Origin of the sequence: Planosporangium spinosum (assembly GCF_049999945.1) — a bacterium.
In the GTDB taxonomy this organism is placed as follows: domain Bacteria; phylum Actinomycetota; class Actinomycetes; order Mycobacteriales; family Micromonosporaceae; genus Planosporangium; species Planosporangium spinosum.
In genome coordinates this window covers 57059-110986 of the sequence record NZ_JBLYUB010000022.1, presented here as the reverse complement: position 1 = coordinate 110986, position 53928 = coordinate 57059, and the positions used below count along the sequence as shown (strand labels likewise).

At 72.1% G+C, this 53928-nt stretch carries 47 protein-coding genes (1 of these 47 running past the window's edge); 20 read left to right on the top strand and 27 right to left on the bottom strand.

The window, feature by feature from the left end:
- The first annotated feature begins 613 nt into the window (after positions 1 to 613).
- Positions 614 to 1171, top strand: coding sequence for a DUF6230 family protein (locus ACNTMW_RS25595; protein WP_426636354.1), 558 nt, complete (start codon positions 614 to 616; stop codon positions 1169 to 1171).
- A 158-nt stretch (positions 1172 to 1329) separates the two neighbouring features.
- Positions 1330 to 1881, top strand: a complete 552-nt coding sequence (locus ACNTMW_RS25590; RefSeq protein ID WP_426636353.1) for a DUF6114 domain-containing protein — start codon at positions 1330 to 1332, stop codon at positions 1879 to 1881.
- A gap of 70 nt (positions 1882 to 1951) precedes the next feature.
- Here the strand turns inward: ACNTMW_RS25590 and ACNTMW_RS25585 are convergent, their stop codons facing one another.
- On the bottom strand, positions 1952 to 2641 hold the full coding sequence (locus ACNTMW_RS25585) for a BON domain-containing protein (RefSeq protein WP_426636352.1): 690 nt from the start codon (positions 2639 to 2641) through the stop codon (positions 1952 to 1954).
- 234 nt (positions 2642 to 2875) lie between these two features.
- Positions 2876 to 4306: an NADP-dependent phosphogluconate dehydrogenase gene (gene gndA / locus ACNTMW_RS25580; protein WP_426636351.1), complete on the bottom strand. Its 1431-nt coding sequence runs from the start codon at positions 4304 to 4306 to the stop codon at positions 2876 to 2878.
- A 156-nt stretch (positions 4307 to 4462) separates the two neighbouring features.
- On the opposite strand from gndA, the gene ACNTMW_RS25575 reads away from it, so the two are divergent.
- Together ACNTMW_RS25575 and ACNTMW_RS25570 are read left to right on the top strand one after the other, a co-directional pair.
- Positions 4463 to 5014, top strand: coding sequence for a gluconokinase (locus ACNTMW_RS25575; RefSeq protein ID WP_426636350.1), 552 nt, complete (start codon positions 4463 to 4465; stop codon positions 5012 to 5014).
- A 105-nt stretch (positions 5015 to 5119) separates the two neighbouring features.
- A complete protein-coding gene (locus tag ACNTMW_RS25570) occupies positions 5120 to 6646 on the top strand; it encodes a GntT/GntP/DsdX family permease (RefSeq protein WP_426636349.1) in 1527 nt (508 codons plus the stop codon).
- 68 nt (positions 6647 to 6714) lie between these two features.
- Here the strand turns inward: ACNTMW_RS25570 and ACNTMW_RS25565 are convergent, their stop codons facing one another.
- A complete protein-coding gene (locus ACNTMW_RS25565; RefSeq protein ID WP_426636357.1) occupies positions 6715 to 8400 on the bottom strand; it encodes a VWA domain-containing protein in 1686 nt (561 codons plus the stop codon).
- A 254-nt stretch (positions 8401 to 8654) separates the two neighbouring features.
- On the opposite strand from ACNTMW_RS25565, the gene ACNTMW_RS25560 reads away from it, so the two are divergent.
- The 4 genes from ACNTMW_RS25560 to ACNTMW_RS25545 all read left to right on the top strand — a co-directional run bounded on the left by ACNTMW_RS25560 (position 8655) and on the right by ACNTMW_RS25545 (position 13547).
- Entirely contained in the window at positions 8655 to 9683 is a 1029-nt protein-coding gene (locus tag ACNTMW_RS25560) for an ATP-binding cassette domain-containing protein (RefSeq protein WP_426636348.1), read from the top strand.
- The gene (locus ACNTMW_RS25555; RefSeq protein WP_426636347.1) at positions 9680 to 10483 is read left to right on the top strand and encodes an ABC transporter permease; all 804 of its coding nucleotides are present in this window, start codon (positions 9680 to 9682) and stop codon (positions 10481 to 10483) included. The genes ACNTMW_RS25560 and ACNTMW_RS25555 overlap by 4 nt, the downstream gene beginning before the upstream one ends.
- A 199-nt stretch (positions 10484 to 10682) precedes the next feature.
- Positions 10683 to 11705 (top strand): aspartate-semialdehyde dehydrogenase, encoded by a 1023-nt coding sequence (locus ACNTMW_RS25550; protein WP_426636346.1) that lies wholly within the window; start codon positions 10683 to 10685, stop codon positions 11703 to 11705.
- A 693-nt stretch (positions 11706 to 12398) separates the two neighbouring features.
- Positions 12399 to 13547 carry a glycoside hydrolase family 12 protein gene (locus ACNTMW_RS25545; RefSeq protein ID WP_426636345.1) on the top strand — a complete coding sequence of 383 codons (1149 nt, stop codon included), beginning with the start codon at positions 12399 to 12401 and terminating at the stop codon, positions 13545 to 13547.
- Between the two features lie 293 nt (positions 13548 to 13840).
- Here ACNTMW_RS25545 and ACNTMW_RS25540 read toward each other — a convergent pair whose 3' ends face one another.
- Positions 13841 to 14437: a DUF7711 family protein gene (locus ACNTMW_RS25540; RefSeq protein WP_426636344.1), complete on the bottom strand. Its 597-nt coding sequence runs from the start codon at positions 14435 to 14437 to the stop codon at positions 13841 to 13843.
- Between the two features lie 157 nt (positions 14438 to 14594).
- Here ACNTMW_RS25540 and ACNTMW_RS25535 point away from each other — a divergent pair, with 157 nt between their 5' ends.
- The gene (locus tag ACNTMW_RS25535) at positions 14595 to 15032 is read left to right on the top strand and encodes a VOC family protein (protein WP_426636343.1); all 438 of its coding nucleotides are present in this window, start codon (positions 14595 to 14597) and stop codon (positions 15030 to 15032) included.
- A gap of 151 nt (positions 15033 to 15183) precedes the next feature.
- On the opposite strand, the gene ACNTMW_RS25530 is transcribed toward ACNTMW_RS25535, so the two are convergent.
- The gene (locus ACNTMW_RS25530; protein WP_426636342.1) at positions 15184 to 16107 is read right to left on the bottom strand and encodes an NADP-dependent oxidoreductase; all 924 of its coding nucleotides are present in this window, start codon (positions 16105 to 16107) and stop codon (positions 15184 to 15186) included.
- Between the two features lie 328 nt (positions 16108 to 16435).
- Between ACNTMW_RS25530 and ACNTMW_RS25525 the strand changes: the two genes are divergently transcribed.
- Positions 16436 to 17959, top strand: coding sequence for a bifunctional DedA family/phosphatase PAP2 family protein (locus ACNTMW_RS25525; RefSeq protein ID WP_426636341.1), 1524 nt, complete (start codon positions 16436 to 16438; stop codon positions 17957 to 17959).
- Positions 17956 to 18246, top strand: a complete 291-nt coding sequence (locus tag ACNTMW_RS25520) for a metal-sensitive transcriptional regulator (RefSeq protein ID WP_426636340.1) — start codon at positions 17956 to 17958, stop codon at positions 18244 to 18246. The genes ACNTMW_RS25525 and ACNTMW_RS25520 overlap by 4 nt, the downstream gene beginning before the upstream one ends.
- 35 nt (positions 18247 to 18281) lie before the next feature.
- Here ACNTMW_RS25520 and ACNTMW_RS25515 read toward each other — a convergent pair whose 3' ends face one another.
- The 3 genes from ACNTMW_RS25515 to ACNTMW_RS25505 are packed head-to-tail and all read right to left on the bottom strand — an operon-like array spanning position 18282 to position 21731.
- Positions 18282 to 20540, bottom strand: a complete 2259-nt coding sequence (locus ACNTMW_RS25515; protein ID WP_426636339.1) for a heavy metal translocating P-type ATPase — start codon at positions 20538 to 20540, stop codon at positions 18282 to 18284.
- 10 nt (positions 20541 to 20550) lie between these two features.
- A complete protein-coding gene (locus ACNTMW_RS25510) occupies positions 20551 to 21528 on the bottom strand; it encodes a hypothetical protein (RefSeq protein WP_426636338.1) in 978 nt (325 codons plus the stop codon).
- Positions 21525 to 21731, bottom strand: coding sequence for a heavy-metal-associated domain-containing protein (locus ACNTMW_RS25505; protein ID WP_426636337.1), 207 nt, complete (start codon positions 21729 to 21731; stop codon positions 21525 to 21527). Before ACNTMW_RS25505 ends, ACNTMW_RS25510 begins: the two co-directional genes overlap by 4 nt.
- 220 nt (positions 21732 to 21951) lie before the next feature.
- Here ACNTMW_RS25505 and ACNTMW_RS25500 point away from each other — a divergent pair, with 220 nt between their 5' ends.
- Positions 21952 to 22533 carry a hypothetical protein gene (locus tag ACNTMW_RS25500; RefSeq protein WP_426636336.1) on the top strand — a complete coding sequence of 194 codons (582 nt, stop codon included), beginning with the start codon at positions 21952 to 21954 and terminating at the stop codon, positions 22531 to 22533.
- A 449-nt stretch (positions 22534 to 22982) separates the two neighbouring features.
- Here ACNTMW_RS25500 and ACNTMW_RS25495 read toward each other — a convergent pair whose 3' ends face one another.
- The 4 genes from ACNTMW_RS25495 to ACNTMW_RS25480 all read right to left on the bottom strand — a co-directional run bounded on the left by ACNTMW_RS25495 (position 22983) and on the right by ACNTMW_RS25480 (position 25830).
- Entirely contained in the window at positions 22983 to 23543 is a 561-nt protein-coding gene (locus ACNTMW_RS25495; RefSeq protein WP_426636335.1) for a GNAT family N-acetyltransferase, read from the bottom strand.
- A 24-nt stretch (positions 23544 to 23567) separates the two neighbouring features.
- Complete coding sequence (locus ACNTMW_RS25490) at positions 23568 to 23813, bottom strand: DUF5326 family protein (RefSeq protein ID WP_426636334.1); 246 nt, start codon at positions 23811 to 23813, stop codon at positions 23568 to 23570.
- Between the two features lie 103 nt (positions 23814 to 23916).
- Entirely contained in the window at positions 23917 to 24681 is a 765-nt protein-coding gene (locus ACNTMW_RS25485) for an SDR family NAD(P)-dependent oxidoreductase (RefSeq protein ID WP_426636333.1), read from the bottom strand.
- A gap of 90 nt (positions 24682 to 24771) precedes the next feature.
- A complete protein-coding gene (locus ACNTMW_RS25480) occupies positions 24772 to 25830 on the bottom strand; it encodes an MBL fold metallo-hydrolase (RefSeq protein WP_426636332.1) in 1059 nt (352 codons plus the stop codon).
- A gap of 355 nt (positions 25831 to 26185) precedes the next feature.
- Between ACNTMW_RS25480 and ACNTMW_RS25475 the strand changes: the two genes are divergently transcribed.
- Positions 26186 to 26806, top strand: coding sequence for a hypothetical protein (locus tag ACNTMW_RS25475; protein WP_426636331.1), 621 nt, complete (start codon positions 26186 to 26188; stop codon positions 26804 to 26806).
- A 40-nt stretch (positions 26807 to 26846) separates the two neighbouring features.
- On the opposite strand, the gene ACNTMW_RS25470 is transcribed toward ACNTMW_RS25475, so the two are convergent.
- Positions 26847 to 29336, bottom strand: coding sequence for a DEAD/DEAH box helicase (locus ACNTMW_RS25470; RefSeq protein ID WP_426636330.1), 2490 nt, complete (start codon positions 29334 to 29336; stop codon positions 26847 to 26849).
- 58 nt (positions 29337 to 29394) lie between these two features.
- The gene (trmB, locus tag ACNTMW_RS25465; protein WP_426636328.1) at positions 29395 to 30039 is read right to left on the bottom strand and encodes a tRNA (guanosine(46)-N7)-methyltransferase TrmB; all 645 of its coding nucleotides are present in this window, start codon (positions 30037 to 30039) and stop codon (positions 29395 to 29397) included.
- A 251-nt stretch (positions 30040 to 30290) separates the two neighbouring features.
- On the opposite strand from trmB, the gene ACNTMW_RS25460 reads away from it, so the two are divergent.
- The 4 genes from ACNTMW_RS25460 (at position 30291) to ACNTMW_RS25445 (ending at position 36639) form a co-directional block, all read left to right on the top strand.
- The gene (locus ACNTMW_RS25460; protein WP_426636327.1) at positions 30291 to 31619 is read left to right on the top strand and encodes a cytochrome P450; all 1329 of its coding nucleotides are present in this window, start codon (positions 30291 to 30293) and stop codon (positions 31617 to 31619) included.
- 11 nt (positions 31620 to 31630) lie between these two features.
- A complete protein-coding gene (locus ACNTMW_RS25455; protein WP_426636326.1) occupies positions 31631 to 31843 on the top strand; it encodes a ferredoxin in 213 nt (70 codons plus the stop codon).
- A 247-nt stretch (positions 31844 to 32090) separates the two neighbouring features.
- A complete protein-coding gene (locus tag ACNTMW_RS25450) occupies positions 32091 to 34070 on the top strand; it encodes a S8 family serine peptidase (RefSeq protein WP_426636325.1) in 1980 nt (659 codons plus the stop codon).
- A 16-nt stretch (positions 34071 to 34086) separates the two neighbouring features.
- A complete protein-coding gene (locus tag ACNTMW_RS25445) occupies positions 34087 to 36639 on the top strand; it encodes a putative bifunctional diguanylate cyclase/phosphodiesterase (protein WP_426636324.1) in 2553 nt (850 codons plus the stop codon).
- Positions 36640 to 36681: 42 nt separating this feature from the next.
- Here the strand turns inward: ACNTMW_RS25445 and ACNTMW_RS25440 are convergent, their stop codons facing one another.
- The 3 genes from ACNTMW_RS25440 to ACNTMW_RS25430 all read right to left on the bottom strand — a co-directional run bounded on the left by ACNTMW_RS25440 (position 36682) and on the right by ACNTMW_RS25430 (position 41042).
- A complete protein-coding gene (locus ACNTMW_RS25440; protein ID WP_426636322.1) occupies positions 36682 to 38175 on the bottom strand; it encodes a GGDEF domain-containing protein in 1494 nt (497 codons plus the stop codon).
- Between the two features lie 174 nt (positions 38176 to 38349).
- Complete coding sequence (gene lpdA / locus ACNTMW_RS25435; RefSeq protein WP_426636321.1) at positions 38350 to 39738, bottom strand: dihydrolipoyl dehydrogenase; 1389 nt, start codon at positions 39736 to 39738, stop codon at positions 38350 to 38352.
- A gap of 101 nt (positions 39739 to 39839) precedes the next feature.
- Positions 39840 to 41042 carry a L,D-transpeptidase gene (locus ACNTMW_RS25430; RefSeq protein ID WP_426636320.1) on the bottom strand — a complete coding sequence of 401 codons (1203 nt, stop codon included), beginning with the start codon at positions 41040 to 41042 and terminating at the stop codon, positions 39840 to 39842.
- Between the two features lie 395 nt (positions 41043 to 41437).
- Between ACNTMW_RS25430 and ACNTMW_RS25425 the strand changes: the two genes are divergently transcribed.
- Both ACNTMW_RS25425 and ACNTMW_RS25420 read left to right on the top strand, forming a co-directional pair.
- Positions 41438 to 41581, top strand: a complete 144-nt coding sequence (locus ACNTMW_RS25425; protein ID WP_426636319.1) for a hypothetical protein — start codon at positions 41438 to 41440, stop codon at positions 41579 to 41581.
- 33 nt (positions 41582 to 41614) lie between these two features.
- On the top strand, positions 41615 to 42295 hold the full coding sequence (locus ACNTMW_RS25420; RefSeq protein WP_426636318.1) for a helix-turn-helix domain-containing protein: 681 nt from the start codon (positions 41615 to 41617) through the stop codon (positions 42293 to 42295).
- Between the two features lie 3 nt (positions 42296 to 42298).
- On the opposite strand, the gene ACNTMW_RS25415 is transcribed toward ACNTMW_RS25420, so the two are convergent.
- The 7 genes from ACNTMW_RS25415 to ACNTMW_RS25385 form a co-directional block, all read right to left on the bottom strand.
- Positions 42299 to 42688 (bottom strand): VOC family protein, encoded by a 390-nt coding sequence (locus ACNTMW_RS25415; protein ID WP_426636317.1) that lies wholly within the window; start codon positions 42686 to 42688, stop codon positions 42299 to 42301.
- Positions 42689 to 42917: 229 nt separating this feature from the next.
- Positions 42918 to 43805, bottom strand: a complete 888-nt coding sequence (locus tag ACNTMW_RS25410; RefSeq protein WP_426636316.1) for an RNA polymerase sigma factor SigF — start codon at positions 43803 to 43805, stop codon at positions 42918 to 42920.
- A 401-nt stretch (positions 43806 to 44206) separates the two neighbouring features.
- Complete coding sequence (locus ACNTMW_RS25405) at positions 44207 to 46717, bottom strand: ABC transporter permease (RefSeq protein ID WP_426636315.1); 2511 nt, start codon at positions 46715 to 46717, stop codon at positions 44207 to 44209.
- Between the two features lie 5 nt (positions 46718 to 46722).
- Positions 46723 to 47508, bottom strand: coding sequence for an ABC transporter ATP-binding protein (locus tag ACNTMW_RS25400; RefSeq protein WP_426636314.1), 786 nt, complete (start codon positions 47506 to 47508; stop codon positions 46723 to 46725).
- A gap of 173 nt (positions 47509 to 47681) precedes the next feature.
- The gene (locus ACNTMW_RS25395; protein ID WP_426636312.1) at positions 47682 to 48359 is read right to left on the bottom strand and encodes a response regulator; all 678 of its coding nucleotides are present in this window, start codon (positions 48357 to 48359) and stop codon (positions 47682 to 47684) included.
- Positions 48356 to 49612, bottom strand: a complete 1257-nt coding sequence (locus ACNTMW_RS25390; protein ID WP_426636311.1) for a sensor histidine kinase — start codon at positions 49610 to 49612, stop codon at positions 48356 to 48358. The genes ACNTMW_RS25395 and ACNTMW_RS25390 overlap by 4 nt, the downstream gene beginning before the upstream one ends.
- Before the next feature lie 142 nt (positions 49613 to 49754).
- Positions 49755 to 50480, bottom strand: coding sequence for a zf-HC2 domain-containing protein (locus ACNTMW_RS25385; protein WP_426636310.1), 726 nt, complete (start codon positions 50478 to 50480; stop codon positions 49755 to 49757).
- A gap of 82 nt (positions 50481 to 50562) precedes the next feature.
- Between ACNTMW_RS25385 and ACNTMW_RS25380 the strand changes: the two genes are divergently transcribed.
- A complete protein-coding gene (locus ACNTMW_RS25380; protein WP_426636309.1) occupies positions 50563 to 51123 on the top strand; it encodes a sigma-70 family RNA polymerase sigma factor in 561 nt (186 codons plus the stop codon).
- 99 nt (positions 51124 to 51222) lie between these two features.
- On the opposite strand, the gene ACNTMW_RS25375 is transcribed toward ACNTMW_RS25380, so the two are convergent.
- From ACNTMW_RS25375 to ACNTMW_RS25365, 3 genes are all read right to left on the bottom strand, one after another.
- Entirely contained in the window at positions 51223 to 52110 is an 888-nt protein-coding gene (locus ACNTMW_RS25375) for a hypothetical protein (protein WP_426636307.1), read from the bottom strand.
- A 42-nt stretch (positions 52111 to 52152) separates the two neighbouring features.
- Entirely contained in the window at positions 52153 to 53682 is a 1530-nt protein-coding gene (locus ACNTMW_RS25370; protein ID WP_426636305.1) for a glycoside hydrolase family 3 protein, read from the bottom strand.
- 177 nt (positions 53683 to 53859) lie between these two features.
- Positions 53860 to 53928: the 3' portion of a pectate lyase gene (locus ACNTMW_RS25365; protein ID WP_426636303.1), read on the bottom strand. 753 nt of this gene lie beyond the right edge of the window; only the last 69 of its 822 coding nucleotides appear in the window; its start codon lies off the right edge, out of view; the stop codon is at positions 53860 to 53862.

Sequence of the window (53928 nt, the reverse complement as noted above, 5' to 3'; positions counted from 1 at the left end):
CGACGCCGCATCGACGTCCTACACGCCATGCTCCGCGACAAGACCACCTACCAGCCCCGCCCCGTCGCCGCTTGACCAAACCCATAGGGACACCCCCCCCCACCCGCCCGCCGACCTCTACCGGCCGCCGACCTCCGCCGGCCGCCGATCACCGCCGGCCGCCGCCGGCGCGACCTCGATGTGGGCACCGCCCCTCCCGTCTCGACCACCAATCCCGACGGGACCTACGGCTTCCCGCCCCGACCACCAACCCCGAGGGGCCGACAGCCCCTCGACCTGACCGCCAATCCCCTTTCGCCACCAACTTCCGCGCGGCCCGTGAAGGAAATTGTGACGTCAGACAGCGAAGGCGGAACGGGGGTGTTGACCGCCGGACTACCCGGCGGTAACTTCCAACCTTAATTGCCGCACAGATCATGGCGAAAATCGTCGCGCGGCGGTTGCCGGTTCCGAGTAACCGTGATCGCCGAAAAATGTGATGACCGATCGGTAACACCGACCTCCGCCTATCATGATCCGGGAGTCGCCCATGTCTTCCCATGGCACCACCACCTCGTTTCGCCACGCCGAACCAATAGCCCACGGAAAGGTACGGTGGCGGCGGTTCGCCGCTATGATGGCCGCAGCCGGCGCGGCCGCCGGTACCTTGGTCGTCCTCACCGCGCAGGGTGTACTCGCCGCCCAGTTCTCGGTTTCCGGCATGCCGTTCACCGTCACCGCCACCAAGCTCGAAGGGACCGGGTTCGAGCAGTTCGCCACGCTCGACGAGATGGCACCGAACAGCCCGAACGCGGGCGACACCGGCGGTCAACTGGTCCTCGTGGTGTCGGCCATCGACAGCGCGAAGCTCACCAACCTGTGTCAGAGCATCAACCTCGGCGGCTCCTACCTGAAGCTCACCGCCGGCACCGGCAAGACGCCGGTCACCGCCCGGAAACTGGTGGTCGACTCGGACATGATCTCCGGTGACGCGTCCTTCGACACCATCAACATCGGCCAGGACGCCAGCACCCTCACCGCGGTGCCCGGCGTGACCGGCAACATCGGCGTCTTCGGGCAGCAGGCCGACACGGTAACCATCAACAACCTGCGGCAGAACAACTACGCGACCACCGCGGCCCTGTTCACCCTGCCCAACCTCCACATGAGCTTCTCGTCCGACGGCTGCTGACGATGGCACTCCATCGAGCCGGCAACGGTGATGGCGGACGCTGTCCAGCGCCGCCGTCACCGACCGGGGCACCGCCACCGACCGGGGCACCGCCACCACCGACCGGGGCACCGCCACCACCGGCAGCGGGACCGCTGCCAGGACCCCCGGCCGGGACGATGACCAGGGCGAGGCTGGCCTGGCGGGGATGGCGGCGCAGCCGACCGTTCTGGGGTGGGCTGCTGCTCGTCCTGTCCGGCGCCGAGATCCTCGCCTCCATCTGGGCACCGCTCCCGGTCGTCCTGCACGTCGGCCCGCAGGGTCTGGCCGGTTACCTGGTACCCACGATCATGGTGGTGTGCGGCCTCCTGCTGTGGTTCAACCCCCGGCAGCGCCTGTTCTACGCGATCGTCGCGATCCTGATGGCGCTGGGCTCCTGGCTCACGTCCAACCTGGGCGGTTTCTTCGTCGGCATGCTCGTCGGCCTGATCGGCGGCTCGCTCGCGTTCGCGTGGGCGCCGATGGGACGGCCCGCCACCCAGCCGCGACGTTCACGCCGATCAACGCCGGAGGCGCTCACGGGAACGACGGCGACCAGGGAGACCGCGGCGTACGACGAGACCACGGCGCACCCGCAGACAACGGAGTACGACGAGACGACCGCAACCGGGGAGGATACGGAGACAACAGCCCACGGGGAATCCCGGACTTCCGGGGAAGCACCACGGTGACCGGAAGCGGGGAACGCCGGGGTGAGCACCACGGTGACCGGAAGCGGGGAACGCCGGGGTGAGCACCGCGTCAGGGCGACCGGTTGAGGCCGACGACTATCCGGTTGTCGACGTGACTGACGCCGGGCGCCGACCAGGCCACCCGCTCGGCCTCCTCCCGCTCGGACGAGGACTGCACGGTTCCGGTCAAGGTGACTGTGTCGCCGTGCGCCTCGACCTCGACCAACCTGGCGTCAGTGGCTGCGCTGCGGGCCATGGCCCGCTCGATGCGGTGCGTGAGGTCCTCCACCGGCGACGCGACCCGGGGGCGGACCGTGATGAGGTTGGTGACGCCACGGACCCCCGCCAACCGGCGCACCGTCCGTTCGGCCGCTCGCCGCTCGTACTCCCACGTCACCTCGCCCCGGAGGATGACCCAGCCTCTGGATACGGTCACCTCGAGGTCCCCGGCCGGGACGAAGGTGTCCCAATCGAGCGCATGGGTGGCCACCCGGGCGATCTCGGCGTCGGTACGCTCAGCGGAGGTCGGTAGCCGGACCTCGATGTCGTTGGCGACCGCCCGTACCCCGCGTATCCGGTGGGCGATGCGTTCGGCGACCCACTTCCTGGCGTAGCTGTCGACCCATCCCATCAGCGTCACGATGCCGTCCTTGACGGCCACGCCGATCTCGTTGGGCTGGACACGGGCGTCCCAGTTGAGCTCCTCGATCAGGTCGAGCTGGATCCTCTCGTCGACCCGCGCCTCGGTTGCCGTGGCCATGCGCAATTACCCGCCCGTCGGGGGTGACATCGGATCGCCCGACCCGGATGAAGGCTCATGATCCACACAGCGAGACGCGCGCCAAGATCCGCGCAATGTCGCGAACATTGCTGTATCGGCGGCTCGGATGGCCGCAAAGAGTGCGACATTGCGTGGATCTTGGAGCCACTTCGTGGACCGGGCGCCCCCGGGAACGGGCCGTGGATTACGGCCCGACCCCGGGACCCCACCGACTCAGGAACCGACTTCCCGGCGGTCACCCGCCCACAGCGTGTGGAAGGAGCCGTCCCGGTCGACCCGCCGGTAGGTGTGCGCCCCGAAGAAGTCGCGCTGCCCCTGGACCAGTGCGGCGGGCAGGCGCTGCGCGCGCAGCCCGTCGTAGTAGGCCAGCGCGGTGGCGAACCCCGGCGCCGGGATGCCCTGGGCGGCCGCCGTGGACACGACCCGCCGCCAGGCGTCCTGCGCGTCGCGTACCGCCGCGGTGAAGTGGTCGTCGACGAGCAGCGTGGGCAGGTTCGGGTCGGCGTCGTAGGCGGCGCGGATCCGGTCGAGGAACTTCGCCCGGATGATGCAACCGCCACGCCAGATCGTCGCCATCGCGCCCAGGTTGATGTTCCACCCGTACTCGGCGCTGCCGGCCTGGATCTGGTTGAAGCCCTGCGCGTACGCGACGATCTTCGACGCGTACAGCGCCTGCTCGACGTCCTCGACCAGGGTGTCGACAGCACCCACCCGGGCGGCACGCGGACCCGGCAGGTTTCGGGCGGCGGCGCGCAGGTCGGCGTGGCCGGACAGCGACCGCGCGAAGACCGCCTCGGCGATGCCGCTCACTGGCACCCCCAGGTCGAGCGCGATCTGCACGGTCCAGCGGCCGGTACCCTTCTGCTCGGCCTGGTCGACCACCACGTCCACGAACGGCTTGCCGGTCGCCGGGTCGGTGTGGGCGAGCACGTCGGCGGTGATCTCGATCAGGTACGACCCGAGCCGGCCGGTGTTCCAGCCGCGGAAGACCTCCGCGATCCGCGCCGGCTCCATGCCCCCGGCGTGCCGCAGCAGGTCGTACGCCTCGGCGATGAGCTGCATGTCGGAGTACTCGATGCCGTTGTGCACCATTTTGACGAAGTGACCGGCACCGTCGGGGCCGACGTGGGTACAGCAGGGGGTACCGTCGACCTTCGCCGAAATGTCCTCCAGCAGCGGGCCCAGCGCCTCGTACGACTCGGGCGAGCCACCCGGCATGATGCTCGGCCCGAGCAGCGCCCCTTCCTCACCGCCGGAGACCCCGGTACCGACGAAGTGCAGGCCGCGCTCGCGCAGGGCGGCTTCCCGCCGGCGGGTGTCGGCGAAGTGCGCGTTCCCCCCGTCGACGATCATGTCGCCCGGCTCCAGCAACGGCGCGAACTCCTCGATCACCGCGTCGGTCGGCGCACCGGCCTTAACCATGATCACTACCCGTCGGGGCCGCTCAAGCGAGGCCACGAACTGCTCAGGGGTGTCGGCCGGCAGGAAGGTGCCCTCGTGGCCGAACTCCTCGACCAGCGCCTTCGTGCGCTCACCGGACCGGTTGTGGACGGCGACGGCGTGCCCGTGCCTGGCCAGGTTCCGTGCCAGGTTGCGCCCCATCACCGCCAGGCCGGTGACACCGATCTGTGCCCTGTCCGCCATGATGCTCTTCCCTTTCGTCAGCGGCCCGATCATGCGACGCTACCCTGCCGCGGCCCGGCCGTCGGGCACCGATTCCGATACCTCCCATTGAGCGGACCATGTACCTCGGTGCACAGCCGGTACGCGATGCGCGAATCACGCGCTACATTCGCTGACATGTCAACCGAGGCCGGCGAACCGGAAAACCCTCCGATCGTCCTGATCACCGGCGTCTCCGGCAGCGGGAAGACCACCGTCGGCGCGATGCTCGCCGGCCGGCTCGGCTGGCCGTACGCGGAAGCCGACGACTTCCACCCCCGCGCGAACGTGGAGAAGATGGCCGCCGGTCACCCGCTCACCGACGCCGACCGCCGGCCATGGCTGGAAGCGATCGGACGGTGGATCGACGAACGCCGCGCCGCGCACGAACCGGGCGTGGTCACCTCGTCCGGATTGAAACGGGCCTACCGCGACATGCTGTGCGACGGCCGTCCAGAGGTACACCCGGTGTTCCTCGACGGCAGCCCTGATCTGATCAAGAGCAGGATGGTGGCCCGGCACGGGCACTTCTTCGCCGCGAGCATGTTGGACAGCCAGTTCGCCGACCTGGAACCGCCCGAGCCCGACGAGGGTGTCCTCACCGTGCCGATCACCGGCACCCCGGCCGAGGTGGTCGACCAGATCCTCACCGGCCTGCGACTGCCGGCCGCGCCGCTCGATCCGGCCTGACCGCCCGGTCACCCGACCGGGCATGACCCGGCCGGACCGCCGCGTGATCACGGACGACGCGCGGAGCACCACCGCGCCGACGCGCGCACAACGCAGGGAGCACGAATGACCTGGACCGTACACGACACCTCACTGGTGGTCTGGGCTCTGATCGGCATCGCGGTCGTCGTTGTCCTGATCACCCAGTTCAAGGTGCACCCGTTCCTCTCGCTGATCCTCGGCTCCGGCGTGGCCGGACTCGGCGCCGGCCTCAGCGCCGCCGACGTGATTAAGAACTTCGAGGGCGGCTTCGGCAGTACCCTCGGCGGCGTCGGGATCCTGATCGCACTCGGCACGATGCTGGGCAAACTGCTCGCCGACTCGGGCGGCGCCGACCGCATCGTCGACACGATCGTCAGCCGCACCAGCGATCGCCGGCTGCCCTGGGCCATGACGCTCATCGCGATGATCATCGGGATTCCGCTGTTCTTCGAGATCGGCGTCGTCCTGCTGATCCCGGTCATCTTCCTGGTCGCCCGCCGGGCCCGGACCTCGGTCGTCCGGATCGGCATTCCGGCACTCGCCGGTCTGTCGGTCATGCACGGCCTGGTCCCGCCACACCCTGGCCCGCTGATCGCGATCAACGCCCTGCACGCCGACCTCGGCCAGACCATGGCGTACGGGCTACTCATCGCCATCCCGACGGTGATCGTGGCGGGGCCGATCTACGGCGGCTGGATCGGCCGGATGGTCCGCCCGACGCCCCCGGAGCACCTCGTCGCCCAGTTCGCCACCGCGTCATCGAACGCACCCGGCACGGCTGGCCCCGACGCGACCGGAGCCACGACGACCGCGCCCGGCACGACCGGCACCGCGACCGAAGCCACGACGACCGCGCCCGGCACGACCGGCACCGCGACCGAAGCCGGTGCCCTGACCACCGTCAAGGGCGAGCCGCACAACCCCGCCGGCGTGGCACCGGACCGCCGGCCCAGCTTCGGCATCACCCTGGCGACCCTTCTCCTGCCGGTCGTCCTGATGCTCGGCAAGGCCCTCGCAGACGTTCTGCTGGCCAAGTCCAGCGGGGTCCGTACCGTCCTGGACTTCCTCGGCGACCCGCTGGTCGCGCTGCTGCTGGCGGTACTCGTCGCGATGTTCACCTTCGGCTACCTGCGCGGGTTCAGCCGCCAGAAGGTCAGTGACCTGCTGGGCCTGAGCCTGGCGCCGATCGCCGCCATCGTCATGATCATCGGCGCCGGCGGTGGCTTCAAGCAGATCCTCGTCTCCATCGGCATCGGTACGACGCTGGGCAAGGCGGCCGCCGCGAGCCACCTGTCGGCGCTGGCGCTCGGCTGGCTCATCGCGGTGGGCATCCGGCTCGCCACCGGCTCGGCCACGGTCGCCACGGTCACCGCCGGCGGCCTGATGGCCCCGCTGGTGCAGCACCTGGACGGGGTCAACAAGCCACTGCTGGCGCTCGCCATCGGCTCCGGGTCGCTGTTCCTGTCCCACGTCAACGACGCCGGCTTCTGGCTGGTCAAGGAGTACTTCGGGATGACCGTCGGGGAGACCTTCAAGACCTGGTCGGCGATGGAGACGATCATCTCCGTGGTGTCGTTCGTACTGATCCTCTGCGTCAGCGTGGTCGTCTGACGCGGCGCGGATACGAACGGAAGGGGCACCGTACCCACGGGTACGGTGCCCCTTCCGTTCGGCGACGGTTACCGCCGTACGCCGGTTCGCAGCGCGATGGCCTTCAGGAAGACCTCACCGAGCTTCACCGGATCGGACGCGATGAACGTCCCGCCGCCGGTCGTGTCGGTGATCCGCTTCAGGTCGGTCTCGGGCGCTCCGGTGCCGATACCGATCGCGATGACCTGGACCGGTCGGGCGGGGTCAGCCGCCTTCCTCAGCTCCTCGACCAACTGGTCGAGCGAGAGTCCGTCGGTGTCGTCGTTGCCGCTGTCGGTCAGGATGACGACCGAGTTGACCCGGCTCGGATCCCAGCCGGCCTGTACCGCCTTGTAGGCGGCCAGGGTCGTGTCGTACAGCCCGGACCTGCCGTCCTTCTTCGGCTTGATCCCGTCCAGCGCGGCGACCAGTTGCTGGCGCTGCTCGCCCAGCGGCCCGACCGGGACCAGTTCCCGGTAGTCGTTGGCGCCGTCGAGCTGGGTGGAGAAGGTCCACAGGCCGACCGACCAGTTGTCGTCGAACAGCGCCAGCCCCTGGTGCGCCGCCTGCACCGTGACCTGCTGGCGGGACGCGCCACCGGCGCTGGGCACCGACTGGCCCATCGAGGCGGACACGTCGACGACCGCGAGCATCCGCCCCGGTGAGGTGACCGTGGTCCAGGTGGAGAGCAGGGTGTCGATCCGGGCGGGGTCGGCGGCGACGGCGACCGGCGCGGTCAGGGCAGGGGCGCCCTTGGGCGCGGCGAACCCGGCACCCACGCTCCCGTCGTCGCCGCGCAGCCCGGCGGTGGCGAGCCGGTCGCGGTACGCGTCGCCGGCGAACAGCCCGAGTACGGCACCGGCGGCGGTCGCCTTGTCCACCGAGGTGCCGGGCATGACCGCGAACGGGTAGTCCAGCGGTACCGGCGCCGGTTCCACGTACAGGGCGGCCAGCGGCACCGGCGGCTGCTTGGCGTTGTACGCGATGACCGCCTGCTCGGTCAGCGGGGCGGCGGTGAGGCTGGTGGCCTGGGAGGTGACGTCGGTCGAGCGCGGGAACCGGGCGAGCAGGTCGGCGCGCAGCGTCGATCGCCCGATCGCGAATGCCCGTAGCGCGCCGACGACCGTCTGCCGGCCGGCCGCACCTCCGGTCGCCTCTCCGGCGGCGGCCAGCGCCAGCAGCCCCGACAGCCCGGCCGCGTCCCGGTGCGGTTCGACCACGCCGCTTCGTACCCTGATGTCCGAGATCAGGCGCGGGAACAGGTCGGTCCAGGTCAGTTTCTTCGCCGGCCAGCCCAGCGAGGTCGCCGCGGACTCGGGCATCGCGAGCACGACGGGGCTGCGCGCGATCGACTGGGCGTCGTCGGGTACCCAGTCGGACCCGCCGGACCGCAGCCGCTGCAACCACATCGACGAGTCGGGGATCCAGACGTCGGGAACCTTCGTCTTCCCGCTGGCCTGGCCCAACCCGCCGAGCGAGGACTCGTGGCGGTTGGCGATCGCCGCCGCGACGTCCGCCGGGTCGGCGGCGATGACGTCCACCGACACGCAGCGGTCGTTGACCCGCAGGTCACCATTGGCGGCCTTCGCCGTGGTCTCCCGGACGGCGGACGCGATCTCTGGCGCGGCTGCGATCGACAGGCTGATCCGCTGACCGCACAGCGAGTTGGTCAGCGCGCGGTAGGCGCCCCAGCTTCCGGTCAGGACGACGAGCACGGCCACCGCGGCGGCGGCGATGCTGAGCCCTCCGGGTGCGGACCGCCCGCCACTGGCGGAGAGGCCGTGGGGGCGGGCATGGCGGCCTCCCACGGCTACCTCACTCTCCCAGCAGACACAACGTCCACAGTGCACCCTCGATTGAAGTCGTCGATGAAAGGCGTGTCCGGGGCCACACTCTAATATGAATTTCCGCCATCTGATCCGTTTGGCGTCCAGTTACTTCGGACCGAAACTGCGCTGCTACTTTACGGCACCGCCGGTACGTTGACGGCATGGCAGACGCGATCGTGGCCGAGGGACTGGTCAAGACCTACGGGTCGGTACGGGCACTCGACCACCTCGATCTCCGGGTGGCCGAGGGCACCGTTCTCGGACTGCTCGGCCCCAACGGCGCGGGCAAAACGACGTGCGTACGGATCCTGGCGACGCTGCTACAGCCCGACGAGGGCCGGGTGAGCGTCGCGGGCATCGACGTTCGCACCCATCCACAACAGGTCCGGCGGGTGATCGGCCTGTCCGGGCAGTACGCGGCGGTCGACGACAACCTGACCGGCTATGAGAACCTGGAGATGATCGGTCGGCTCTACCAGCTCGGCAGGGCACGTGCCCGACAGCGCGCGGGCGAGTTGCTGGAGCGCTTCGACCTGGCCGACGCCGCGAAGCGCACGGTCAAGACGTACTCGGGCGGCATGCGGCGGCGGCTCGACCTGGCCGGCGCGCTGATCACGTCGCCGCCCGTCATCTTTCTCGACGAGCCCACCACCGGCCTGGACCCGCGCAGCCGGCTGGGCATGTGGGACGTGATCAACGAACGGGTCCGCTCCGGCTCGACGCTGCTGCTGACGACACAGTACCTGGAGGAGGCCGACCGGCTCGCCGACGAGATCGTGGTGATAGACCACGGGCGGGCGATCGCCCGGGGTACCGCGACCGAGCTCAAGCGCCAGGTGGCGGCGGAACGGCTGGAGGTCACCGTCGGCACGGACGCGGAACTGGAGGCGGCCCGGCTGGCCGTGGAGAAGGTCTGCGGCGAGGTACCCGAGGTCGACACCCTGGCCCGGACGGTGAGCGGGCCGATCAGCGGAGGAACGCGTCCACTGCTCGACGTCGCCCGACTGCTGGACACCGCCCGGATCGAGCCGGTGGACATCGGTATCCGGCGGGCCACCCTCGACGACGTGTTCCTCGCCCTCACCCGCGAGGCGGCCGGCGCGGACGGGAAGGTGGACGGCAGGATGGCGGCGCCCACCGGCAGCCGGGGGCGGCGGGGCCGCCGCGACAGGACCGGAGGAGCGCGATGAGCGAGGTCGCCGGCGCGGTGCACGACGGCTGGATCGTGACGAAGCGCAACCTGATCAAAATCAAGAGGATTCCGGACCTACTGATCTTCACGACCATCCAGCCGATCATGTTCGTACTGCTGTTCGCGTACGTCTTCGGCGGCGCCATCAAGGTCCCGGGGGTGAACTACAAGGAGTACCTGATGGCCGGCATCTTCACCCAGACGGTCGCGTTCGGCTCGTCGCTGACCGCCATCGGGCTCGCCGACGACCTGACCAGAGGCATCGTCGACCGGTTCCGGTCGCTGCCGATGTCCCGGGCCGCGGTACTGATCGGACGGACCACCTCCGACCTGCTCAACAACCTGCTGGTCGTGATCGTCATGGCCCTCTGCGGGCTGCTGGTCGGCTGGCGCATCCACGCCGGCCCGGGGGGTGCGCTCGCCGGTTTCGGGGTGCTCTTCCTCTTCGGGTACGCGATGAGCTGGATCGCCGCGGTCATCGGGCTGGCCGTACGCAGCGTCGAAGTGGCCCAGTCGGCCGGGTTCATCTGGCTGTTCCCGATGACGTTCCTGTCCAACGCCTTCATCCCCACCGACACGCTGCCCGACTGGTTGCAGCCGGTCGCCGACTGGAACCCGATCAGCGCGATCGTGCTGGGACTACGGGACCTGTGGGGCAACGCGCCCGAGGGCCTCGCCCGGGGCAGTGGCTTCCCGGCGCAGCACCCGGTCCTGCTCGCGCTGTTGTGGTCGGTGGTGATCCTGGCCACGTTCGCGCCGATGGCGATCATCCGCTACCGGCGGGTGTCCACGCGCTGACCGGCCCTGTTCGCGGAGAACCGGCCGTGTTCGCGGAGAATTTGCGGCGGTTCGACCTCCGGACCGCCGCAACTTTCTCCCTGAGCCGGGGAAAGCCGATCCGGGTGGCGGCCGCCGGCACGGTGGCGGTGGCGACCGTCGCACCGTGCCGGCCGCCTACCCGGCTGCGAAGGCCGCATGACCTGGGTAACCTCGCGGCATGAGAATCGGCATCGTCGGAGCCACCGGCCAGGTCGGGGGCGTCATGCGCCAGATCCTGGCGGAGCGTCAGTTCCCGGTCACCCAGTTGCGCCTGTTCGCTTCGGCCCGCTCGGCCGGCCGGGCCCTGCCATGGCAGGACGGACAGGTGACCGTCGAGGACGCCGCCACGGCGGACTACTCGGACCTGGACATCGCGCTGTTCTCCGCCGGTGGCGCGACGTCGAAGGAGCTGGCGCCCCGCGTCGCGGCCGCCGGTGCCGTGGTGATCGACAACTCCTCCGCCTGGCGGATGGACCCGGACGTACCGCTGGTCGTGTCGGAGGTCAACCCGCACGCGGCCGCCGTACGCCCCAAGGGGATCATCGCCAACCCGAACTGCACCACCATGGCCGCCATGCCGGTCCTGCGCCCACTGCACGCCGAAGCCGGGCTGGTCAGCCTGGTGGTCTCCACCTACCAGGCGGTGTCCGGCGCCGGCCTGGCCGGCGTGTCCGAGCTTGACGAGCAGGTCCGCAAGGTCGCCGACCGGGCCACCGAGCTGGCCTTCGACGGCTCGGGAGTGCAGTTCCCGGCGCCGCGCAAGTTCGCCGCGCCGATCGCGTTCAACGTCCTGCCCCTCGCCGGCTCGATCATCGACGACGGCGCTGGTGAGACGGACGAAGAGAAGAAGCTCCGCAACGAGAGCCGCAAGATCCTCGAAATCCCGAACCTGAAGGTGTCCGGCACCTGCGTACGGGTACCCGTTTTCACCGGCCACTCGCTGCAGATCAACGCCCGGTTCGCCCGGCCGATCAGCCCCGAGCGCGCCCGTGAGCTGCTCGACGGCGCCCCCGGCGTGGCGCTGTCGGACGTACCGACCCCGCTGCAGGCCGCCGGCCAGGACCCGACGTACGTGGGCCGGATCCGGGCCGACGAGACCGTCGAGCACGGACTCGCGCTCTTCTGCTCCAACGACAACCTGCGCAAGGGCGCCGCGCTCAACGCCGTACAGCTCGCGGAGCTCGTCGCGGCCACCCTCTGATCGCGTCCCACGAGGGCGGTCGGTCCGGACGTCTCGGGCCGGCCGCCCATCACCATGCGGGGGCTGCGTCGCATCCGGGGCGGTCACCGCACTGGATGCCGGACGCCCGCGTGTCCCCGGACGCCCGCGTGTCCCCGGCCGCCCGCGTGTCCCCGGCCGCCCGCGTGTCCCCGGCCGCCCGCGTGTCCCCGGACGCCCGCGTGTCCCCGCACGCCCGCGTGTCCCCGCACGCCCGCGTGTCCCCCGCCGCCCATCACCGCACTGGAGCCGGCCGCCCGCGTGTCCCCACCGCAAGATCCACACAATTCTGGCGACATTGCGGCTATCCGGCGGCCGGAAGCAGCAAAGTTCGCGACATTGCGCGGATCGTGAGGCGCGGCAGAACCCTGTCGCACGGATCATGAGGCGCGGCAGAACCCTGTCGCACGGATCGTGAGGCGCGGCACGGACCCGTCATGTCGATCACGAGGCACGGCAGGGGTCCGCAACGCGGGGCTTGAGGCACGGCAGGGGTCCGAGCCCGGAGCCGAGCGTCCCGAGCGCGGTGGCACCCGACCCCGGTCACCGACCATCAATTCACGGACCGACCTCCATAACCGACCGACCATCTTTTCATACATGTAAATGTGTCATAGCCTTTGGTGGGAGCGCTCCCGAAATCCCCACACTCCTGGACGCCCACCAAGGAGCACCATGAAACGTCTCCTCCGCGCCCTCGGCGCGGCCGGCCTTCTCCTCGCCGGCTCGGCCGTCGCGGTCTCCATGGCCGGTCAGGCGAACGCCGACACCCAGATCTGCGAGCAGTACGGTTCGACCGTCATCCAGAACCGCTACGTCGTGATGAACAACCTCTGGGGCGCCAGCACCGCCCAGTGCATCAACGTCACCAACAGTGGCTTCACCATTACGACGGCCAACCACAACAAGCCGACCAACGGCGCGCCGGCGTCGTATCCCGCTATCTACTACGGATGCCACTACACCAACTGCTCGCCAGGTACCAACCTGCCGATACAACTCAGCCAGGTCAGCAGCGCCACGAGCAGCATCACCTACTCGTACCCCGGCAGTGGCACCTACGACGCCGCGTACGACATCTGGCTGGATCCGACGCCCAAGAAGGACGGCGTGAACCAGCAGGAGATCATGATCTGGTTCAACCGACAGGGGTCGATCCAGCCGGTCGGCTCGCGGACCGGCAGCGCGACCATCGGCGGTCGTACCTGGGAGGTCTGGACCGGCAGCAACGGCTCGAACAACGTCGTGTCGTACGTCGCGCCATCGCCCATCACGAGCTGGAACTTCAGCGTGCTGGACTTCATCAACGACACGAAGACCCGCACCAACGTCACCAACTCGTGGTACCTCACGAGCATCCAGGCCGGCTTCGAGCCGTGGATCGGTGGCGCCGGACTGGCCGTGACCTCGTTCTCCGCCTCTGTCAACGGGGGTGGCGGCCCCACGACGCCACCGACGACCGCGCCGCCGACCACGCGCCCACCGACGACTCCCCCGCCCGGCACCGGCGCCTGCCGGGTGGCCTACACCACCAACTCCTGGGGTACCGGCTTCACCGCGGACGTATCCGTCACGAACACCTCCAGCAGCGCCGTGAACGGCTGGCGGCTGACCTTCTCGTTCCCCGGCAACCAGCAGGTCACCAACGCATGGAACGCGACCGTGACGCAGAGCGGCTCCTCGGTGACCGCGACCAACGCCAGCCACAACGGGGCCATCGCGCCGGGCAGCAGCGCGTCGTTCGGGTTCCAGGGCACCTACAGCGGCAGCAACGCGGCACCGACGAACTTCGCCCTCAACGGGACCGCCTGCACCAGGGCGTGACCATCTGACGTACCCCCTTGGGGCGGCCGGCGACCCGCCGGCCGCCCCTTCTTGTCCGACCGTCCGCGTGGGCCACTCCGGACGACCCCGCGACGACCACCGATGGAACACATGTACGATAACCGTGCGCGGCGACTGGGGGTGGCCGCGCCGGTCGTGGGGAAGCGACCGAAGTGGACCCGGCCGGGTGCGGCCACGGCCCGGCCGGGTTCCTACACCATCCCCCCAAATCCGCGTAGTCGCCTGCTCCGCGCTCTCGCCTGCTCCGCGTAGTCGCCGGTGGCGTGGGCTACCTATCCCTGCTCGACGGCGTCGAGCACGTCCAGGTATCCGCTGCTGACCTGCCACAAGGCGTCCGCGACCGGTTCGAGCTTCCCGGGACTCCAGCGCCGCTGCTCGTAGGTCTGCGTCCGTGCGCGCAGAGCGCGCCGGCTCACCGCCAGCTCGTCGCGGAGCCGCTCGCGCAGCAGGTCCGGGTCCACGGCGGCTGGTCGGAGGGCTTCGCCGCGCCCCTCGGCCAGCGCCACCAGGGCCTCCTCCCGGACGCCGTCCGTGCCGTCCCAGACCAGGACGGGCCGGTCGATGCGGTGGTTCCACACCGGCGCGTGGGCGGACCGCCACCACGCCACGATCGGATTCTTCGTCAGGCGGGTGGCGCTCGCCCAATGCTGGGCGCCGTGCGGTTCGGTCCACCACGGCACCTCGTCAACCGGCAGGTCGACGCTCAGGGCGACGGTCACGGCCTCCAGGTCCCGCGGCGGGCCGAGGACGTCACCGACCGCCCACAACTGGGTCACCCGGATCGGGAAGATCGAGGATGGCCGGGTGGCCATGTCGGCGCATGCCCGCGCCAGCGACTCGACATGGTGAACGGCCCGCGTCCATTTCATGCCGCCATCCTCGCCCACCCGGCCTCGCATCCGCGAAGGGGCCGGGCCACATCGGCTCCGTAGCCGGGCCGGGCCACACCGCCACACCGGCGCAGAAGCCGAGCGGACCGTCCGAAGTGCGGCGTCCTGTCGGTGGGTGCCCCTACCATCTGCGGGCATGGCATACGACTTCCAGGTCACCATCGACGCCACCGACCCGCACACCCTCGCCGACTGGTGGGCCGAGACGCTCGGCTGGCTCGTCGAGCCGTCCGACGAGGCGTTCATCCGCCGCATGATCGCGGAAGGCCACGCCACCGAGGACGATACGACAACCCACAACGGGACGCTGGTGTGGAAGGAAGGCGCCGCCATCCGGCACCCCGGCGGAGCGGAGCACGGCCCGCGCAAGCGGATCCTGTTCCAACTGGTTCCGGAGGCCAAGACCGTCAAGAACCGGGTCCACCTGGACGTGTGGGTCGGCGCTGAGAACCTCGACGCCGAACTGGAGCGGCTGACCGCCCGGGGTGCGACGTTCCTGCACCGGGGGCAGCAGGGGCCGCATACCTGGGTCACGGTCGCCGACCCGGAAGGCAACGAGTTCTGCCTGTCCTAGGGTGGAGAGCGGCTGTCCTCCCACGACCGCGGGCCTCACGCCTGGCGGAGACTCTGCACGGCCTCGCTGAGCCGGGCGTTGCCTGAGCATCAACCGGTTCACCATCGCGACGGCGAGGTCCACCGTCGCGCACGGCGAGGTGCTGGGGCGATCAAACGTCGGTGACGCTCAGGACTACCTTGCCCCGGGTGTGCCCCTGCTCGACCTGCGCATGCGCAGCGGGCGCATCCTCCAGGTCGAAGCGCGTGGAGACGATGACCGCGACGGCCCCCTCGTCGAGGGCCGGAGCTAGCCGGGCCAGCCGCCGGCCGTCCATCGGGCCCTGGTAGCGCAGTAGTTGCACCCGGCGGCCGGTCGGTACCTCTCCACCCGGGGTCGGCGTGGCGACGACACCGCCGTCGCGGGTGGTGGCGACGGCCCCCGCGGTGGTGGCCGCCACGCTCGACAACGCGGCGTCGACACCGCCCGGGACCAGGTCGCGTACCCGCTGCGGCCAGTCGGTGTCGTAGTGGTCGACCACCTCGGCGACCCCGAGCTTGTGTACGAAGTCGTGGTGGTCGCGCCCGGCCGTACCGATGACCATCGCCCCGGCGTGCACCGCGAGCTGGGCGGCAAGATGGCCCAGCCCTCCGGCGGCGGCGGTGACGAGTACGGTCTGCCCGCGGCACACTCCCAACGCGTCGGTGATCCCGGCGTCGGCGGTCAGCAGGTCGACCGGCGCGGCGCCCGCCTCCCACAACGCCAGTGCCATCGGTATCGGGGCCAACCGGTCCGGCCGGCAGGCGGCGTACTCGGCGCAGGCGCCGCCGAACCCGATGTACCCGTACACCGGCTCGCCGTCGTGGAACCCGGCGTTGTCCCCCGTCGTGCCCACGATGGTGCCGGCGCACTCGAATCCGGGGATGTAGGGCAGTTCGGTGCCGAGCCGGCCGCGCCGCTGGGCCACGTCCCACGGCCCGACCCCGGTGGACAGGATCCGGACCAGCACCTCGTCCGATCTCGGTTGGGGCAGCGGCACGTCCTTGACCCGCAGCACGTCCGGCCCGCCGAACTGCTCGACGAGAATCGCGCGCATGGCGCCTCCCAATCCACCGGGACGGTCGGCCCGCCGGCTGCGGACCCGTCCCACCCACCGGTCCACGTCCGGCGACCGTGCGGATGATGTCGCCAGACAGGTGTGAGCTGCGGTTAGGTGTCTGTGCTTCGTAGCTTGCCACCCCCGGCCCGCGCCGGCCACGCGGGCACCGTCAGCGCCGGCGAGGACCGGCCACTCCGGCGACGACCGGGCCGCGATCAGGTGGTGGGGCGGCGACCGGGTGGCAGAGACTGATCGGGTAGTCAGCGGTGGCCGGGTACCAGACACCATGACCCGACCGCGCAGGTTCCGGCCCGGAGGCAGTCACATGACGGTCACCATCGCCCGGTACATCCTCGGCCTGCACGGGTGGGCCGCGCTCGCCGTCGTGTTCACGCTGCCGCTGCTGGAGTCGTCGACGTTCCTCGGGTTCGTGTTCCCTGGCGAGATCGCGGTCCTGCTCGGCGGGGTCCTCGCGGTCCACCACCGGGCCGATCTCCCGGCCGTCCTCGTCGCGGCGGTCGCCGGCGCGGTACTCGGCGACAGCGTCGGGTACGCGGTGGGCCGCCGCTACGGCCGGCGGCTGCTGGACGGGCCCGCGGAACGGTTCGTGCGGCGCCGACATCTCGACCGGGCCGAGCGCTACCTGGCCGAGCGGGGTGGGAAGGCGGTGTTCCTCGGGCGTTTCACGGCGGCGCTGCGGGTGCTGATCCCCGGTCTGGCGGGGATGGCCCGGATGCCGTACGGCACCTTCGCGCTCTACAACGTTACCGGTGGCGCCGCGTGGGCGACGGTGATGGTGGCGATCGGGTACGCCGCCGGCGCGAACTGGCAGCGGGCGGCGCACCTGGCCGGCCGGGTCGGCCTGGTGATGCTCGCCCTGTTCGCGCTCGGGTTCGCCGTGACCCTCCTCGGCCGGGCGGTACGCCGCCGCTCCGGCCGGGTACAGGCGACCGGCGACCGTCTCGCGGCCACCCCACCGGCGGCGTGGGTCCGCCGCCGCTTCCCGGCTCAGGTGGCGTGGCTGCGCCACCGCCTCGACCCGGCCACCCCGGACGGGTTGACGCTGACCGTGACGGTCACCATCGGCTGGCTGTGCGCGTGCCTGTTCGTCGGGCTCACCGACGCCGCCGTCGACCGGACGGGCCTGGCCAGCCTCGATCCGCGGGTACAGGCTTTCGTCGTGGCGCGCCGCACCGGCTGGCTCACGCTGGTCCTGGGTACCGCCACCTGGCTGGGCTCCAGCGCCGTACTGGTCCCGCTGTTGTTGGTGACGACCGTGCTGCTGGTCCGGCACCGGGGTACCGGCGGCTGGTGGGCGGCACGACACCTGTGGGCGGCGTACCTCGGCGCGGTCGTGCTGTACCAGACCGCCAAGTACCTGGTGGCGCGGCCCCGGCCGGCGCCCGCTGACATGATCGGGCACGCCGGCGGCGCGGCGTACCCGTCGGGGCACACCACCCAGGCGGTCGCCACCTGGGGCATGCTGGCGATCGTCCTGCTCGCCGGGCGCTCCCGGCAGGGTCGCGCCTGCCTGCTGTCGGCGGTGGCCGCCGTGGTGCTGCTCGTCGGCGCGTCCCGGATCTACCTCGGCGCGCACTGGCTCACCGACGTCCTCGGCGGGTACGCCCTGGGCGGTGCGTGGCTGGCGCTGATCCTGGCCCTGTACCTGCGTGGTGGCAGCCGGCAATCGCCGCGCCGTCGGGAGACGCCGCCCCTCGGCCCACAGCCACCCCACGAAGCGCAGCCACCGACCCGCGAACCGCGGCCGCCGAGCCGTCGTACCGGGGCCGCCGGTCCGCACGCCGGACGACTGATACCCCCCGGGGGTCCCGGTACGATGGGTTCGTGACATCACCGATCCGCGGGTACACCGCCACCAAGGACCAGTTGCTGGGCCGGCTGCGCCGTATCGAAGGTCAGGTCCGTGGCATCGAGCGGATGGTCGAAGAGGACCGCTACTGCATCGACGTGCTTACTCAGATCAGCGCCATCCAGGCGGCCCTGGACAAGGTTGCGCTGGGCCTGCTCGACGACCACGCCCGGCACTGTATGAAGGCCGGCGCGGAGTCCGGCCGCAGCCAGGAGATGGCCGACGAGATGATGGCGGCGGTCGGCCGGCTGATGAAACGCGGCTGAGCCGCCGGTCTCGGCGCCTCACCGGTACGCGAGTGCTACGTCACGGTCCGGAACCCGCGCAGCCGCAGGCTGTTGGAGACCACGAACACCGACGAGAACGCCATCGCCGCACCCGCGATCATCGGGTTGAGCAGGCCGGTCGCCGCGAGCGGCAGAGCCGCGACGTTGTAGGCGAACGCCCAGAACAGGTTGCCCTTGATCGTACGGAGCGTGCGCCGGGACAGCCTGATCGCGTCGACGGCGGCCATCAGGTCACCCCGCACCAGGGTCAGGTCGGACGCCTCGATCGCGACGTCGGTACCGGTACCCATGGCCAACCCGAGGTCGGCCTGGGCGAGCGCCGCGGCGTCGTTGACCCCGTCGCCCACCATGGCCACCACGTGCCCCTCGGCCTGAAGTTGCTTGACCACGTCGACCTTGTCGGCGGGAAGGACCTCCGCGACGGTCCGCTCGATGCCGACCTCCGCCGCGACGGCGGCCGCCACGGTGGCGTTGTCGCCGGTCAGCAGTACCGGCGTGAGGCCGAGGGCGCGCAGCCGCGTGATCGCCTCCCGGCTGGTCGGCTTCACCGTGTCGGCGACCGCGAACACGCCGCGGGCACGGCCGTCCCAGCCGGCGACGACGGCGGTACGCCCGCCGGCCTCGATCTCGGCCACCGCCCGCTCCAGCTCGGCCGGTACGGTGAGGCCCCGTGCGGCCAGCAGGCGCGGGCGCCCGACCACCGCCTCGTGGCCGTCGACCGTACCGGTCACGCCGAGCCCTTCGACTCCGGCGAACCCACCGGCGGCCGGCAGCGTGCCGAGCCGTTCGGCTGCCGCCTCGGCGACCGCCTTCGCGATCGGGTGCTCGGAGGCGGCCTCCAGCGCCCCCGCGATCCGCAGCAGCTCGTCGGTGTCCTGGCCGTCGACCGCGACGACGTCGCGCAGGCTCATCCGGCCGGTGGTCACGGTGCCGGTCTTGTCCAGCACGACGGTGTCCACCCGGCGGGTGGACTCCAGCACCTCCGGACCCTTGATCAGGATGCCGAGCTGGGCGCCCCGGCCGGTACCGACCAGCAGCGCGGTCGGGGTGGCCAGGCCGAGCGCGCACGGGCAGGCGATGATCAGTACAGCCACCGCGGCGGTGAACGCCGCCGTGGCCCCGGCGCCCGACCCGAGCCAGAAGCCGAGGGTGGCGACCGCGAGCGCGATCACGACCGGTACGAACACGCCGGAGATCCGGTCGGCCAGCCGCTGGACGGCCGCCTTGCCGTTCTGGGCGTCCTCCACCAGCTTGGCCATCTGGGCGAGCTGGGTGTCGGCGCCGACCCGGGTGGCGCGCACCACCAGGCGGCCGCCGGCGTTGACGGTCGCGCCGACGACGGCGTCGCCGGGCCCGACCTCCACCGGTACCGACTCGCCGGTGAGCAGGGCCATGTCGACGGCGGAGGTACCCTCGTCGACCACCCCGTCGGTGGCGATCTTCTCCCCGGGCCGGACGACGAACCGGTCCCCCACCGCGAGTTGCTCGACCGGGATGCGCTCCTCCGCGCCGGCCCGCAGCACCGCCACGTCCTTGGCGCCGAGTGTGAGCAGCGCGCGCAGGGCGGCCCCGGCGCGGCGCTTGGACCGGGCCTCGAAGTACCGGCCGGCGAGCAGGAACAGCGTCACCCCGGCGGCAGCCTCCAGGTAGAGGTTCCCGGCGCCGTCGGTTCGGTCGATGCTGAACGTGAACGGGTGTCGCATGCCGGGCATGCCGGCGGTACCGAAGAACAGCGCCCACAGCGACCAGCCGAACGCGGCGAGGGTACCCAGCGAGATCAGGGTGTCCATGGTCGCCGCGCCGTGCCGCAGGTTCACGGCCGCCGCCCGGTGGAACGGCGCCGCGCCGTAGACCACCACCGGGGCCGCGAGGGTCAGGGCCAGCCACTGCCAGTTGGTGAACTGCCAGGCCGGCACCATGGACAGCGCGATCACCGGCACGGTCAGGACCAGGGACACCCAGAGTCGGGTACGCAGGCCGGCCAGCTCGTCGGCGGCCACGGCCGGGGCGCCGGGCGCGGCCGTGCCGGCCGGCTTCGGCGGCTGGGGTACCCGCGCGGTGTACCCGGTCTTCTCGACCGTCGCGATCAGGTCCTGCGGCGTCACGCCGTCCGCGTACGTGATCTTCGCCTTCTCGGTGGCGTAGTTGACCGTGGCCTGCACGCCCTCCATCCGGTTGAGCTTCTTCTCGACGCGGGCGGCACAGGTGGCGCAGGTCATCCCGCCGATCGCGAGTTCGATCTGGTTGCCGGCCGTCGGCAACAGCGTGGTCACGGGTTCTCCCTCACTTGTCGGCCGCGACGGCGGTGAACTCGGCGGTGTGCACCCGGCCGGCGTGCTGGAAGTCCAGGTACAGCCGGTAGGGGCCGGCGCTGGGCACGTCGGCGACGAAGGTCACGGCCGGGCCGGCGGCGGTGCGTCCGTCACCGGGCCCGCCGTCCGGGTGGACGTGCAGGTAGGCCAGGTCGCCGTCGCGCAGGGCGACCAGGTGCCCGTACGCGCCGAGGTACGGCTGGAGGTCGGTGACCGGCGTGCCGTCGCGGCTGATCCGCAGCGTCAACGTGCTCTCGGTACCGGCGGTCAGGTCGCCCGACAGGTCGACGGTGTACCCGTCGACCGCCATGGTATGGGACGGGGCCGGCAGTGCGGCCGGCGCGTAACCGCCCGGCGCCGGCAGGTCCACGCCGAGGGTCAGCGGCGCGGTCCGGCCCGCGGGCTGGAAGTCGGTGAAGATCCGGTACTGGCCGGCCGTGGCCACCGTGAGCGGGATCCGCCAGGTGCCGTCCGCGCCGAGCGCCGGGTGGACGTGCTGGAAGCCGGTGAGGTCGCGGCGCACCACGATCAGGTGCAGGTCGCGCTCGTGGGTCGGGGTGTAGCGGGTGACCGGCGCGCCGTCCGGACCGGTGATCCGGAAGGCCAGGTCGGTGGTGGAGCCGGCGGTGAGCGTCGTGGTCACCGGCGTGAGCCGGTACCCGTCCTGGCTGACCTGCAGGCCCCCGGGCAGATGCCCGTCGGCCGCTTCACCGTGCCCACCGGCCGCCTGCCCGCCGGCCGCCTTACCGTGCCCGCCGGCCGTTTCCTCGTGCCCACCGGCCGTTTCACCGTGCCCGTTGCCCTGCCCGGCGGTGGCCGCGGCGGGGCCGGTCTTCGACGCGGTGACCGGGACCGACCCGACCGCCCTGCCGAAGCCGGCCGCGCCGGCGAACACTACCAGCAGGCCGACCAGGTACGCCCCCAGCCGGACGAGGGTTGGTCTGGTCACTTCACGACCTCGTACCCCGCCTCGTCGACGGCGGCGGCCACGGCGGCCTCGTCGAGCGGCGCGTCGCTGGTGACCGTGACCGCACCGGTGGGCAGGTCGACCTGCACGTCGGTCACGCCGTCCAGCCGGCTGATCTCGGAGGTCACCGCGCTGACGCAGTGGCCGCAGGTCATGCCGGAAACGGTGTACGTGGTGGTCGCCATGGCGGTCTCCTCGAAGTAGGTTCGCTGATCATCTAAGCATACCCCCCTAGGGTATCTCCACAACGTGGGCGAGGCCACCTCCCCCATCGCCTTCCCCTCCACCTCGCCCCCGCCTCGCCCCGCCCCCGCCCCACTCCGGCCCCCGCTCGCCCAACTCCATGACGCGACGCTTTTCCGCGATCATGGAGACTATGCGGGGTCATAAACCCACAAATCCTTCGTGATCGCGGAAAGAGACGGACTGATGGACTGGCGGGTACTACTCATCGGCGGCGCGTCGGGCAGCGGCAAAACGGCGCTGAGCTACCCGCTGGCCCGCCGGTACGGCACGCCGATCGTCGAGGTCGACGACCTCGTCGAGGCGCTCCTGGTCATGACCACGCCGAACCAGCAGCCCGCGCTGCACTACTGGTCAACCCATCCGGAGGCGGCAGACCTTCCCGCGGACCTGATCGTCGAGCGGCAGATCGCCGTCGCGCAGGCGCTCCGCCCGGCGATCGAGGCGGTGGTCGCCAACCACGTGCAGACCGACACCCCGGTGATCATCGAGGGCGACTATCTGCTCCCCGGACCGCTACCCGAGCACGTCCGGGCCGTCTTCGTCCACGAGCCCGACGTCGACCAACTTGTCCACAACTACGGGCTACGCGAGCCGGCCGCCGGCGAGCAGCGCCACCGGGCCGAGGCGAGTGCGCGCTACGGCGAATGGCTGGCGCACCAGGCGGCCCTGGCCGGCATCCCGGTCATCGCGCCTCGCCCCTGGGACACGGCCCTGGACCGACTGGAGGCGTTGCTCGACTGAGCGAACCGCTCACCAACCGGCAAGTCTGCGCTCCTCGGCCCGACGGACATCGATGGCGACCCGGCGCGCGGACCGAGGTGCGCCACGGCCGGACAACCGGAACTTCTCCGCGGTACCAGATGCGACCAGCGCCTGCCTACCCTGTTCCGCTCCGAACCGGCCCCACCGACCGAGACCGGCCGGCACGTCAGCGCCGCCGGCCGGCACTCCCGCCGCGCCGCCGCGAGGAAGCACTCGGCGGTCAGGTCCTCCGCCACCGTCGCGTCACCGCACCGGGCCAGCAGGTACCCGTACACCTGGGGCAGCGCCTCGTCGTACAGCTCCAGCAGCGTGGCACCGGGGCCGGGCCCGCGCGCGGATGGGACAGTCACATCCTCATCGTCGTGGCGGGAGCAGGTTCTCCGACGCCCCGCGCCGAACTTTTCGCCGGCACGGGCCTTCGCGCCGGCTCAGGCCAGCCGTTGCTGAAGCACCTGGCCGGGCCAGTGGCCACTGGGCTGGTCGACGGTGAACGGATCGGTCGCGGTGAAGCCCTGACGCTCGTAGTACCGGACCAGGTCGCCACCGTGGCCGGCGTAGCAGTCGATCCGCAGCAGGCCGAGGCCACGGGCGCGGGCGACCTCCCGGGCGTGCGTGAGCAACCGGCCACCCGCGCCACGGGCGGCCGGCGAATGGTCGGTGACCAGCAGGTTCACGTACAGCTCGGGCTCGGTCGCGGCCGGCACGTACCCGGGCGCGGCCCCGACGACCAGCGCGCCGACCGGGGTGGCGGCGTCCCGGACCCTGTCCCCCTCGCCGTCCTGCGCTCCGCCTGCCTCGGCGAGGTACAGGCCGCCGTCGGCGGCCCACCGCTGGGCTGCCTCGACCCGGGACGGAATGGACGAGAACGGCTCGGTGCCCCACTGGCCGGTGCGTCCGTGCGACACCAGCCAGCGCACGGCGGCGTCGAGGATGGCCAGCACCGCTGCCACGTCGTCGGGGCCACCGTGCCGGATTCTCAGCGTGCTCACGCCATGATCGTATCTGGGGTACGGTCAGCGGTTGCGCATCCGGTACGTCTCGGCCGCCGCTTCGATGCGCCGCCGGTTACGGGTGCCCGGCTCCACCGACCGGCGCACCCGGCGGTACAGGTACATCGCACCCCCCACCACGGCCAGGCCCACCAGCAGGTAGAACGCCAGGCCGAACAGCGCCTTGAACAGCCAGATGGCGGCCATTCCGAGCACCACGAGCCCCACCACCGGCAGGACGAGCCAGGCCACCAGGCGCGCCGTGTTCATGCTTCCTCCTGTTGTCCGGGGCGGCGTGGTACCGCCACGGTCCAGCGTGCCGCGCCGGCGCAAGGACCGCCATCAGGGATCGTCCCCATATTCGGCCCGTGGCTCAGCCCTGCTGTTCGGTCGGTCGGACCAGGATCTCGTTGATGGCGACGTGCCGGGGCCGGGTGACGATGTAGGTGATCGCGTCGGCGATGTCGGCGGCCTGCAACCTCTCGATTCCGCCGAACCGCTGCCGTATCGTCTCCAGGACCTCCGGGCGGTTGTGGCCGGACAGTTCGGTCTCGACCGCACCCGGCTCGACCAGCGAGATCCGGACGTGCCGGCCGGTGACCTCCTGGCGCAGCGCTTCACTGAACGCGCCGACCCCGTGCTTGGTCGCGTTGTACACGGCGCTGCCGGCCGTCGCCCGACGGCCGGCGACCGAGCTGATGTTGACCATGTCGGCCACCCGGCGCGGCCCGTCCTCGGCGGCCCGCAGCAGGTGCGGCAGGGCGGCGTGCGCGCAGTACAGCAGGCCGAGCACGTTGACGGCGACCATACGCTGCCACTCCTCCAGCGGCGCCTCGGCCGCCGGCCCGAGCAGCATCACCCCGGCGTTGTTGACCAGCGTGTCGAGCCGGCCCAGCTCCGCCACCGTACGCTCCACAGCGTCGCGGGCCTGCTGTTCGTCGGTGACGTCGACCGCGAGCGGGAGGACCCGGCCACCGCCGTCGCGGATCTTCGAGGCGAGCGCCTCCAGCCGATCGGCCCGCCGGGCCACCATCGCGACCGCGGCACCCTGCTCGGCGAGCGCGAGCGCGGTGGCCTCGCCGATGCCGCTCGATGCGCCGGTGACCAGCGCGACCGTACCGTCCAGCCGATCAGGCATGGCTGCTCCTCCCCCAGGCATGACGGCGAACCGTCCGGCCAACCCTATCGCCGGGCCGTACCGGGTGGGGGCCGCCGGAGCGTACGGCGGTCAGAACGCCAGGTCGGTGAGGTGCGCGGGCTCGACGACCTCGGTACGCAGCCGCAGCGACCGCACCGCCTGCTTCAACTCGTCCACCGCGCTCTTGCGGACGGTCCCCGGCAGGCCGGGCTCGTCGAAACCGGTGACCATGTCGTCGTGGTGGCTCGGGACGACGTACTTCGGGCCACCGAGCACGGTGAGCAGCCGTTCGAGGTACCGGTACACCCCGTTGTGGGAGGTCATGCTGACCGCCACCACGTCGGGGCGCAGGCCGGCCAGTTCCCGCTCGACGAGGTTGGTCCCGCCGAACATGAGCACCGACAGCCGGTCGGCGACGGTCACCTGGTACGCGAGCGTTCCCCCTTCGAGGAGGTCGGCGGTGGTACGCGGAGTCGCCGGCTTCGCCGTGAGCGTGCCGGGGGCGAAGAAACCGTAGTTCTGGCCCTGGCTGTGCAGGCTCCGGACGACCTGGATCGTGTACGCGCCGTCGGCGAAGCTGAAGTACTCCCCGCCGCTGGCCTCCAGGACACTCCCCTTCCGGTGCTCGGCGAGTCCGATCGCGTTGAGGAGGTGGCGGTGGGTCTCGGTACCGATCGCGTAGATCGGTTTCTGCGCCCACTCCGGCCGGTTGAGCAGGTACGGCACGTCGTTCATGTGGTCCCAGTGGCCGTGGCTGACCATGACGACCTCGGGTGGCCCGCTGAGCCGGCCGGTCGCGAGCAGGTTCTCGATGACGTCGCCGCGCACCTTCAGAGCGCCGCCGTCGGCGGTGTAGTCGAAGCGGCTCAGGTACGGGTCGAAGTAGAGCACGTGGTTGTCGAACGCCAACTGCCAGCCGGCCACACCCAGCCACCGCATCCGTACGCCGGCCGCACCGCGGGCCCGGCGCGGCGCGGCGGTCGACGCCTGCGCGGCGGCGGACGCCTCGGCGGCGTGCGCGGCGGACGGTGAGCCGGCGGCGACCCCGGCGACCGCGCCCGCGCCGCCGAGCGCGGCGGCGCGGAGCAGGCCGCGGCGGCCCACCCCCACGGACGCGGCGGGCGGCGTTGACTGAGGATCCTGGCCCATGATGATTCCCCGTTATCCGTCGATATTGGCGGGAGTCAGTCTGTCAGCACGCCGCAACTCCCCCGACCACCTTCACAACGACCGCCGGGAAGTCCACCAGGGACAGGGAGAACCCAGCGAGGGTTCGCGGTGGACGGGACCCACCACGCCCACCCCGGTTGTCGCCTCAGACGATCCCTGGCACAGCTACCGTTCGACGACCGCCACCGCTACCGCCAGCGACACTGACGGCGTCACCGTCAGGCGGCACCCGGCATGCCATGCGACACATGGGCGGGCAGCGGCGCGAGACATCCTGCCGGTACGTGGTGCACCCTGGTCCTACTCCCGAGGAGGCACGACCTGAGGAGGCGCCATGCTCCAGGTGTTGCCCCGGATGGCGGACGAGGCCCCGCCCGAGTACGTCGCCTTCGTCGCCCGGCATCTCGACCCGCTGCGCCGCGACGCGGTCGGGGTGGTGGGCGACGAACACGCCGCCGACCTGCTGTACCCGGAGGTCCTGACCGACGTCGCCGCCCGGTGGGCCTGGCTGGAACTGCTACGTACCCGGCTGCACCGGCCGGCCGCCGCCGACGAGTACCTGCGCCTGGCGTTCGCCCGCCGGTCCAGTGACTGGCGCGGCGACGAGGGCCGGGGCCGGCTCGGCGACGAGGGCCGGCCGGTCGAGGTGCGGTTCCTGTCCCCGGACGACCCGCCCTGGCCGGAGGAGCCGGCGGAGCCCGACACGGTGAGCTGGCCGGACGAGGCCGAGGAGACCGACGGCCCGCAGCAGCGGTCGAGCGCCGCGACCCGGCTGGCCCCGTACCTACGTCCGGCGCCGCGCCGCGAGGTCGGGCCGCTCGCGGAGGCCGCGGTGGCGTGGTGGCACGCGTACGAGGCGCACCGCCGACGGGTACTGACCGCCCGGCTGGTCGCCCTCTCCCTGTTCATTCTGGTCGTCCTGCGTGTCCAGCAGGCGGCCGCCGCCTGGACCTGACCGGCCGCCGCGGCCGGAGCCGTCCGGGCGGCTGGAGCCGTCAGAACGGCCCGACCGCCGTCACCCGTACCACCGCCGCGCCGGCCGCGTCCGACGCCGCCAGATCCACCTCGGCGCTGATCCCCCAGTCGTGGTCGCCGGCCGGGTCGTCGAAGATCTGGCGGACCAGCCAGCGGCCGGGCTGCTGGTCGATCACCAGCAGCGCCGGCCCGCGCGCCTCCGGCCCGGTGCCGATGTCGCTGTACTCGTCGAAGTAGGGCTCCAGGGCTTCGGCCCAGGCGTCGGCGTCGAGTGCGTCCTCGGCGTCGAGCTCGCCCAGCTCGTCGTACCGGCGCAGCGCGGCCAGCTCGACCCGGCGGAACAGCGCGTTGCGGACCAGTACCCGGAACGCCCGCACGTTGCGGGTGACGGCCGGCGGCTCGGCGGCGGCGGCCACCTCGGCCGGGTCGCCGCCTCCGCTGCGCAGCCGTTCCCACTCGTCGATGAGACTGGAGTCGACCTGCCGGACCAGCTCGCCGAGCCACGCCTCCAGGTCGACCAGCTCCTCGGTCTTGGCCTCGTCGGGCACGGTCTGCCGAAGCGCCTTGTAGGCGTCGGCGAGGTAGCGCAGGACCAGGCCCTCGGAGCGGGACAGGCCGTAGAAGCTGACGTACTCGGTGAAGGTCATCGCGCGCTCGTACATGTCACGCACGACCGACTTGGGCGCCAGCTCGTGGTCGGCGACCCACGGGTGGCCCCGCCGGTACATGTCGTACGCCGCCTCGAGCAGGTCGGCCAGCGGCTTCGGGTGGGTGACGTTCTCGAGCAGTTCCATCCGCTGCTCGTACTCGATACCCTCGGCCTTCATCGCGGCGACCGCCTCGCCGCGCGCCTTGTGCTGCTGGGCCGACAGCACCTGGCGCGGATCGTCCAGCGTGGACTCGATGACCGACAGGACGTCCAGGGCGTACGTCAGCGACTCCCGGTCGAGCAGTTCGAAGGCGGCCAGCGCGAACGGCGACAGCGGCTGGTTGAGCGCGAAGTCGAACTGGAGGTCATCGGTCAGCCGGGCCGAGCCGGTCGTCGGATCCTTTTCGACCACGCCCGCGGCCCGCAGCGCCCGGTAGATGGCGATGGCGCGCCGGATGTGGCGGCGCTGCGCCGGCCGGTCCTCATGGTTGTCCTCGAGCAGGTGGCGCATCGCGGCGAACACGTCGCCGCCGCGGCCGATGACGTTGAGCAGCAGCGCGTGGCTGACCGCGAAGCTCGACTTGAGCGGCTCCGGCTCGGCGTCGACGAGCCGCTCGAAGGTCGGCTTCCCCCAGCCGATCGAGCCCTCGGGCGGCTTCTTCTTCACGACCTTGCGCCGCTTCTTCGGGTCGTCGCCGGCCTTGGCGAGGGCCTTCTCGTTCTCGATCACGTGCTCGGGCGCCTGCACGACGACCGTGCCGATCGTGTCGTACCCGGCCCGGCCGGCCCGCCCGGCGATCTGGTGGAACTCGCGGGCCTGCAGCAGTCGCGTCTTCGTACCGTCATACTTGGACAGGCCGGTGAACAGGACGGTGCGGATCGGCACGTTGATACCCACGCCGAGGGTGTCGGTACCGCAGATGACCTTCAGCAGGCCGGCCTGCGCGAGGGTCTCGACCAACCGCCGGTATTTGGGCAGCATGCCGGCGTGGTGGACGCCGATTCCGTGCCGGACCAGCCGGGACAGCACCTTGCCGAAGCCGGAGGTGAACCGGAAGTTGCCGATCGCCGCGGCGATGGCGTCCTTCTCCGCGCGGGTGCAGACGTTGACGCTCATCAGCGCCTGTGCCCGCTCCAGGGCCGCCGCCTGGGTGAAGTGCACCACGTAGACCGGCGCCTGGTGGGTGGTGAGAAGTTCTTCGAGCGTCTCGTGCAGCGGCGTCATGGCGTACGAGAACATCAGCGGCACCGGGCGCTCGGCGCCGCCCACGAGCGCGGTGGGCCGGCCGGTGCGCCGGGTCAGATCCTTCTCGAAGAAGCTGACGTCGCCGAGCGTGGCCGACATCAGGATGAACTGTGCCTGCGGCAGCTCGATCAGCGGCACCTGCCAGGCCCAGCCGCGGTCCGGGTCGGCGTAGAAGTGGAACTCGTCCATCACGACCTGGCCGACGTCGGCCGCCGCGCCCTCACGCAGCGCGATGTTGGCCAGGATCTCGGCGGTGCAGCAGATGATCGGGGCATCCTCGTTGACGCTCGCGTCGCCGGTGAGCATGCCGACGTTCTTCGCGCCGAACATCTCGCACAGGGCGAAGAACTTCTCCGAGACCAGGGCCTTGATCGGCGCGGTGTAGAAGGTGGTGCGGTCGTCGGCCAGGGCGGCGAAGTGCGCGCCGGCGGCCACCAGGCTCTTGCCGGATCCGGTCGGGGTGCTCAGGATGACGTTGGCCCCCGAGACGATCTCGATGAGGGCCTCCTCCTGGTGGGGATAGAGGGAGAGGCCCCGCTCCTTCGCCCAGCCCGCGAAGGCTTCGAAGACGGAGTCCGGGTTGGCGTCGCGCGGTAGCTGGTCGGTGAGCGTCATGGCTGGTCCATGGTGCCACGAAACCGCCCGCATCCGCGATCTTGGACACATGAGGGGCCTATGACCCCGTCAGGCATCCAAGATCCCGGGTGAAGATGAGGTCGAAGACGTCGCGGCCGGCCCGTACCCCCCGCTCCTCGAACTTGGTCAACGGGCGGTAGGGCGGCCGCGGGGCGTAGCCCGGGTGCGCGTTGGTCAGCTCCGGGTCGGCGGTCAACGTCTCCACCATCGCCTCGGCGTAGTCGGCCGAGTCGGTGGCGCAGTGCAGCGTGCCACCGGGTACCAGCCGCGAGCGCAGCAGCGCCACGTGCCGGGGCTGGATCAGGCGCCGCTTGTGGTGGCGGGCCTTCGGCCACGGGTCGGGGAAGAACACGTGGATCGCCGCGAGGCTGTCCGGCGCGAGCTGCCCGCCGACCAGCTCCAGCGCGTCACCGAGGGCGACCCGTACGTTGGTCAGCCCCCGCTCCTCGATGAGCGCGAGCAGGTTGGCGATCCCCGGGGTGTGCACGTCCACCGCGAGGTAGTCGCGGCCCGGGTCGGCCGCGGCCATCCCAACGGTGGCGTCGCCCATCCCGGAGCCGATCTCCAGGACGACCGGGGCGCGGCGGCCGAACAACGCAGCGAGGTCGACGGGTTCACCGGTCACCGGCAGCCCGTACACCGGCAGGAGCCGGTCCAGCGCGTCACGGTGCCGCTCGCCCATCCGACCTCGTCGAGGGTGAAACGTGCGAATATGCGTCGAGTGTCGGGTGGGCGTCACAATGAGATGAGGGTACGCGGTGTCGGAACAACGGGTACGCGGTACCGGACGCCGGCGTGCACGGTACCCCACTGCCGCTTTGCGCAGCCCACCGACGGTCGACTTGGATCATTGTCGGTCGATACCTTGAGAGACGCCGCTGATTGTCGGGACACACCGCTGCTTGTCGGGCTACCGGTACGGAGGTGCTCCGCATGGCCCTACCAGACGAGATGGCGCCACCGGTCGACACGACTCCTGGTAACGGGAAGGCCGGGCCGGAGACAACGACCGGGCCGGAGACGATGACCGGGCCGGAGACAACGACCGGGCCGGAGACAACGACCGGGTCAGCCGAGCCGCTCCCGTACCCGTTCGGTTCACCGCCGTCGCTGTACGACCCGGCACCGGAGTACCTGCGCCTGCTCGAACAGCAGCCGGTGGCGCCGGTGCGGCTGCCCGACGGCAGGTCCGCCTGGCTGGTGACCCGGCACGCCGACGTCCGCCGGGTCCTCGTCGACCCGCGCTTCAGCCGTGCCGCCGCATCCGGCCCGGACGCGCCGCAGGTCGGCCTCGTGATCGCCGGCGACTCGATCATCGGCATGGATCCCCCCGAACACACCCGGCTGCGCAAACTGGTCGCCCGCGCGTTCACCGCCCGGCGCGTCGAAGAACTGCGCCCCCGCACCGCCGCGATCGTCGACGCGCTGCTCGACGGCCTGGAGACCCGGCCCCGGCCGGTCGACCTGGTCGACCGCTTCTCCCTGCCACTGCCGGTGCAGGTCATCTGCGAGCTGCTCGGTGTGCCGGCCGACGACCGGCACATGTTCCACTCCTGGTCGGACACGTTGATGAGCGACTGGCGGCGGGACCCGAAGGAGGTCCAGGCCGCGTCCGACGCCCTGTCGCACTACCTGGAAGGCCTGATCGCGGCCAAACGCGCCGAGCCGGCCGACGACCTGATGACCGCCCTCATCGATGCCCGGGACTCCCAGGACAGGCTCTCCGAGCACGAACTGGTCACCCTCTGTCTGGGCCTGCTCATCGCCGGCCACGAGACGACCGCGAACCAGATCAACATGTTCCTGCTGACCCTGCTGCGGCACCCCGACGACATCGCCCGGCTACGCGCCGACCCCGACGCGATCCCGCAGGCGGTCGAAGAGCTGATGCGCTTCGCTCAGCTCGGAGACGGCGGCGCCAGCCTGCCTCGGGTCACCACCGAAGAGGTGGAGCTGGGCGGCGTGCGGTTGCCGGCCGGCTCGGTTGTCCTGCCTGCTCTCGCCGCCGCCAACCGCGACCCGGCCGTGTTCCACCAGCCGCACCGGCTCGACCTGGCCCGGGCCGACAACCCGCACATGGGCTTCGGCGCCGGCGTGCACCACTGCCTCGGCGCGCAACTGGCCCGGATGGAACTTCAGGAGGCGCTGCGCGGACTGCTGCGCCGGATGCCCGGCCTGCGGCTGGCGGTGCCCGAGTCCGCGCTCCGGTTCAAGCACGGCATGGTGGTACGCAGCCTCGAAGCGTTGCCCATCACCTGGTAGGAGCGGCGGGCATGTGGCGGATACGCGTCGACAGCGGCTGCATCGGTTCGGGTAGCTGCGCGGGCGTCGCACCGGACCACTTCGCGCTCGGTGCGGACAACCGGTCGCATCCGATCACCTCGGAGGTCGAACCGGACGAGGCGGTACGCGACGCGGCCGCCTCGTGCCCGGTGGAGGCGATCACGGTGACCGACGCCGATACCGGTACGGTCGTCGAGCCGTGAACCACCCCGCACCGTGAACCACCCCGCGTCATGAACCACCCCGCGTCATGAACCACCGCCCGGACCGGTGACCCGGCGCCGGACGCGCGGGTGCGACCCGGGTGCCGCACGGGTGCGATCTGGATGCCAAGGCCGCCGCACGCGCTCCGCCCACACCACCCCGGTCAACAGTGACCGCTCTCCTGACAACAACCCGTCACGGATCGCCTCACCATGAACACAACCGGTAGTTTCTACGGGAGGTTCCATGGTGGAGAGCAGCTCACGCCTTGCCGCGGTTCGGCGCGGGCGCGGCCGGTTACCGCGACCGCGGGCCACCGTGTTCGCCGCCTCGGTCGGACTGGTCGCCGCGCCGCTCGCCGCCATCGGCCCCGCCACGGCCTCCCCCGCGGATACCGGCCCGTCGACCGCCGTCGTCGTGCGGTACGACGGTGCGACTCCGGATGCGGCGGCCCGCGCGGTCACGCGGACCGGCGGCCGGGTGGACCGGCTCCTGACGTCGGTCGGGGTGCTCACCGCGCGGGTACCCGGCGCGGCGCTGACCGCCCTACGACGGGCACCCGGCGTGCGGGCGGTGACCGCCGACGGCACGGTCCGGCTCACCGCCGACCAGTGGGGCTCCGACCAGGCCACCAAGGGCCGTGCCGGCTGGGGTGCCGGCAACGCGAACGGCAACCAGGGCAACGGCAACCAGGGCAACGGCAACCAGGGCAACGCCAACCAGGGCAACGCCAACCAGGGCAACGGCAACCAGGGCAACGCCAACCAGGGCGGTGCGTCCGGCATCGCCGCCGCGGTCGACGCGCCCGCCGTCTGGGCGAAGTCCGACGCGACCGGCCGGAAGGTCACCGGGCAGGGAATCGGCGTCGCGCTGATCGACTCCGGCATCGCACCGGTCACGGGGCTGTCCGATCCAACCAAGGTGATCAACGGACCGGACCTGTCGTTCGAGGCACCGTTGCCCGGTCTGCGCCACCTGGACACGTTCGGCCACGGCACCCACATGGCCGGCATCATCGCCGGCCGGGACCCGGGCCTGCGCGACGACCAGTTGGGCGACGGCCGGTCGTTCGTCGGGGTCGCGCCCGGCGCCAACCTGGTCAACCTCAAGGTCGCCGCGGCCGACGGCGCGGTCGACGTCTCGCAGGTCATCGCCGCCATCGACTGGGTCGTCACACACCGCTCCGACCCCGGGCTCAACATCCGGGTGCTCAACCTCTCGTTCGGCACCGACTCGGCGCAGGACCCCCGGCTCGACCCGCTGTCGTACGCGGTGGAGGCCGCCTGGCGCAACGGGATCGTCGTCGTGGTCTCCGCGGGCAACGACGGGGCCACGGCCACGCGGCTGTCGATGCCGGCGGTCAACCCGTACGTCATCGCCGTGGGCGCCGCGGACGACAACGGCACCGCCAAGCTCTCTGACGACGTCGTGGCGGAGTTCAGCAGCCGCGGCAACAGCACCCGCCACCCCGACCTGGTCGCACCGGGCAGCTCGGTCGTGTCGCTGCGCGACCCCGGCTCGTACATCGACGTCACCTACCCCACCGGCCTGGTACCGGGCGACACCACCGGGCGGTACTTCCGGGGAAGCGGCACCTCGCAGGCCGCCGCGGTCGTGTCCGGAGCCGTGGCGCTGCTCCTGCAGCAGCGTCCCACCCTCACACCCGACCAGGTCAAGCGGCTGCTGACGAGCACGGCCAGCGCGATGCCGGCGGCCGACCCGGTGGCCCGCGGCGCCGGGCAGCTCAACCTCGCCGGGGCCAGCACCGTGATCGGCAACGCGGGCAACGGCAACTCCGGGTACGGGCCGGCGGCGACCCAGTCCTTCGCACCGGCGACCGGCCTGGGCTCGCTGGAACTGTCCCGCGGCACGTCGCACGTCGCCGACCCCGACACCGGCGTCGTGCTCACCGGCGAGCAGGACATCATGGGCCAGCCGTGGACCCCGGCGACGTGGACGGTGGCCGCGCGCGCCGGCCTGGCCTGGACCGCCGGTACCTGGAACGGCTCGGTCTGGAGCGGCGACGGCTTCAGCGGTACGCCCGGGGCCGCGATGACGTGGCGCGACGTCGACTGGGCCGGGCGTACCTGGGCCGGCCGGACCTGGGCGGACGCGGTGTGGAGCGACGCGGTCTGGGACGGCCGGACATGGGCGGGCCGGACCTGGGCCGGGCGGACATGGGCCGGGCGGACGTGGGCCAGTGGGTCCTGGTCGGCGAGTCCATGACGGCGACGGCACGGGCATGACCGGGCCACCGGTACCGGCGGCCGCCACCGCCACCACCCCGGCGCGTCGGGCGTGGCGGCCGTGGCGGTCGTTCGCGTCCCGCCCGTCGACCAGGATCGCGGTACTGACCGCCGCGACCGCGGCCGCCACGCTGCTGGGTCAGCTCGCGCTCGCGGCCGGGTACCGGTGGCCGGACGCGGACCGCACGGTCGTGCTGGCCGCGATCGCGATGATGTCGTTCGTGACCGAAGGCTTCCCCGTGTACCTGCGGGTGCGGCGGGGCAGCCATGCGCTGAGCCTCGCCGAGATCCCGCTGGTGCTCGGCGTGCTCGGCGTCGGCGCGCTGCCGTTGCTGATAGCCCGTACCGCCGGTGGGGCGGTCGGGATGGCCCTGGTCCGCCGGCAGCGGGGCGGCAAGCTCGCCTTGAACATCGTGCTGCTGGCCGCTCAGGCAACCGTCGCGGCGGCCGGGTACCGGCTGGTGGCCGGGCCGCACGAGGTGCTCGGCCCGCGCCAGTGGCTCGCCGCGTACGCCGGCATGATCGCCGCCGACGCACTCGCCGGCGTCGTGGTGACCGCGGCTATCGCGCTGCACGACGACCCCGGCGAGTGGCGCCGGCTACCCAGTGCGGTGATCCGGGGAATCCCGCCGGTCGTCGTCACGACGTCGGTCGCCCTGCTCGGCGCGTTGGTGGTGGAGCGCGACCGGCGTGCGGTCGCGCTGCTGGCCGTGGTGGGCTTCGTGACCTTCCTGGCCTACCGCGAGTACGCCCGGCAGAGCCAGGGTCACGCCCAGGTCGAGGGGCTGTACGCCTTCACCCGCGCGCTGGACGGCTCGCTCGACGGCGCGGCGGTCACCCGTGCCCTGCTCACCGAGGTCCGCGACCAGCTCCACGCCGAAGCGGCCGAGCTGCTGGTACCCGGCCCCGACGCCGGTACCTGGACGCGTACCCGGCTGTCACGGGTGGGCGCGGTCGACACGGCCCTCGTCGTGGCCGACGCCACCGACTGGTGGGCGCCCGCGGCACAGGGCCGGCCGGTCCTGCTGGCCACCGGCAGGGATGCGGGGCACGCCGCGGACGACCCGGTGGACGGCATCGCGGTGTCGGTACCGGCCGGGCCCGCCGGTACCGGGGTACTGATCGTCACCGGCAGCCTCCCGGCTACCCCGACGTTCGGGTCGGACCAGGTGCGCCTGTTCGAGGCGCTGGCCAACCACGCGGGCCTGTCGCTGGCCAAGGCCGGCCTGGTGGACCGGCTACGGGCGGAGGCGGCCGAGAAGGAGTACCTGGCCCTGCACGACCCGCTGACCGGGCTGCCCAACCGGCGCCAGTTCCACATCCTGCTGGAGGAGCGGCTGGCCGCACCCGCCGCGGGCGTCACCGCCGTGCTCATGATGGACCTGGACCGGTTCAAGGAGGTCAACGACGCACTCGGGCACGACATCGGCGACGGGCTGCTGCGGGAGGTGGCCGACCGGCTGCGCCAGCACCTCGGCGACCGGGGGATCATCGCCCGGCTCGGCGGCGACGAGTTCGCGGTCCTGTTGACCGGCCTGGGCTCGGCGGACGAGGCGCTGGCGATGGGCGACCACCTCACCCGGGCCATGGACCACCCCGTCGCCATCGGCCACCTCACCCTCAGCACCCGGGTGAGCATCGGCATCGCCTGCTCCCCCATGCACGGCGAGGCCGTGCAGACCCTGGTGCGGCACGCCGACGTCGCCATGTACGCGGCGAAGCAGGCCCGGGCCGGTGCCCGCCTGTACGAGCCGCAGGAGGACACGAACTCCGCCCAGCGGCTGTCGCTGACGGCCGACCTGGCCCGGGCGGTCCAGCGACGGGAGCTGACCGTGGAGTTCCAGCCGAAGCTGGACCCGGCCACCGGTCTGGTGACCGGCGCGGAGGCGCTCGCCCGCTGGCACCATCCCGACCAGGGATTCGTACCGCCCGATCTGTTCATCCCGCTGGCCGAGCACTCCGGGCTCATCCGGCCGCTCACGATGCACGTCCTCGAGGTCGCGCTGCGCCGTTGTGCGAGCTGGCGCCGGGCCGGCCACGACCTGCACGTCGCCGTGAACCTGTCGCCGAACGGCCTGCTCGACGACGTGCTGCCGGACGTGGTGAGCCGGTTGCTCGGCCAGGTCGGGGTACCGCCCGCCGCGCTCACCCTGGAGATCACCGAGAGCGCACTGGTGTCCGATCAGGCCGGTACGGTCGCCACCCTGGACCGGCTGCACGCCATCGGCGTGAAGCTCGCCATCGACGACTTCGGCACCGGGTACTCGTCTCTCGGGCGGCTACGCCACCTGCCGATCCACGAGGTGAAGATCGACAAGTCGTTCGTGCAGCGGCTCGCCGTCGACCACCGTGACCGGGCCGTGGTGCGCTCGGCGATCCAGTTGGGTCACGCCCTCGGCCTGGAGGTGGTCGCCGAGGGTGTGGAGGACGCACCGACCCTGGAGCACCTGCGACTTGAGGGCTGTGACCTGGCGCAGGGCTACTTCATCTCCCGACCGCTACCCGCCGACGAGTTCGAAGCCTGGCTGGTGAGAACGACACCCCCGTGATCGTGGAGACTTTTGCATCCCGGCACGGAAAAGTCTCCACGATCATGACGAGTAGATGTGGACCGGGCCCTGGGTGGTGTAGACGCGGTTGCGCCCGGCCCGCTTCGCCGCGTACAGCGCCTGGTCGGCGGCCTGGAGCAGGGCCTGCGGGGTGCCGCCGTCGCGCGGCATCACGGCCAGCCCGACCGACACCGTCGCGCGCACCGACGCGTCGTCGCCGAGCACGACCCGGTCCTCGCTGACGACGGCGCGCAGCCGCTCGGCGACCAGGGCCGCGTCGCGGAAGTCGGCGGCCGGCATCAGGACGACGAAGCGGTCGGCGCCGTCGCGGCCCACCACGTCGCCGTCGCGACCGCCGCGGTGCAGCCGGGCGGCGACCTCGGCGAGCAGGATGTCCCCGGACAGCGTGCCGTACACCTCGTTGACCAGGGCGAAATTGTCCACGTCGACGAGCGCGACCGCGAGGTCCCGGCGGCTGGTGCGGGCCTGGGCGCACGCGCCGCGGAACGTCTCGTCCAGGAAGCGCCGGCTGTAGCTGCCGGTCAGCCCGTCGTGGATGACCAGCTTCTCGTGCACATCGGTCAGCCCGCGCAGCCGGAGCACCATGAGGACGAACAGCGCGGCGGCCACCATCGCGATCTCGGGCACACCGGCCCCGCCACCGGCGGCGTAGCGCACCAGCAACAGGGCGGCCGGCAGTAGCCCGGCCGCGATGAGTACCGCGAGGCGGCCGCGGCTGATGCCCCGCACCACCACCGCCGCCCGCCGGTCCAGCGATCGCATCGACGGGTGCAGCGCACCGGCCCCCACCAGCAGGTACGCCAGGAACCAGGCCCACTTCATCCAGGTGTCGCTGCCGCCGTACAGGTTCCTGGAGGTGAGCAGCGCGTACACCATGTCGGCCAGCAACGTGGTCAGGATGCTGGCCAGCAGCAGGGCGAACGACCGGGTACGGGCGCCGACGCCGACCGTCAGGCGCATCGCGATGGCGAGCAGCAGGACGTCCATCACCGGGAACGCCACCGACACGGCCTTCTCCAGCGCCGACCCGCTCGCGCTGGTCAACGGGCTGATCACGGACAGCCACCAGAGCAGGCCCAGCGCGAGCGACAGCATCGAGGCGTCGAGGAGCCCCGGGGTGTTCGAGTCGGGGGTACGCCGGCGGACGAACAGCACCAGCGCGGTGGCCAGTAGCGGGTACGCGAGCAGGTACAGCGCCTCGGCCGGTCCCGGGTACGCGTCGATCCCGAACACGTTGCGCTGCACCGCACCGACCACGTCGCCGAGGAGGTTCGCCCCCTCTGCCGCGGCCAGCAGCAGCCAGGGCAGCCGGCGGGCCGGCCGGTGCAGGGCGACCCCGGCGAGGATCGCACCGAGGCCGATGACCGGGAACAGCAGCGACACCAGCTCGCCCACCACGGCGGACGGTGACGCGAGCTGGATCAGGTAGTACCCGACGATCGCGGCGGCTCCGGCGGCGAGGAGCCGCCACCACCACCTCGGACGCGCAACGGACGGGGAGCCTGCATCTGCCACGCCGATATCCTGGCGGCAAACGCTTTCCCGCCTGACCCTCGTTCGGTCATGACTTCCACCCGGTCAGCGGACAAAATCCGGCGGAGGCCGGCGCCCCGTCACGGACGGACCCACAGCCGTTGACGGAGCGTCGATGTCGGCTTCGAGCCGCATCGCCGGCGACGGCCGGCCGGACTACATGTTGATCATGTGGCCGGCCAGACCGTGGATCGCCTCCTGGATCGCCTCGCCCAGGGTCGGATGGGCGTGCACGTTGCGGGCGACCTCGGTCACGGTCAGGTCCCAGCGCTGCGCCAGGGTCAACTCCGGCAGCAGCTCGGTGACCTCCGGACCGATCATGTGCGCCCCGAGCAGCTCGCCGTACGTCGCGTCGCTGAGGATCTTGACGAAGCCGCCCGCGTCGCCGAGACCCTGCGCCTTGCCGTTCGCCGTGAACGGGAACGTCGCCACCCGTACGTCGAAGCCCCGCTCCCGTGCCTGCGCCTCGGTCCAGCCGAAGCTCGCCACCTGCGGCTGGCAGAACGTCGCCCGAGGGATCATGACGTAGTCCAGCTCCATCGTCTCCGCGCCGGCGATCGTCTCCGCCGCGACGACCCCCATCGCCTCGGCGGCGTGGGCGAGCATGAGCTTCGCGGTGACGTCGCCGATCGCGAAGATGTGCGGCACGCTGGTGCGGCAGCGCCCGTCGACGTCGATGGCGCCCCGGTCGGTCAGCCGGACCCCGGTGCGCTCCAACCCGTACCCTTCGACGTTGGGCTGGAAGCCCATCGCCTGCAGGACCTTGTCCGCCTCCAGCGTCTGCCGCTGGCCGTCCTGGGCGGACACGGTGACCCGGACCCCGTCGGCGCCTTCCTCGATCGACTCCACCCGCGTCGACGTGAGCAGCTTGATGCCCAGCCGCCGGTACCGCCGGGCCAGCTCCGCCGACACGTCGGCGTCCTCGAGCGGGACGATCCGGTCGAGGAACTCGACGATCGTGACGTCGACGCCGTAGGCGCGCAGCACGTAGGCGAACTCGACACCGATCGCGCCCGCGCCGGCGATGACGATGCGGCGCGGCAGGGACTCGCTGAGAATCTGCTCTTCGTAGGTGACCACCCGGTCACTGCGCGAGGTGCCGGGCAGCAGCTTCGGGGACGCCCCGGCCGCGATGACGCAGTGGTCGAACGTCAGGGTCTCGTCGCCGACGCGCAGCGTATGGTCGTCAGTGAAGGTGCCACGGCCGTCGTACTGGGCGATGCCGTTCTTCTTCATCAGGTAGTGCACGCCCTTGACCCGCCCGTCGGCGACCTTCCGGCTGCGCTCGTACGCCGCCCGGTAGTCGAAGGTCACCTCACCGTCGAACCGGATGCCGAACGTCTTGGCCTCGCCGGTGACGACCTGCGCGAGCTCGGCGTTGCGCAGCAGCGCCTTGGACGGGATGCAGCCGACGTTGAGGCAGACCCCGCCCCAGTACCGCTCCTCGACGACAGCGGTCCGCAGGCCGAGCTGGGCGGCCCGGATCGCGGCGACGTACCCGCCCGGACCCGCACCGAGAACGACGACATCGAAGTGTGTGGCCATGCGGTCGATGCTATGCCGCCACGCGGCCGGACAGCCGCGCGCACCCGGCGCGCGACTGTCCAACGTATTCGCCGCTTCCCCGTCGGCTGGGCGCACCCGGCCTACCGGGCGCCGGTGGCCGCGCCCTTGACCCAGTCGGTCCAGCTGAAGGTCCAGTCGAGCAGCCCGTCGGTGGGCTGCAGCGGCAGGCCGGTGTTGCGGACGTCGACCACGTCGCCGGGCCCGAAGTTCTGCATGAACCAGATGGCGTTCTCGGTATTGATGTTGATACAGCCGTGCGACGCGTTGCTGTTGCCCTGCTGGGCCTCGCTCCACGGCGCCGCGTGCACGTACTCACCTTCGTAGGAGATGTGGGTGGTGTACTGGACCATCGAGTCGTAAGCCCCCTCGCCGGTCAGGCCGAAGCTCGCCGAGGTCATGCGGGTCACCTCCTCGGTGCCGAGCACCACGTGCGGGCCGCTGCGGGTACGCAGATCGATGCTGCCGATCTGCTCGTTCAGGCCCATCGCCACGGGGATGTCGCGGACCATGTTGCCGTCGATGAACACCTGCATGTGGTGCGTCGTGTCGTCGGCGATGGCGATCTTCGACTGCCCGACGGTGAACGAGGCGCTGCTGTCCTTGTCGCCGTACACGCCGTCGCCGAGGTTGCGGCCGTGCACGTTGGTGCTGACCGTCACCTTCGTACCGGGCTTCCAGTACTCCGGCGGCCGCCAGTGCACCTCGGTGTCGCTGAACCAGCGCCACGCGCCGTTGACCTTGGGTTCGGTCGTCACCGTGAGGGCCTTCTCGGCCGCGGCCCGGTTGGTGACCGGCTCACTGAAGGTGACGATGACCGGCTGACCCACGCCGTACGTGGGGTGCTCGGCCAGGTCCATGAACTTGTTGGCCTGCAGCGTCGGGCTGGCCAGCTTCGCCGGGTTGACCGTGGTGAACGGGCTCGTCTGGGTCAGGCGCTGGCCGCGCGGACCGGTCCCGCTCGCCGTGAGGGTGTACCGGCCGTTGAACGCGAGCGGCGCCGTGCTGTGCCAGCCACGCTTGCCGGGCTCGAACTCACCCGCCACCGGATTGTTGTCAGCATCGGTCAGGGTGACCGTGTCGAGGACCGCGGACACGGTGGTGACCTTGACGCCGTCGGCGACCTGGACGTCCACCGCGTTCGCGGCCGGGCTGAGTTTGAGCGCCGGCTGTTTCGCGACGTTGCCGGCGAGCGAGCCCTTACGGGTGGAGGTGTCGTCCGTACTGGTACATGCGGTGGTGAACGCCAAACTGAGCGTGAGTACCGCGAGACCGATGGTGCGCACAGCCGACAGGCGGACGGCCGTGCCTCCGGAATGACGCGGCTCACGACCCGGTGATCCTGTCATCCTCTCCTCCCCCATCTGTCGTCCCCCATCCGGGGCGGACCGTGTGCATCCCCGGTATTTCGCCCCTCATGCGACACGCGGCGTGAAATGCGACGCCGTACCCGGTGCGCTCGGCGACCGTGGTGGTACGGGGCCGTACGGTCGGCAGGAACGGGCGGCCGTCGCCGGTTCCAACCGACCCGATCCGGTTAGCAGGGTGCATGGTGACCCTGCGGGGCCAGGGGTACGTCGGTGGGGCACGGTCGGCTCGGTGGGGCACGGTCGGCTCGGTGGGGCCCCGTCGCGACGTGGGGCGGTCGGCGGATCCGATTCAGACGGAGGAGATGGTGGACGTGGCAATCGGCCTGGTAGCCGTCGCCGAACTGCTCGGCCTGCTGGCGGGGTGGCTGGTCTTCAAGATCACCTCGTGGTGCTACCCGCCGATCCGCACGATCCTCCACCGGATCGGCCGGGCAGCCGCCATCCTGGCCGGATGACCGGCGGACCGGGTCGGAAGCGATACTCCGACCATGTACCGGGAGAGGCCGGCGCTGCTGCCCGGCGCGGTGGTGTGGACCAGTACCGTCCCCGCGGCGGGGGCGACCCATCGCGTTCTCCCCGACGGGTGCCTCGACGTGATCTGGGTGGACGGCGAGTTGCTGGTGGCCGGCCCCGACACCGGGGCGTACGTCACCACCAGCGCACCGGGCACCCGCTACATCGGACTGCGTTTCGCGCCCGGTACCGGGCCGACGATCCTCGGGACCCCCGCCCACCTGCTGCGTGACAGCCGGGTGCCGTTGGCGCAGTTGTGGCCGGCGGACCGGGTACGCCAGCTCGCCGACGAGGTGGCCGCCCAGCCGCGGACGCTCGAGGTCGCCGCGGTACGGCGGTGGCGCGACGCCGGTCCGTCCGACCGCGCCGTGGCCGTGATCGTGGCCCGACTGCGCGCCGGCACCCCGGTCGCCGTGACCGCGCAAGCGGTGGGCCTGAGCGAACGGCAGTTGCACCGCCGCTGCCTGGACGCCTTCGGCTACGGCCCGAAGACGCTCGCCCGGGTGCTGCGACTGAGGCGCGCCCTGGCGCTGGCCCGCGCCGGTACCCCGTTCGCGGCGGTCGCGGCGACGGCCGGCTACGCCGACCAGGCCCACCTTTCCCGCGAGGTGAAGGCGCTGGCCGGCGTCAGCCTGACCGAACTGCTCACGACGTGACGCTCACGCGGAGGCGAAGAGGTCCACACTGTTGCCGTCGGGGTCGTGCACGACGGCGTACCGCTGGCCCCAGAAGGCGTCCCACGGCTTCTTGTACCCGTGGTAGCCGGCCCCGGTGAGCTCGTCGTACACCCGGTCGACCTCCTGTGGACCGTCACAGCGGAACGCGAGGCTCGTCCGGGCACTGCCCTGCGGTGGTACCCGGTCGGGATCGAAGGAGCGGATGGTCTCGACGGTGTCCCATGCCAGACGCAGGCCGCCGGGGAGGGCCACCTCGACGTGCGGCTGGGTGTCCGCGTCCGGCGGCAGGTCCAGCCCGAGGCGCCGGTAGAACGCCAGTGACCTGCCCATGTCCGCGACAACGAGACCGATGAGGTCGAATTTCACTGCCATGGCGCCACCATAGGCGGGACCGGCGGCCGGCGTCTTGAACGAATCGGACGGGACCGGCCGGTGCCGTGGAAACGTCGACGGGACCGGCCGGCGGCCGGGAAAACAGCGGGCGCCCGCCCGCTGGCCAGGTCAGCGGGCGGGCGCCCCTCGAAAGACAGCACCGCGCGAAAGACAGCACCGTCGGGTAACGACGTCCTCTCGAAAGGCAGCGCCTCAGAAAGGCAGCGCCTCAGAAACGGCGTCCCTCGGTCACGAGGCCCTCGCGCAGGACACCCATGGCGTGCGCGAGCAGGCGCGACACGTGCATCTGCGAGATGCCGAGCTGCGCGGCGATCTGCGACTGGGTCATGTTGCCGAAGAACCGCATCACGATGATCCGCTGCTCGCGCTGCGGGAGCTTCGCGATCAACGGCCGCAGGGCCTCGCGGTTCTCCACGTTCTCCAGGTCCGGGTCGACGTCGCCGAGCATGTCGGCCAGCTCGGTGCCCGACTCGTCGCCGGCGACCGGCGCGTGCAGCGACAGCGCCCGGTACGCGTGGCCGGACTCCATCGCCTCGATGATGTCGTCCTCACCGACGCCGAGGTGCTCGGCCAGCTCGGCGACGGTCGGCGAGTGGCCCAGCCGCTGGGCCAGGTCCCCGCTGGCCTTGCCGATGTCCAGCCGCAGCTCCTGCAGGCGGCGCGGCACCCGTACGTTCCAGCCCTTGTCCCGGAAGTGCCGCTTGAGCTCGCCGAGGATCATCGGGATCGCGTAGCTGGTGAACGCGGCGCCACGGGAGTGGTCGTAGCCGTCCACCGACTTGACCAGCGCCAGGCAGGCCACCTGCACCAGGTCGTCGAGCGGCTCGCCGCGGTTGCGGAACCGGCGGGCCAGGTGCTCGGCCAGCGGCAGGTACGCCTCGATGAGCCGCTGCCGGACGCGGGGACGGTCGGGGCTGTCAGCCGGAAGGTCGGCCAGCGCGGCGATCAGTGCCTTGGCGGCGGCGTCGGCTTCCTTCGCGGCGCGGGAGGGAGTGCTGACCGGCGCCGCTTCGGCGGTGCTGGTCGCGGAGGTTTCGACCTCGATCGTCGTGAGGTCTTCGTCGATGCGGGCGCCACGGTCCAGGGAGGTAGTCATCAGCGTCTTCCTTCTTGTGCCAGGTCACGGCGGGAGCTGGGCACGCAGACGCGCGCAGGCAGCACCCAACCAGGGAGCTAACGTCGCTCGACACCCGTTGCTTGAGTGCCGGCGCAAGATGGTTTCGCTGGTGACAACCGCCGCTTCTTGACGATGTGCACACCGAACATCTCGGCCGGATCCACCGTTCGGTGGATGCGGATGTCGCAAGATTAGCCGACTGTGCGCCGAAGTCAAGTCCGCTGCCCACACTCCCGCCTCGACCGCTCCCGCCCGGCCCCGCCCGGCCCGCCATGATCGTCGCAACTTCCGGGAAGTTGTGGCCTCGGGCTACCCCTATGACCACAACTTCCCGGAAGTTGTGCCGATCTTGGCGGGGCGGTCGGCGGGCCGATCTGCGGCTACTCGGTGCCGAGGGCCTCGACCACCGGCCGGCTCACGGCGCGGCGGGCCGGCAGGACCGAGGCGGCGAGCGCGGCCACGGCGGCGACCCCGAGGATCAGGGCCAGCCGGCCCCAGGGCAGCGCCACCGCGAACTCGCCGCCCAGGCTGTTGAGGAAGCCCACCGCCCCGGCGCTCGCCGCGGTACCCAGGCCCATCCCCAGCAGCGCCCCGACGCCCGCCATGAGCACCGCCTCGACGGCGAGCATGGTCCGCATCCGGCCCCGGGTCAGGCCCACGGCGCGCAGGACCCCGTTCTCCCGGGTCCGCTCGACCACCGACAGCGTCAGCGTGTTGGCCACCCCGACCAGGGCGATGACCACGGCCAGTCCGAGCAGCGCGGTGACGAACGCCAGCACCGTGTCCACCGTCCCGGTGAGCATCTTCTTGTACGCGGCGCGGTCCATGAACGACACCGTCGGGTAGTTCGTGACGACCGACTCGATCGCGTCCCGGGCCCGCTGGCTGGACACCCCGGCGGCCGGGTCGATGGCCGCCACGTGGCCCGTGATGTCGGGGAACACCACCGAGAAGTCGGCATCGGACAGGGCGACCGTGTGCCCGGCCGGTACCCCCAGGGCCGGGTCGACCGGATCGGTGGTGCCGTCCACCACCGCGACGATCCGGAACTGCCGGCCGGCCACGGTCACCGTCGAACCGACGTGCAGGTCGCGGTCGCGGGCGAGCGACCGGTACGCCAGCGCGGTGCCGGTACCGAGCTTCGCCACGTCACCGGAGTCCACGTGCCGGAGGTTGTCGCCGACCAGCCCCGGATCCGCCGAGACCACCTGTACCTGGTCGGACACCGTCTCGCGGGGCCGGAACACCAGGCCCAGTTCGCGGCGGGCCCGCAACTCGTCCACGAGCGACTGCGGCAGGCTCCCGCCGATCCCGGTCACCAGGTAGTCGACGCCCACCTGCTTGTCGACGCTGCGCTCGATGCCGTCCTTGACGCTCTGCGCGCCGACCACGAAGGACGACACCAGACCGATGCCGATCACCAGGGCCGTCGCGGTCGCCGCGATGCGGCGGGGGTTGCGCACGGCGTTGGAGACGGCCAGGTTCGCCGTGGCACCGAGCAGCCGGCGGACCGGCCAGCCGAGGACCCGTACCAGCGCGGGGACGAGGACCGGGCCGAACATCGCGATGCCGGTGAAGGTGAACACGGCGCCGGCGCCGACGACGGCGATGCTGGAGGACCGTCCGGCCGCCACGAGCGCCACCACCCCGGCCGCGAGGCTGACGGCACCTGCGCCCAGGCGCAGCCACCCCGCGGGGCGCGCGGTCTCCACCGCCGCGTCGGACAGCGCGGCGACCGGCGGGACGCGGGTGCCGCGCCAGGCCGGTACGAGCGCCGCGGCGACCGTGATGGCCGTACCGAGCCCGACCGACAGGACCACCGTGGACGCGGCGAGCACCGGCCCGCCCTCGATCGGCAGCCCCATCGAGCGCAGCAGCGCCTGCATACCCACGGCGATGCCCGCGCCGACGGCCACCCCGGTGAGCGACGCGACGGCGCCGACCACGGCCGACTCCAGCAGCACCGACCGGAACGCCTGGCCGCGGGTGGCGCCCACCAGCCGCAGCAGCGCGGTCTCGCGGGTCCGCTGGGCCAGCACGATCGTGAACGTGTTGGCGATGACGAACGCGGCGACCAGGACCGAGATCGCGGCGAACAGCAGCAGCATCATGTTGAACTGCCGGATGTCGCGGACGGCGTCGTCCAGCGCGTCGTCGAGTACCTGCTGGTGGGTCTTGACGGTCACGCCGGCGCCGACGGCGGCCCTGACCTTCGCGGCCAGGCCGGTGTCGGAGGTACCGGGCCGCGCGGCGACGACGATGCGGCCGTACTCCTTTTCGCCGGTGACGGTACGGGCGTCGGAGCCGACCAGGCCGATGAAGGCGCCCCCGAAGTCCTTCGAGGTGCCGGCGACGTCCACCACGCCGACCAGGGTGTACGGCGCGGCCTGGCCGCCCTGGCCGCCCACCCGGACGCTGGCGCCGACCGTGAACTTCTGCTTGTCCACGGTACGGGTGTCCAGCACCACCTCGCCGGCGCGCTGCGGCAGCCGGCCCCGGGCGATCTTGTACGACTGCAGGGCGGGGTCGGTCGGCAGGCTGAAGACCAGCGAGTACCCGAGGACCGGCCGGCCGTTGCTGCCCAGGACGCCGCCGGCGCCGCTCAGCTCCCCCTCGGCGGCGCGCACCCCGTCGACCGCCCGTACCTTCGCGACGGTCGCGTCGTCGAGGTGGGGCCGGTCGTCCGGGTCGGACGGCCCGTTGTCGGCCGGGTAGACGGCGACGTCGGTGTGGCGGTCGAAGGTGCCGGCCTTGGCGTACGAGGCGGCCCGCAGGCCGTCGGTGAACATCAGCGTGCCGGCGATGAACGCGACGCCCAGCACGATGGCCAGCGACGACAGCGCCAGCCGCAGCGCGTGCGCCCGCAACGAGCGCAGAGTCAGTCTCACCATCCCGGTCACCGGCTCTGCTTCGCGCTGGCGGCAGCGGCGGTGTCGAGGCCGGCCATCACGTCGAGGACCTTCTCGGCGGTCGGCTCGGGCAGTTCGCGCACGATCCGGCCGTCGGCCAGGAAGACCACGTGGTCGGCGTGCCCGGCGGCGACCGGGTCGTGCGTCACCATGATCACGGTCTGGCCGAGGCTGTCCACCGCCTCGCGCAGCAACCGCAGCACCTCGGCGCCCGACCGGGAGTCGAGGTTGCCGGTCGGCTCGTCGGCGAACACCACCCAGGGCCGGGTCACCAGGGCCCGGGCGATCGCCACCCGCTGCTGCTGACCGCCGGAGAGCTGGCTGGGCCGGTGGGACAGCCGGTCGGTGAGCCCGACCGCGGCGACGATCTGCCGGTACCAGGCCGCGTCCGGCTTGCGGCCGGCGATGGCCTGCGGCAGCAGGATGTTCTCGGCGGCGGTCAGGGCCGGCAGCAGGTTGAACTTCTGGAACACGAAGCCGACGTGGTCGCGGCGCAGCAGGGTCAGGCGCTTGTCGTCCATGCGGGTGATCTCGGAGTCGGCGATGTGGACCGACCCACCGCTGGGCCGGTCCAGCCCGGCCAGGCAGTGCATCAGCGTCGACTTGCCGGAACCCGACGGGCCCATGATCGCGGTGAACCGGCCCGGGGCGAAGTCGACGTCGACGGAGTCGAGGGCGGTCACCGCGGCGTCCCCGGACCCGTAGACCTTGGTGAGGCCGCGGGCCGCGACGGCGGCACTGGTACGCAGCGGCGGTGGCGAGACGGCGGACACGTGTACTCCCTGCTCAAAGGCGGTTTGTGTGACGTGTACCGACGCTACGGCCGCGGGCCGGCGGATGATCTCCACCGAGGCTCTCGATCTGCGTCGTTCCGAGGTCGTGACCCTAGGGCGCAACCCCTACGACCTGAGTCGTAGGCCCCGCTCGGGCAGGTCGTAGACCCCGCTCAGGTACCCGGCGTGACCAGGCCCGTCTCGTACGCCAGCACCACCGCCTGGACCCGGTCGCGCAGCTCCAGCTTGGTGAGGATCTTGCCGACGTGGGTCTTCACGGTCGCCTCCGCGACGTACAGCCGGGCGCCGATCTCGGCGTTGGACAGGCCCTGCGCGACCAGCAGCAGCACGTCCCGCTCGCGCTCGGTCAGCAGCTCCAGCCGGGGATCGGTACGGGGCCCCGCACCGAGCTGGTCGGCGAACCGGTCGAGCAGCCGGCGGGTGATGCGCGGCGCCACCACGGAGTCGCCGCTGGCCACCACCCGGATCGCGGCCAGCAGTTCCTCGGGCGGGACGTTCTTGAGCAGGAAGCCGCTCGCGCCGGCCTGCAACGCGGCGAACGCGTCGGCCTCGGTGTCGAACGTGGTCAGCACGAGGACGCGCGGCCGGCCGGCCACCGTGGCCCGATCCGGATCCTGGCACAGCCGCCGGGTCGCCTCGACCCCGTCCATGGTGGGCATCCGGATGTCCATGACGACGACGTCGGCCTCGGCACGGGCCAACACGCGGAGTGCGTCGGCGCCGTCGATGGCCTCCCCGACGACCTCCATGTCCGGCTGGGAGCCGAGCACCATCGTGAATCCGGCCCGGACCAGCGCCTGGTCGTCCACGATCACCACGCGGATCGTCATGCCGTCGTCTCCTCCTCGGGTTCGGTGCGGCTCGACGGTAGCGGCAGCCGGACCGCCACCTCCCAGCCCCCGGCCAGCCGCGGGCCGGCGTGGAAGCTGCCGCCGTACACGGCGACCCGTTCCCGCATGCCGACCAGGCCGTGGCCGCCCGACGGCGCGGGCCTGCCGACGGGGGTGCCGCCGCCGTCGTCGGTGACCCGTACGCCGATCTCGCCGGCGTGCGAGTAGTCCAGGACGAGATCGACCGTGGCGCCGGTACCGGCGTGCTTGAGCGCGTTGGTGAGCGACTCCTGCACCACCCGGTAGACGGTCAGGTCCAGCCCGGCCGGCAGGGCGGCCGGCTGGCCGGCCTGCCGGTCGCGGACCACCAGCCCGGCCGCACGGGACCGGTCGAGCAGCGCGCCCAGTTCGCCGAGCGCCGCAGGGCGCCGCCCGTCGACCGCGCGGGTCGCGGCGGGCGGCTCGACTCCGGCCGCGTCGACACCGGGCGCTCCGACCCCGGCCGGCTCGGCGGGTGCCGCGTCGCGCAGGACGCTGACCAGCCGCCGCATCTCCTCCAGCGCATCCCGGCCGGTCTCGGCGACCGTCTTGACCGCGGCACGGGCGGTGTCCGGGTCCCGGTCGAGCATGTACGTGGCCCCGTCCGCCTGCACGATCATCACCGCGAGGCTGTGCGCGACCACGTCGTGGAGTTCCCGGGCGATCCGGGTGCGCTCCTCGGCCACCGCCGCGCGGGCCTGGGCGTCCCGCTCCCGTTCGAGGGTGGTGGCCCGCTCCTCCAGGCTGAGCACGTACAGCCGGCGGGTTCGAAGGTTCATCGCGACCAGCCAGAACGCCCCCATGACCAGCGCCTCGAACATGAGGGTGGCCCACCAGACGCCCCGCGGGTGCCGGGAGTCGAGCGCTGCGCCGGCCAGCACGACGACGCCGGCCACGATGCCGTCGCGCAGCCGGGCGGCGTACTTGACGACGCTGTACATGGCGATGAGCACCGCCACATCGAAGCCCTGGGACGCCCCGCCGATCAGGGTCTGGACCAGGGCCAGCGCCGCCACCACGACCCCGACCAGGGTCGGGCGGACCCGCCGGAACAGCAGGGCGCCGGCCATGGCCAGGCCGATCAGCGTCAGCCACGGGCCGATCGGCCGGGTCTTGATGGCCGCCACCGCCAGCAGCGCCACCCCGGCGGCGAGGGCGGCATCGAACGCGACGCCGCGCAGGGGCCGGCCGAATGCGGTGCGTGCCATGGACACGCAGCTTAGAAGAGGCCACCGCCGCCGTGCCGGACCTCGGCCAGGCGCGGATCACGCGTTGCCCGGTCGGCCGGCACGCCACCCCCGGTCGGCCGGCACGCCCCGGTACGTCCGGCGATGCGCCCCGGCACGTCCGGGCGCGTCAGGCGGCCGCGCGCGCCGGGTCGCCCGGTCCCGGCCGGTCGGCCGCCTGCTGCCGGGCCCCGGGGTACAGCCGCCCGAGAGCGAAGATCAGAACGGTCTGGAGCAGCGTGCCGAGGTGGCCGACGAGCTCGTGCAGGACGGTCACCCGGTGCTCACCGATGTCCAGGCCGCTAGTGGCGATCAGGCACACCGCCAGCACGACCGCGATCGGGGTGTACGCGCGGGCCAGCCTGGGCTGGAAGGCCGCCAGCAGGAACGCCGCCGCCACCGCCGCGGCGAAGGCACCGACCTCGTGGCTGGCGTGCGCGTCGGCGCTGATGCCCAGCATGACCGGCATGATGTCGAGCAGTTGCATCGCGGCGACCGCGGCGACCGCGGCCTGCAACAGCCGCATCAGGGCCTGCCGGCCGGGGGCGCCGAGGCGCCGGTACCCGCGCCGGCCGGACGCGACGAGTCCCCGCCCGGCCGGCGGCGCGGGTACCGGCCTGGCCCGGTCGGCGGCGACGGCCGCGAGGATCGTCCGGGTGAGGTCGGGTACCCGGGCCGGTTGCAGCCGGACCAGCCGGGTCACCTGCTCGGCCCGGCGAAGCCAGTCGGCGCAGGCGGGGCAGGTGTCGAGGTGCGAGCCCAGCCGGTCGGCCGGCACGCCGATCGGTTCGCCGTCGAGACGTGCGGACAAGGCCAGGCGCGCCTGGTCACAGGTGAGGGCGAAATGGGCCGTCATGCCCGGGTAGTCGCCGGACCGGCGGGAAAAGTTCCCGGCCGGGGATCCGCGGTCGGCGCCGGGCCACGTACAGTCAATCGGCGTGAGCGTTGACCGGAGGCCCGGAACGGACGAGTCGACCGACCCGACAACCCGGTCGCTGCTGGCCGCTCGCGCCGGGGACCCGGCGGCGGCCACCGCCTTCGTGCGGTCCACCCAGGCCGAGGTCTGGCGGTTCGTGGCCGCGCTGGTCGACCGGGACGCCGCCGACGACCTCACCCAGGACACCTACCTGCGGGCGTTCCGCGCGCTGCCGGAGTTCGCCGGGCGGTCGACCGCCCGGACCTGGCTGCTGGGCATCGCCCGCCGGGCCTGCGCCGACCACATCCGCGCGCTCACCCGGCTGCGACGCCTCGACCGCCGGCTGGCCGCCCAACCCCGGCCCGGAAGCGTCCCCGACGCCGCGGGCCTGCTCGCCGCCGATGACCTGCTGCGGGCCCTGCCCGACGACCGGCGCAGCGCGTTCGTGCTCACGCAGGTGATCGGCCTGTCCTACGAAGAGGCGGCCGACGTCGAGCAGGTGCCGGTGGGCACGATCCGCTCCCGCGTCGCGCGGGCCCGCACCCAGCTCGTCGAGGCGGTCCGGGCCGCCCGCGCCGGCTGACTGCCGCGGCTACCGCGGCTCGCCGGCTGACTGCCGCGGCTACCGCGGCTCGCCGGCTGACTGCCGCGGCTACCGCGGCTCGCCGGCTGGCTGCCCCGGCTACCGCGGCATGCCGTCGTTCCCCTCCGGGTGGCCGGATCTTCTCCCCGGGCGGCCCAGACAGCCGATCACCACCAGGGCGAGCCCGACGAGGTACAACGCGCTCGCGACCGCCGCGGCCGGCTGGAGCACGGACTCCGCGCCCACCCGGACCCCGAGTTCGACGAATGACGGGACGGTGCGGTCGACGTCGAGCGGGTACGCGAACAGCGTCTGCACGCCGACGAGCGCCAGTGACCCGCCGACCAGCGTGGTGGGTACCACCATGAGCGCCAGGCCCGGCCCCGCCAGTGCCCCGGCGCCGGCGCGCTGCCCGGCCAGGACGGCCGCGGCGAGCGCGATCCCGAGCACCAGCAGCGCCGGTACCAGGCCGCCGAGGTTCTCCCGCAGGCCGTCACCGCCCGGCAGCCCGCGCATCCCGTAGCCGGAGGTGACCAGCAGGTAGCCGAGGTATCCGTACCCGAGCAGCGCGGCGCCGGCCGCCACGGCGCCGAGGCGCGGCCGGCGGCGCGGTGGCAGCGCGACGACGGCGGCCGCGAGACAGGCGTACGCGAGCAGGACCGGCGCCGCCCGCCACAGCCCCTGGCCGAGCAGGTCCGGCCACGACGGCGGCGGTTCCGTCGACACCATCCACGCCATCGGCCCCGGCGACCGGTAGCGGGCCAGGTCGACGGCCGTGCGGGCGGTCAGCACGGCCACGCCGGCCAGCAGCGGCCAGCGGACCCCGGGGCGGGCCGTACGACCGGCGAGCGCGGCGTAGCCGGTGAGCGCGGCCAGCGCGACCAGGCCGGCCTGCAACTCCAGCTTCCGCTCCGCGATCAGTACGCCGAACACCTGTACCGGTGCCGCCGCCCCGAACAGCGCCAGCAGAGCTCCCCGTATCCGCACCGCCGGATCCTGTCACGGCCGGGCCGGTCTCCGCCGCCCCGTTCAGGCGCGGCCGGCGAGTACCTCGGCCGCGGCGAGGCCGTTGGCGCGGCTGGCGCCGTAGGTCGCCAGGTACACCCGGCCGGTACGGACGGCCGGTACGCCCATCTCGACCACGACCGCGTCCGGGCGGGCCGCGAGCAGTACGCTCAACGCCCGCGTCATCCACGGGTGGCGGTGCGCGTCGCGGACCACGAGGACCAGCGGACGGCCGGCGGACGGGGCCAGGGCGATCTCACCCAGGCGGGCCGCGTCGGGGAACTCGTCGGCGGTCACCCGTACCGACGTGGTACCGGGGAGCAGCCCGCCCAGCGGCTCGGCCAGGCCCCACGGCGTCTCGGGCCCGATCGCCATGTTGCCGGGCGCCACGAACTCGACCACGTGCGGCGCGCCGGCCAGGGGCAGGGTGGCGGCCGCCGCGTCGCCGTTCAGCCGGACCGCCCGGCGGGCGGCGGCGAGCCCGAGGGGCACCGCGTGCCCGTTGGCGTAGCCGTTCGCGGCGGCCCGCGACGTCCGGGTGGTGGACGCCCACCGGGCCAGCCGCCGCACCCGCTCGGCCGCGTCGGCCAGCCGCTCCTCGGGGAGGGTACCGGCGGTCACCGCGTCCACGATCGCGTCACGCAGCGCGGCGGCGGACGCCTCGTCGGCGGTCTCGCCGCCCACGCAGATCGCGTCGGCCCCGGCGGCGAGCGCCCGGACCGTGGCGCCGGCCAGCCCGTACGGCTTCGCCACGGCGGCCATCTCGATGCCGTCGGTGATGATCAGGCCGTCGAACCCCAGGTCGCCGCGGAGCACCTCGATCAGCATCCGGCGGCTCACCGTGGCCGGCAGGTCCGGGTCGACGGCGGGCACGTACAGGTGCGCACTCATGATCGCCTGGACCCCCGCCCCGACCGCCGCCCGGAACGGCAGCAGCTCGCAGGCGAACAGTTCGTCGCGGGTCGCCTCGATCACCGGCGCGGCATGGTGTGAGTCGACGCTGGTGTTGCCGTGGCCGGGAAAGTGCTTGGCGCAGGCGGCGACGCCGGCGGTCTGCAGGCCGCGTACCCAGGCGGCGGTGTGCCGCGCGACCAGGTCGGCGTCGGAGCCGAAGGAGCGCACCCCGATGACGGGGTTGTCGGCGTTGGAGTTGACGTCGGCGTCCGGCGCGTAGTTGAGCGTGACGCCCACCGCCGCCAGTTCGTACCCCAGCTCGCGGGCCACCGCCTCGGTGAGGGCGGGGTCGTCGACGGCGCCGAGGGCCAGGTTGCCGGGGCGGGAGCTGCCGGTGCGCGACTCCAGCCGGGTGACGTCACCGGCCTCCTCGTCGATGGCGACGATCACGTCGGGGTTCTCCGCGCGCAGCGCCGCGGTCAGCGCGGCCACCTGGGCCGGGTCGACGATGTTGCGACTGAACAGCGCGACGCCGCCGAGCCCGTCGGCCAGCCGTCGGCACACCCAGGCGGGTGGTGTGGTTCCGACGAAGCCCGGCTGCAGTACCGCGTCGGCGAGCCGCAGCAGGTAGGCACTGCGCTGACCAGTCATGGGCGACATACCCCCGAAGTCCCGGTGGGAGCGCTCACAGTGCCCCCGGTCCTAGGAATGCTCACATCGAGGTGCCCAATAGTCAAGAAACTTTCCAGTTGTGGGAGGCCGGACGCGCGGGGTTCGCGGTGGCGCCGCCCCACGAACCCCGCTCACCAGGAGACTTCGCCCGCCGGCCAGCGTCCCCTACCTGTAGGTGATGTCCGACGCCGAGTACAGGCAGTTGGTACTGTCCGGTCCGGTGCCGGCCTTGGG

What these genes read in the sequence shown, in the direction of transcription:
- ACNTMW_RS25545 (WP_426636345.1), top strand. Translation starts at nt 12,399, where the DNA reads ATGAAACGTCTCCTCCGCGCCCTCGGCGCGGCCGGCCTTCTCCTCGCC.
- ACNTMW_RS25450 (WP_426636325.1), top strand. Translation starts at nt 32,091, where the DNA reads ATGGTGGAGAGCAGCTCACGCCTTGCCGCGGTTCGGCGCGGGCGCGGC.
- trmB (WP_426636328.1), bottom strand. Translation starts at nt 30,039, where the DNA reads ATGGGCGAGCGGCACCGTGACGCGCTGGACCGGCTCCTGCCGGTGTAC.
- ACNTMW_RS25395 (WP_426636312.1), bottom strand. Translation starts at nt 48,359, where the DNA reads ATGACGATCCGCGTGGTGATCGTGGACGACCAGGCGCTGGTCCGGGCC.
- ACNTMW_RS25490 (WP_426636334.1), bottom strand. Translation starts at nt 23,813, where the DNA reads ATGAACACGGCGCGCCTGGTGGCCTGGCTCGTCCTGCCGGTGGTGGGG.
- ACNTMW_RS25455 (WP_426636326.1), top strand. Translation starts at nt 31,631, where the DNA reads ATGTGGCGGATACGCGTCGACAGCGGCTGCATCGGTTCGGGTAGCTGC.
- ACNTMW_RS25530 (WP_426636342.1), bottom strand. Translation starts at nt 16,107, where the DNA reads ATGCGCGCGATTCTCGTCGAGCAGTTCGGCGGGCCGGACGTGCTGCGG.
- ACNTMW_RS25555 (WP_426636347.1), top strand. Translation starts at nt 9,680, where the DNA reads ATGAGCGAGGTCGCCGGCGCGGTGCACGACGGCTGGATCGTGACGAAG.
- ACNTMW_RS25420 (WP_426636318.1), top strand. Translation starts at nt 41,615, where the DNA reads ATGTACCGGGAGAGGCCGGCGCTGCTGCCCGGCGCGGTGGTGTGGACC.
- ACNTMW_RS25550 (WP_426636346.1), top strand. Translation starts at nt 10,683, where the DNA reads ATGAGAATCGGCATCGTCGGAGCCACCGGCCAGGTCGGGGGCGTCATG.
- ACNTMW_RS25475 (WP_426636331.1), top strand. Translation starts at nt 26,186, where the DNA reads ATGCTCCAGGTGTTGCCCCGGATGGCGGACGAGGCCCCGCCCGAGTAC.
- ACNTMW_RS25485 (WP_426636333.1), bottom strand. Translation starts at nt 24,681, where the DNA reads ATGCCTGATCGGCTGGACGGTACGGTCGCGCTGGTCACCGGCGCATCG.
- ACNTMW_RS25590 (WP_426636353.1), top strand. Translation starts at nt 1,330, where the DNA reads ATGACCAGGGCGAGGCTGGCCTGGCGGGGATGGCGGCGCAGCCGACCG.
- ACNTMW_RS25480 (WP_426636332.1), bottom strand. Translation starts at nt 25,830, where the DNA reads ATGGGCCAGGATCCTCAGTCAACGCCGCCCGCCGCGTCCGTGGGGGTG.
- ACNTMW_RS25575 (WP_426636350.1), top strand. Translation starts at nt 4,463, where the DNA reads ATGTCAACCGAGGCCGGCGAACCGGAAAACCCTCCGATCGTCCTGATC.
- ACNTMW_RS25505 (WP_426636337.1), bottom strand. Translation starts at nt 21,731, where the DNA reads ATGGCGACCACCACGTACACCGTTTCCGGCATGACCTGCGGCCACTGC.
- ACNTMW_RS25445 (WP_426636324.1), top strand. Translation starts at nt 34,087, where the DNA reads ATGACCGGGCCACCGGTACCGGCGGCCGCCACCGCCACCACCCCGGCG.
- ACNTMW_RS25410 (WP_426636316.1), bottom strand. Translation starts at nt 43,805, where the DNA reads ATGACTACCTCCCTGGACCGTGGCGCCCGCATCGACGAAGACCTCACG.
- ACNTMW_RS25535 (WP_426636343.1), top strand. Translation starts at nt 14,595, where the DNA reads ATGGCATACGACTTCCAGGTCACCATCGACGCCACCGACCCGCACACC.
- ACNTMW_RS25560 (WP_426636348.1), top strand. Translation starts at nt 8,655, where the DNA reads ATGGCAGACGCGATCGTGGCCGAGGGACTGGTCAAGACCTACGGGTCG.
- lpdA (WP_426636321.1), bottom strand. Translation starts at nt 39,738, where the DNA reads ATGGCCACACACTTCGATGTCGTCGTTCTCGGTGCGGGTCCGGGCGGG.
- ACNTMW_RS25370 (WP_426636305.1), bottom strand. Translation starts at nt 53,682, where the DNA reads ATGTCGCCCATGACTGGTCAGCGCAGTGCCTACCTGCTGCGGCTCGCC.
- ACNTMW_RS25595 (WP_426636354.1), top strand. Translation starts at nt 614, where the DNA reads ATGATGGCCGCAGCCGGCGCGGCCGCCGGTACCTTGGTCGTCCTCACC.
- ACNTMW_RS25460 (WP_426636327.1), top strand. Translation starts at nt 30,291, where the DNA reads ATGGCCCTACCAGACGAGATGGCGCCACCGGTCGACACGACTCCTGGT.
- ACNTMW_RS25540 (WP_426636344.1), bottom strand. Translation starts at nt 14,437, where the DNA reads ATGAAATGGACGCGGGCCGTTCACCATGTCGAGTCGCTGGCGCGGGCA.
- ACNTMW_RS25405 (WP_426636315.1), bottom strand. Translation starts at nt 46,717, where the DNA reads ATGGTGAGACTGACTCTGCGCTCGTTGCGGGCGCACGCGCTGCGGCTG.
- ACNTMW_RS25570 (WP_426636349.1), top strand. Translation starts at nt 5,120, where the DNA reads ATGACCTGGACCGTACACGACACCTCACTGGTGGTCTGGGCTCTGATC.
- ACNTMW_RS25415 (WP_426636317.1), bottom strand. Translation starts at nt 42,688, where the DNA reads ATGGCAGTGAAATTCGACCTCATCGGTCTCGTTGTCGCGGACATGGGC.
- ACNTMW_RS25525 (WP_426636341.1), top strand. Translation starts at nt 16,436, where the DNA reads ATGACGGTCACCATCGCCCGGTACATCCTCGGCCTGCACGGGTGGGCC.
- ACNTMW_RS25470 (WP_426636330.1), bottom strand. Translation starts at nt 29,336, where the DNA reads ATGACGCTCACCGACCAGCTACCGCGCGACGCCAACCCGGACTCCGTC.
- ACNTMW_RS25385 (WP_426636310.1), bottom strand. Translation starts at nt 50,480, where the DNA reads ATGACGGCCCATTTCGCCCTCACCTGTGACCAGGCGCGCCTGGCCTTG.
- gndA (WP_426636351.1), bottom strand. Translation starts at nt 4,306, where the DNA reads ATGGCGGACAGGGCACAGATCGGTGTCACCGGCCTGGCGGTGATGGGG.
- ACNTMW_RS25585 (WP_426636352.1), bottom strand. Translation starts at nt 2,641, where the DNA reads ATGGCCACGGCAACCGAGGCGCGGGTCGACGAGAGGATCCAGCTCGAC.